The following is a 57,671-nucleotide window of genomic DNA, read 5'->3' as shown; positions in this document are numbered from 1 at the left end:
CGACAATGCTGCTTGTGTAGAACTAACGTTACGCAGCGAAGAGGGAGAAGGTGGCTTTCCTGGTAATGTTGTCGTGAAGGCCCGCTATACATTAGACAATAACAACGCCCTAAGACTTACAATACACGCCACTACCGATAAAGCGACGCCTCTTAGTTTTACTCAGCATGCTTATTTTACATTGAGTAACGCAGACTCGGTAAAAAGCACCGTGTTGAAGATAAATGCAAATAAAGTAACAGATGCAGATGCCACACTTTTACCTACAGGCGAATTTATTGATGTGAAAAATACGCCATTCGATTTCACTGAGCCCACTGAGATAGGGAATAGAGTTCATAATACGCCAAGCCATAAACTATTTGATATTGTGGGCGGTTACGATCATAACTACGTGCTAAATAATGATGGAAGTGGTCAGGCACAAGCACAGGTATTTGCTGCAGATACAGGGCTAAAAATGCAACTGTTCACCACATTACCGGGCTTACAGTTTTACACCGGCAACCTGAGAAACGATAAGCAAATGGGTGCCCTATGCCTTGAGCCTCAGTATTTTCCAGACTCCCCGAACAAACCTCATTTCCCAAGCTGCATAGCATCACCGGAAAAGCCCGCAAATATGGAAATTTGTTATGTATTTTCTGTGAGTTAGCCAGCAGATATTAGGTGGTTAATGTAGATGTTATTGAAATTAACATTTATTTTTCTTTCTGCGAACATTGATAAATTTCAGTCTTTACTATATGATTTTGGGTAAACGTTTAACCTCAAGTGCGCAGTTTATTATTTTAGAGTAAAAGAGTAGCACTACATTCATATTTAAAGAGAGCGACTATGGCAGGTCCATTCGACCCTTCAAATGATCCACACCGAAGATTTAACCCGTTATTAGGTGAGTGGGTGCTGGTATCGCCTCATCGTGCCAAGCGACCTTGGCAAGGACAGTCTGAAGAGCCCAATAATGAACAAAAACCGCAGTACGACCCTACGTGTTATTTATGCCCCGGCAATACAAGGGTAAACGGTGAAGTCAATCCTCAGTACACAGGCACCTTTGTTTTTGAGAACGATTTTGCCGCGTTAAAAAAAGATACAGTAGCCGCGAGTGACAAGAAAGGGCTGTTTCAGTTTGAAACCGAGCAAGGCTGTAGCCGCGTTATTTGCTTTTCTCCTGATCACAGCAAAACACTGCCTGAACTGACCGATGAGGAACGTTTGGATGTTGTAGAGTGCTGGAAAGCGCAGACTCAAGAGCTAGGACAACATTATCAATGGGTTCAGGTATTTGAAAATAAAGGTGCAATGATGGGGTGTTCTAATCCTCATCCACACGGCCAAGTGTGGGCGCAGCAGCACTTACCAACAGACCCTGCCAAAAAAGAAGTTCAGCTAAGCGCTTATTTCGCTGAACATGGTCGAGCCCTGTTAGCCGACTACGCACAGCAAGAGATTGCAAAACAGAAAAGAGTTGTTTGTCAAAACGATGATTGGGTGGTAGTAGTGCCCTATTGGGCAGCATGGCCCTTTGAAACATTGTTATTACCTCGCTTTGATGTGTGTGCATTGCACGAGTTAAGCAAAGAACAGTCATTAACTCTTGCACAAATTATTGGCGATATTACCGCGCGCTACGACAACTTATTTGAGACTTCATTCCCTTACTCTATGGGTTGGCACAGTGCGCCGTTTAACTCAAAAGCGCATCCGGAATGGACCTTACATGCTCACTTTTTCCCACCGCTACTGCGTTCAGCCAGTGTGCGAAAATTTATGGTGGGCTATGAGATGATGGCAGAAGCACAGCGTGATTTAACGCCAGAACAAGCTGCAGAAAGATTAAAAGCGCTTTCTAGCAAGCATTATAAGAAACGTGAGATTACGAATGGATAACCAAATATTCTCTTCAAGTTTTGAGCATCATTATGGCGAAGTGCCAGCCCTTATTGCCCATGCACCGGGCAGGGTAAACATTATTGGTGAACACACCGACTATAATGGTGGCTTTGTTTTTCCAGCTGCAATCAACTTCGGTACTTGGGTTGCAGCATCTAAGCGCAGGGACAACACTATTGTTGTAACCGCTACAGATTACGAAGACCAACGAAACCAATTCTCGCTTAACGACATTCAATATGACAAAGAACAGGGCTGGGCAAACTATGTTCGGGGTGTTGTAAAGGTTTTAAAAGAAGATTTTCCTACTGTTGGTGGTGCTAATTTACTGGTAACCGGTAATGTGCCGCAGGGGGCGGGTTTAAGTTCTTCTGCCTCTTTTGAGGTGGCAATTTTAAAAGCGATCAGTTCGCTTTATAAACTTCCGTTAGATGGCGTGAAAGCCGCGCTACTTGGACAAAAAGCTGAAAACACTTTTGTGGGTTGCTCTTGCGGCATTATGGATCAGCTCATCTCGGCTATGGGGAATGAAGGTAAAGCGATGCTGCTCGATTGCCAGTCGCTATCTATTGAGCATTCTCCGCTGCCAAGTACTCATCAAATTGTCATTATCAACTCCAATGTTAAACGCGGTTTGGTAGACAGTGAATACAACCTGCGTCGCGAGCAGTGCGAAAGTGGGGCGTCATTACTTGGTGTATCCTCGCTGCGCGAAGCTACCATCGAAATGTTAGAAGCAGCAAAATCTGACATGCCGGAGGTGGTATATCGCAGAGCAAAACACATTATTACGGAAAACGTTCGCACATTGGCAGCAAGTGATGCACTGAAAGCAGGTGATATTGCCACGGTAAGTAAAGCCATGGCTCAATCTCACGCATCTATGCGAGATGATTTTGAAATTACCGTACCTCCTATCGATTATCTGGTATCAATAATTGATGAGCTATTGGGAAGTTCTGGCGGCGTACGTATGACAGGTGGAGGATTCGGTGGTTGCGTAGTTGCGCTAGTCCCAACGGACAGCGTAGATGCAGTAAAGGAAGTGGTAGATAAAAGCTACTTTGATAAAACTGGTTATCATGCAGACATTTACGTATGTACTGCCACACAAGGTGCGTTTGCTTAATGTAATAATTGGCGTTATAAAAAATTTATTTGTGCCCCTTGCCGCATCATCTGATTGCGGCTTTTTTATTTCTGGTACTATTTATCTCTAGTACTAGATAAGCGTTCAGCTAAGTTCAACACGCCCTAAGATGTGGTACTACGATTTGTGCAGTTAACTTTCTTAGACGTTTGCATAACGCTTTCTTTAATGTCATAAAATGCAACGCCATAAAAACAGCGTCAACAAATATTTTTGCACTCTCTAGGTTTTAAGGCCCTAGTGTTACTCGGGAAATTTTATGAAATTAGCCACCTTAGATATCACCTTGTTTGTGATCTACGTTATCGCGCTTATCGGAATAGCTGCATGGGTTTCCCGAGAGAAAGCGGGACACGAAAAAGATACGAATGACTATTTCTTAGCGGGATCTAGCTTACCTTGGTGGGCTATCGGCGCGTCACTGATTGCTGCAAATATATCGGCAGAGCAGATTATTGGGATGTCTGGTTCGGGCTATCAGATAGGGCTGGCTATTGCATCTTATGAATGGATGGCTGCCATTACGTTGATAATTGTAGGCAAATTCTTCTTACCTATTTTTTTAAAGCACAAAATTTACACTATGCCTCAGTTCTTGGAGCAGCGCTACGATCATCGCGTTCGCAAGGTCATGGCAATATTTTGGTTAGGGGTATATGTTTTTGTCAACTTAACCGCTGTACTGTGGTTAGGTGCACTCGCTATTAATACTATTGCCGGCGTAGATATGATGTATGGCATGATATTTTTGGGTCTATTTTCTTTAGCATATTCTCTTTACGGCGGGTTAAAAGCAGTCGCATTTACAGATATTATTCAAGTGGTACTGCTTGTATTTGGTGGTCTATTTCTCTCTTACACTGCGTTGAATTTAATAAGCGATGGCGCCGGCCCTATTCAAGGGTTTATCGACTTAACGCAGCAGTTACCTGGTAAATTCGATATGATTCTTGCGAGAGACAACCCACACTATATGGACTTACCGGGCATATCTGTTCTTATTGGTGGGATGTGGATAATGAACCTGTCTTATTGGGGATTTAACCAATATATTATTCAGCGAACACTGGCTGCGAAGAGTCTACAAGAGGCTCAGAAAGGTATTGCGTTTGCTGCCTTTTTGAAACTGCTCATGCCGCTTATTGTTGTGCTGCCGGGTATCGCAGCAGTTATACTGGTTCCAGAGCTTGCTAAACCCGATCAGGCCTATCCCAGTTTGATGACGCTTATGCCTGTTGGCTTGAAAGGAATTATTTTCGCTGCTCTAGTTGCGGCAATAGTTTCGTCTCTTGCTTCTATGACCAATAGCGTTTCAACTATTTTTACTATGGATATATACAAAGATAAGCGTCCTAACGAAACACAGAGCCATTATGTAAAAGTGGGGCGTTCTGTAAGCCTGCTGGCACTTGTTATTGCCATGATCACGGCGAAGCCGCTGCTTGGCAACTTCGATCAAGCCTTCCAATATATCCAAGAATTTACAGGGTTCTTTACTCCGGGTATTTGTGCTCTCTTTATTCTGGGTATGTTCTGGAAGAAAACCACCGCCAATGGTGGTTTGCTAGCAGCTTTGGGGTCCTTTGTTCTCAGTATTGTATTCAGACAGTTTTGGCCCGAACTGCCATTTATAGATCGCGTAGGAATTGTGTTTGTACTGTGTATTGCACTGGCGGTTGTAGTGTCTCTTCTAGAGAAGAAAGGTGTGCATGAGAACGCGGTACATTTAGATGAGGTGCAGTTCCATACCACCAGAGGTTTTAACATTGCAGCTGTTGCAGTTATTTTCATTCTCATCGCTTTCTATACCGCTTGGTGGTAGATAGACTGAACAATTTGCCGCACCTGTTAAACCGCACAAAAGATCAGAAGACGGTGTAGAAATATTCTGTTAGCGTTGTTGTACTGAACTAGGGGAATAAAAACTTCATTTTTCCCCATTAAAATACGATATACTACAGGGCTTGAATCAATGAACTTTCGAGCTTGTTGCTGTCGTACTCTTATACAATGCGTAGATAGAATGCATGAAGGCAGTACCTAACAAGGCACAGCGTAATACTATTGAGTAATATGCTGTGCACGTTACTATAAACAAAAAGCAGCAAGCCAAATAAACACGTTACAGGAGACATCAATGGCAACGAAAGGCGTGAACAAGGTCATTCTTGTAGGAAACCTTGGCAATGATCCTGAAGTTAGATACATGCCGAACGGAAACGCCGTTGCAAACCTAAGTCTTGCAACTAGCGAAAGCTGGAAGGATCAGCAGGGACAACCGCAAGAGCGCACCGAATGGCATCGTCTAACGATGTATCGTCGTTTGGCTGAAATTGCGGGTGAGTACCTAAAGAAAGGTTCGCAGATTTATGTTGAAGGTAAATTGCAAACTCGTAAGTGGCAAGACCAACAGGGTCAAGACAGATACACCACAGAAATTATTGTAGACCAAATGCAAATGCTTGGTGGTCGCGGCGGTGAAGCTGGTGGTGGTAACGGCGGTTACCAACGTCCGCAAAATAACCAGGGCGGTGGATACCAAAACCAGGGCGGTGGCTATAATCAAGCACCAGCTCAGGGCGGTCAGCAACAAGGCGGTTACAACCAAAACCAAGGCGGCGGTTTCAATCAAGCTCCAGCGCAAGGTGGTAATCAGCCTCAGCCGAAGACTCCGCCAATGGCCGAGCCAGACTTTGACTTTGATGACGATATTCCGTTCTAATCAATAACAAACCGAAAATTGCTCAATAAATCATTGAAAGCCCTCTTTTTGAGGGCTTTTTTGGTTTCGTGAGATATATAATAAAAAGGAATTAATTTTGAACATCATAAAATTTATCTTGTTGTTCTCTTTGAGCTTTCCTACATGGGCTACAGATGAGTCAATGGTAGATATTTCTGTCGTAATATCAAAAGAAGGGAAATGGACATTAACGTATCAAACGCAGAAGCCTGTATTCCGGTTGAGTTTTGTTAGAAACCCTGATGATTCTCGCATTGAACGCTGGAAGCCTACAATTTCAGACTTTGAGATTGTCTTTATTGAAAATCAAGAATATTTGATTAAAAAAGATGGCTCTAGTTTTACAAAAGTCAGTTTACATTTAACGCCGACATATAAGCATCTTTCGAAAGATTATGCTCCATTCTCACCATATTCAGACGGTGGTGTACTAATTTACACCGGACGTTTATTTGCCTGTATTAATCAATGCCTTGATGAAACCAACTTATGGCGTCTTTCTATACAAGTACCTGAAGGCGAACATATCATCGTATCTGGTAAGGTCTATAAAGGAGAGACTAGTTGGATAGACAGTGATGACGGTATGAACATTTATGTTGGCTCTCAACAACCTATTGTTACGGAGAATGTTATAGCGGAAATTGATAGTGGTTTGCCTGAAAAAATAAAGCTTTCATTAGATTCTGATATTCCTAAATTGATGAATTACTTTGAGCAGAGGCTGGGAGAACTTGAAGGTGTAAAACCGACATTATTTGCTTCTTATGCAAATATTGATGGACACTCATCTCAAGGTGGTACGTTATCTAATCAAATATTTATGCACTGGAATCTAAATAATCTTAGTGAAAAAGTGACAGACAATAAGTTTCTAAATAACACGATTTGGTTTTTTGCTCATGAAGTCGCTCACTTATACCAAAGAAGTAGTAAAGGTGATATCTACGGGGAAAAGCACGAATCTTGGCTTCATGAAGGGCATGCAGATTGGTTGGCTGCTCTAGCCTTACTGGAATTATATCCTGAAACGAGTGAATATGTGGCCAATAAAATCAATAGATTTAGAAAACACTGCTCAACAGGTTTAGGCAACTTCCCTCTTGTTGAGGCGGCTGATAAAGGTCGATTTGACTTATATTATACTTGTGGCTTACTTATTCACCAGGCTATCGACTTAACATTGCGAGAAAAAGGTAAAAAAGATATTTACTCTTTATGGGTAGACTTCCGTATGCAGGCTGAAAAAGGCGATGAAAAACGAAGCGAAATATTCTTATCTCATGCTGAAAAGTGGACATCGGAAGATCTGGTGAATAGGATCAAAGAGGTAATTGAAAGTAAACTTTCAAACCCTGATAAAACGTTAATCCACCTTGTAACTGATGAGTGATTGACTGACGGACTGTGTTTTGTTGGTTTAAATTCCAAACAGTCAATAAGTAAGTTTATCGTCGACGTTATTTGATCTGTGTGTATATTTAAATAATGTTATGTAGCCTGTAGTGCTTGTTTTAGCGTTAATCACCGTTTTGTCTTTCGCTTTGCCCCTATAAAGTATAAGGTAAGAAGGTTATACGTTTACCTTTTTTGAGCGCGTAATCCAGCCAATAAAAATAACTTAGCTGTAACAATTAATGTAAAAAATAAAGCCCTGCTTGCTTGTTGATACCAATAAAGTAATATGGCCATGCCTACTAATTAACAAGCTATTAGCAAAATATGAAAACGTTATCTCTACTTTGCAGCACAAGCATTATGCTTGTTACTACTACATTCTCTGCAACTGCATTTTCTGCGCAAACTATTTATAAAGATTTTCCGGCTGAGGTGATGCCTGAGCTTAGCGAAAGTGGAAAGCTACAGGTAGGGGTTAAAACCATTGATGTTGCATACCCCGAAGCGGCAATGACAATGTCAGGAGAAATGGTAAAGCGTAAGTTAACCCTCGAGGTTTGGTATCCTGCATCAGAGAGCACGGAGCTGGCGATCTATAGCGATGAAACACGTAGCGGTAAGTCTTTTGAAATTCAAGCTGATGCCTATCGCGATGCGCCCATTATGGCGACGGACGAAAACTATCCTATCGTAGTCATTTCTCACGGTTATACCGGCTACCGCACACTAATGCATTATCTTGGCGAGCACTTGGCTTCTCATGGATATGTGGTTGCCGCCATTGACCATACAGACTCAACAAACAAAGACGTTAATTTTGCAGAAAGTCCTTACAGTGGGTTTCCAAGTACGCTGTTGAATCGCTCGAGAGATCAGGTGTTTACGCTTAATGCGATAGCCCAACACAGCTTTTTCGCAGATGAGGTTGACGATACTCGCGCTGGAGTAATTGGTTACTCAATGGGTGGTTTCGGCGCAATGAGCACGGTGGGAGGTTGTTACGCGTTTAACGATACTACGGCTGCCACTTTTACCGGTACACAAGACCCTGCAACAGTACAGTTAGTGAAAGCGGCCTTAAACACCTGCGCCGGCGGTAAGCCTTCAAGTGATGACACATTACCCGCATGGAAAGCCGCCCTGGCACTAGCACCTTGGGGCGGGCAGCAGCAGCTGTTCGATACAAACTCCCTATCTAACATCGACGTACCCGTGCTGTTTGTTGCTGGTGATAACGACGATATTTCAGGCTACGATGGTATTCGTTGGTTGTTTGATCACACAGCGCATAAAGATACAAAGTTACTTACCATTAAAAACGCACGTCATAATGTTGCTCCTCATCCGGCACCTAAAGAAGCGTATGGCAGTGAGTTCGACTTGGGTAGCTACATAGAGCCCGCATGGGAAGAGCAAAAGCTCAATGCCATTAACGAACACTTTGCTTTAGCGCTCATGAACTGCCATGTAAAAGCCATGGCAGATTACTGTGCCTTTTTAGAGGTAACAGGTAGTAGTGACCAGGTACCAAGCGGCGGTGAAACGCCTGCGCCTTGGAAAGGTTTCGATAATCGCTGGGCGTTAGGCTTGCTTATGGAAGGAAAAGGCGGAAAGTAATTCTGTTTTAAAAACTTTTGTTAGAGAGTTTATTTGTTACCCGCGAAGGGGCTCGACCATGAGCCCCTTTTTTATGCCTTTCTTGTTCGTTTATTTCTCTTGTGAAACGGTAATACCAGTCCGCATAGATAATTCCCCCACTCAGCGAGACTTATAATGTTCGTAATCGCGGACTGGTATAACTCTTGTTACAACTAATTGCTGGAATATTGTTCAGCATAGGTTAATTTAAACAGAGCCAATATAAGTGTAAGCATCAACCTAATATCTAGCACACAATGCATCAAGTTTAGTCTGCAGTAACCATTGCTGTGACAGTGTCTCGACACCATTATTTCCCCAAAAGGAATTGCTATGAAATTGAATTATCCTGCATCGCAACTAGCACGCTCTGCCCTATTAACAACCATGCTATCAATTACCCCATTGAGCACATCATTCGCTGCTGATAGCTCAGTATCAATGTCGTCTGAGAAAAGTGCAGAGCTTACCAACCTTGAAATGTATGCCAGACAAGGAGAGTGGGAGCGTGTTATCGATAAGCTCGAGGACGTAAAAGGAAAAAGCCCTGAGCAATATAATTTGCTGATTTCAGCACTCATGAATACAGATTTAGACGATGCCGAAGAAGTCGCTGAAGAGTTTATAGCAAGCTACAGCCAAGATTACCGTGCTTTTCATACCCATGCCAACGTAATGGGAGCACAAGCCTCAAACAGTATCTTTTCAGCTTTGGGTTATGCAAAAAAAGCAAAAAGCAGCTTAGAGCAAGCCATTGTTATCGCGCCTGACGAGATTGCGGTTTATCGCGCCCTAATGCAATTTCATTTAGTTGCTCCTTCCATTGCCGGTGGTGATATGGATGAAGCGAAAAAGTTGGCAGAAAAGATCGCCACAATTGATAGCGTAGAAGGCCAATTTGCTTTGGCTAGCTTCTATCTTAAAGACGATAATGAAGACCAAGCACGCGCTATTTACGACGCGCTTACACAGAATGAGGCCTCGGCCTTACGAGCTAACTTTGAATTAGGCAGTCATTATTTATCTGCTGAAAAATACAGCCACGCTTTTGAAGCGCTGTCGCCACTAATGGAAATGTCGGTAGTAAGGGTAGAAAGCAAAGATTCGGCGCAATGGGACGAGTACGAACAGCGCGAAAGCAATTTGCTGTACGGCAAATACCGCCTTGGCCAAGTAGCGTTAAACAGCGACGTATTTACCAATACGGGCATTGCTGCATTAGAGCAGTATATTGATGGCTTCAATACGACGAATATCGATACAGCAGGCCTGCCAAGTGTAAATTGGGCTCAACTACGATTCGCAGAGTTGCGCTTAAATGCCAATGACATTGAGAAAGCGAAAAGTACGCTGGCGCTTATCAATGGGAGCGAGGGCGAACGTTTTTCAAAAATTCTGAAAGCGTTAAAAAAGAAGATTAAAAAGCGGGCTTAAAGCCGTTTGTTAAGAACAGCCTGAACGCAGTCAATATCACGTTCAGGCTGTTAGTTTTTTGATTTAAACCGCTTTCACTGAATAGATAAGCGCTGTTTCTGGGAAAAGCACGGGTAGTTGCATGCCATACTTCATAAGCACCTCTCCTGTAAACACCTTGCCATCTAGTTGCTGAAGAATGGAAGGGCTATACTCTTTAAGTACTTCAGGCCAAACTCGTTCAACGGTATATTTTTTCTCAGCATCTAGCCCTGCAAAATAAAAACGAGCAGGAGTAGTACGACGGGTTTCTTGCACACTGTTATATGCAAAAACACCTTCCTCTTTATTCTTCGACACATAACCAAACTTAACATTAAGGCCATCATCATCCATACGGAACAAGTCGCCGCCATGCGTGAGATGTCTAATGCGTTTGTAAAGTGAAATGGCATCGGTAAGCACTGTTTCTTCGTGCTCTGTCAGTTCACGTGGGTCCATTTCAATACCCATATGACCAAACATCGCTACTGCAGAACGAATTTCGATGGGTAAGTTTCTACCTGTAATATGGCAGTCACGCGGGCCTACATGGGCACCCATTACCTCTGATGGGAAAAAGAACGAGCAGCCACGCTGAATATACAGTCTGTCTAACGCGTCATTTGAGTCGGAAGTCCAAAAGCGGTCAGTATGAGGAAGTATGCCTAAATCAATACGTCCGCCGCCCGAGCAGCAGCTTTCTATTTCAATACCAGGGTGGGCTGCTTTAACGCGGTCGATGAGACTATAGAGAGCGGCCATTTGGCCATGCATGGCAGGCTTGCCGTGCAGGTTGCCAGGGTGATTAACGTCGCGGTTCATATCCCACTTGATGTAGCTTATTTTAGGGTAGGCGGCGAGTATGTCGGTAATCACCTTAAACAGATATTCAACAACATCGTTGTTGGTCAGGTCGAGTACATACTGATTTCTAAACGGTACGTGAGGGTTGTTTTCGCTTTGTAATGCCCATTCAGGATGATTGCGATATAGGTCGCTATCTGGGTTCACCATTTCAGGTTCAAACCAAATACCAAACTCCATTCCCAGCCCGGTTACATGGTCAATTAAACCATCCAGTCCCTCTGGATAAATTTCTTCATCTACAAACCAGTCGCCAAGGCCTGCTTTGTCATGACGCCGTCCCTTAAACCAGCCGTCGTCAAGCACAAAACGCTCAATCCCTAACGGAGCCACCTTGTCAGCAAGGGCCTTTAGGGTTGCTTCGTCGTGGTCGAAATAAATGCCTTCCCACGTGTTGTAGTGCACAGGACGAGGTTTTGATTCTGCGCTATGGTGTAAAATATTGCTGCGTATAAATTGATGAAATTGCTGTGACAGCGAGGAAAAGCCATCATTGCCATAGCCGGTGTACAAAACGGGGGTGGTATAGCTTTCACCTTTAGAAAGTACTACTTCACCGGGGAATAATAGCTCGCCAAACTGCACATAGCTTCTACCATCAGCCATAAGCTCTGCACGCAATTTGTGATTGGCTGATGCACCTAAGTGGTAGCCGTAGCATTCACCCTGCAATTCCCCTGTGCCTTGAGGGTAGGCAATTAAACCTGGGAAGGTGTCGTGGGAGGTTTTACCGCGGCGGTTTTCTCTCACGTAACTGCCAAAAAAGAGGTCGTGATCACTAGTTTGAAATTCCGCTGACCATCTACCTTCAAAGGTTTTAATTTTATTAACAGTGGTTGGAAGCGGCAGGCTTGCAGCATTTAAATAGCCAAGATGAAGCGCTGTTTGCCCCGTATTCTCAACACGCGAGCAAAAGGACGCTACGGTAGTATTGGCGTCTAAATTCACCGTTGTAATTAGTCGCATACCTCTATGCTCATCTTCACCAATAAACTCTACAGAAGCGTCGTTTTGGATAACATCAACAAGACTAAATCCTGCTGACCATTGATCTTTATCACCTGACACTTCAAGGCCTGGTTGTCCGGTCCATCCTTCACCATGAGTAGGCACCAAGCTGATAGGAGGCTCGATAACCGGTGCACACTTAGCCTCTTGACGGGTGTTTAAAATACTGAGCATTTCAGGCGTTGTGGAATCGCTTAATGGCGCGCCGTAATAGATGACTTTTGGCATACGGCCTTGGCAGTCAAAGATGAGCGTTGTGACATTGTTCTTTAATGTTACGAATGAAGAAAAAGATGACATGTAAACCTCTGCTTTAATCATGTTTAAAACATTGTTGCTGGTTATTTTCGCTCAATAGTAAAAAGAGAATAGCTTACCTATTCTCTTTGCCATTGAATTGATTAGGCCTGTTGCTTCTCGATAGCGAGGGAGAATTCACTCTTTTGACGAAATATGACTTTATTCACAATAAGTGCAAAAGAAACACAGCCTAAGAGCGTGATGAACATAAGATGGATATAGTGCAAACCAAACGGTGCATAAAAAGGCGACGCTTCAAAACTCACAAATGCATAAAACGCTACCCCAAATAACACCGCACCAATAGCGGCAAACGCATGAACATTTCTAAACAGTAAACCAACAATGAACACTGATAGAATAGGCATACTCAAAAGACCATACAGCTTTTGTACGAGGTTAATAATGCTATCGGCTTGTTGATATACAGGAATAAGTGCAAGGGAGACTAAGCACAAAAGCACCGTCACATAACCGCTTAACTTGGGCACATTAGGTGTTTTATTCACATAGCTTTCGTGAATATCGCAAACATAAAGAGCAGTAGCCGAGTTAAGGTTACTATTAAATGTGGTGAGTACTGCAGCTGCCATAGCTGCGGCGAATACGCCGGAGAGCCAATCGGGTAACACGGTGGCAACTATTCTACCGTAGGCACTGTCGCCGATGTCGCCAAACAGCTTGTATGAAACAATGCCGGGAATAACAATAATTGCCGGTACAATAACTAATCGAATTCCTGCTGCCGCAAAAACGCCTTTTTGTGCCTCTTTTAACGAAGGCGCCGCCATGGCTCTTTGAGTAATAACTTGGTTGGTACCCCAGTAAAACATCTGGATGAAAATCATACCCGTTAGCAGCGTGTGCCAAGGAATAGGCGAGTCGTCATCACCAATTAGTGTGAGACGCTCTTGGGGAATGCCATCGAAGTTATAATCAATGGCTTGTAATGCCAGAATGAGCACCACTACTGCCATAGTAAGTAACAAAACACCGGAATACGTATCTGAAACTGCTACTGCGCGAAGGCCTCCAAATATGGCGTAAAGCGCACCTACTACAACAAATATCACTGCAATATACATTAACGGCAGTTCAACATTGAACATGGATTGCATAAACAATGAGCCAGAATAAATAACCGCAGGACAAAAAATGAGTGCGCTGCCTGCAAAAAATAGAACGCTTATTACGGCTCGAATATGTTTATCGTTATAACGAAGCTCTAAAAGCTCAGTGGTGGTTGTACATTTGAATTTGTAATAAACGGGCAAGAATACTTTGGCTAAAACAAACAACCCCACAACAGCAGAAAACTCCCACAAAGCGAGTAATGCCATTTGATTACCATTCATACCAACGAGCTGGTCGGTACTTAAATTTGTGAGCGTAATACTGCCTGCAATGAAATACCAGGCTAACCCGCCGCCGGCAAGAAAAAACTCGCGATTTTGACTTTGTGAGTTTCTGTTTTGGCCGCGACAGCTAAGGTAAGTTAAAAAACCAATTAGCGCGGTAACGAAAACAAAGACAGACACTTGAATAGTGCTGGAAAACATTTACTTACTCCTAGATTTCATTACTGCTTGCTGGTCTCGAATTTCACATTATTGATAAAGCGAGAAGGAAACTTAGTGTTGTGAAGGTGGATGGTTCGATTAATTTGAAAAATCGACCCCAATATATTGAAGAGAACAGAAAGTACGCCGGTTTTGTGGAGAGACGAAAGTTCTTCAGACGTTAAGTTTTGCAATCGCTGCTCGTTTAACATTGCCAAACCGCCCACGCGTTGTTGCGTATTGTCTGAGTATTCAATGATCAAATCTGTTGGCTGAATCAGATTTAATGCTGCAATGTCATTAAGCAAAGCGGCAGTTTGCTGCATTGCGGTAACCCGCTCTTTTAACAGTTTCTGTTTATTATCTAAATAAGCCGTTGGTCGGCCACTAGATAGAAACAACGCCTCTCCTTTAGTTGTTGATACAGCGGGAGAGTCGATATCTAGAACTGTTTGAGGTGCCTCTGGATCTTTTTCAAAATTAAGCGTGAACGGCAAGGTCCGCAAGCTTAATGGAGTAAAGCGAGCAAGCCACGTCCCCTGCGTTTCAAACACATTTTCTTTTGGTGCAAAGCCGCACAGCGCAGAAATAGTCCAGCGCTGCTGATTTGCTACTTTGCTGAAAAATAGAGGGAATTCACTGGAAGCCTGAACGGCTTCTTTAATTTCCACATTGACAAGATGAAAATTGGAAAATGTTGTCGGTAGACGGCTTTCGTCTACGTAAGTGCTACTATGTTGTTCACTAGATAAAATCTGAAAATTTGGCATTTTTTATTCTCGTTAGCTCGCTAACCACTGCTCAATGTAATTTCTATGATTGGGCAAGCTGCTTAATTTTTGTTGCGTAATGAGTTGGTTTTGCTGAATAACCTTATTGGCTAAATCCCGTTGAGTGTAGAAGTGGGACTGCAAAGAGAAGTCTGGGGAGAACCCCATTCCATACAGAACATATTGATAACTGGCGGCGGGGAAAAGCTCTATTGCTGCGGAAAAGTCAGCAATTTGAGGCCCCCGATATTTCCAAATTTCCAAATCTTCTTTTAACGAGTCGGGAATAGACGCCGCGTCTCTATTCGCTAACCAATAGGGCTCAGAGCGCTGATTGAAGATGTAGTGAAGCTTTAGAAAATCGATAATGCGCTGCCAGCGATACTGCATTTGCTTATTAAAGCGCTGACTTATTATTGGCATAGCAGAAGCGGGCGTTGGCATTTGTTCGGCAATATAGCGAGCAGAAATCTCGATTAACATGAGCGCAGTGGCTTCCAGAGGTTCTACAAACCCGGCAGATAACCCCACACCAATACAGTTGCCCTTCCAAATCTGCTTTTTATAGCCGGAATCGAAGCGTATCACGCGAGGCGTTAGCTCACCTTTGTCGTCTCCTACATAACGGCGCAACAACTCTTCTGCACGTTCGTCTGTCGTAAAGTCTGTAGAGTAGACATGGCCTACGCCACGTCGAGAGGATAGCCCTATATCCCAAATCCAACCCGCTTCTTGCGCGGTGGCTTGAGTATAAGGTTTGATTTCGAAGTCACCGTTATAGGGTACGTGCAGTGCTAAAGCGGAATTGTTAAATAGCGTGTCGTTGGCAGAAACTACAGGCTCACCCAGTGCTTCGCCCAGAAGCATTGAGCGAAAACCAGAACAATCTACAAACAGATCAGCTTCTAAAATACTATTATCGTCTAGCGTAATGCTCTCAATGCATTGTTTTGAAGACGTTGCTACTTGTTCTACTGTGGCTACTTTGTGAGTGACGCCCAGTTCTTCTTTACAGAATGTTTTCAGCATATCGGCAAATGCGCCGGCGTCTAAATGATAGGCATAGTTTGATTGTGCACTACTATATTCTTCTTCATTAAGAGTACGCGGTGCCATGTTTTGTTCGCAGACATGCTGCTGAAAATTAGTGGAGTTGGCAAATTCAGAAACATTGTCGATATACGGAGCCATTTCTACGCGGCCGTAACCCAGAGGTACAGTAAACGGGTGGTAATAAAAATCGCCGTCTCCATTAACCCAATTAACAAACTTCCCACCTTGTTTAAACGCGGCAGAACATTTTCTAAATACTTCTTTTTCCGAAAGCCCGATATCTTTGAGCGTATTTCGCATGGTGGGCCAGGTTCCTTCACCTACGCCTACTGTGGGGATGTCGCTAGACTCAACCAGCGTTATATCTAATCCACATTGCCCTTTTGCTATTTTATGTTTAGCAGCAACGATGGCCGCAGTTAACCAACCAGCTGTTCCACCGCCAACAATAACGATAAGTTGTTTTGATGATGTGTTAGTTGAATTATTCATAGGAGACGATTGCCATTGTTTTACTACATTTATTCACAAACTTACTCATTTTCCAACAAGCTTGTGAATAAAAGGCAGGGTTCTCACCCTGCCAACACACACACGCTTTAGAATGAACCTCTAATACCTACCGCGTAACGAGAGCCGTTATCTTCGATAGAGTAAATTTGGTCAGGGAAACGACCCACTTGCGTTAATTCTTCTTCGGTTACGTTAATACCCTCAAAGAATACAGTGAAGTTTTCGTTGATATCGTAGCTTGCACTCACATCCCACTGTCCGTAAGTTTCAGTAGTAACAGGTTCTCCTGTTGCACCGCCTACAGATGTGTTGTCTAGCGCAAATAAGAACGACTCACGATTGTTGAATGCCACTCGCGCTTGGAAGGCATCACGCTCATAGAAAACAATTAAGTTTTGAGAGTCGCCAAGCCCGGGTAAAGCAAACGTTTGTGATGTATCGCCGCTTACCTCTGCGTCACTGTTTACAACGGTGGCATTAGCTGTGATACCAAAGCCGTTGTCCCAAACGTGCGTAAGTGCAACTTCGTAACCGTTAACCGTTGCAGTTTCACCGTTTTGTGGACGAGTTACAGTGTAAACTTCGCTTTCACCGTTCAACTCTTCCGTATCGGCCACAACATCACGGTCTGGGTTTTGTGGGTCTAGTGAAAGACCTTCAGCACAGTTCGTTTCGGCACAACGATATCCATCTACCGCACTTCTATCTGTCATTGAATATGTTTCATTGCCAGACAGTGTCACGATAAAGTTCTGAACGTCTTTACTAAAGAAAGCGAACGAGAAAACAGAGTCATCGCTGTAATACCACTCAAACGATAGATCCCAGTTTTCTGCTTCAAATGGTTGCAACGACGGGTTACCACCATTTGCTTGCAAGTTTTGTCGACGTGGTTCGCCAAAGGTTGTCGCTGGAGACATTTGCGCCATGGTGGGACGAGTAAGCGAGTCGTAGCGCGAGAAGCGCACTAACATATCTTCCTGTACTTCTAGCTTAACGTTTAGGCTAGGAAGCAGGTTAGAGTATGAGGACGTACCTGTAATATCGTCAGCTGGAGCAAATCGGTTTGCAAACAGCGTTAAATCGGTGGTGGGCACGATATCAGAAACAAAAGCTTGTACCGCAGATACAGCTACACTTGTTTCTTCATAACGTGCGCCAAAGTTCATGGTTAGTGGCATATCACCAAGGTCGTAACCAAACTCAAACTGAGCATATAGCGCCGTTACATCTTCTTCAATGTTGTAGTAGTTAGGTTGAAGCGTTGGGATAACCGGAGCGCCTTGTGACGCTAGGTAGTCTAGATAAGCATCACCATCATAGGTGTACCACGTATCAATTAACCCACTGAAATAGTTATTGGCAGTGAATGGGCGAATGTTAAGCTCGTCCACAGGCGCTGGTGTTCCGTACCCGCAAAAAGCACACTGAGATGCAAATTCTTGGAACACGTACTTTTCACGTTCTGAGCGCAGGATACCAAAGTCCGCTCTGCGAAAAACATCAGAGTCTGAGAGGTAGGTGAAGTCTGCTTTATATTCAACAACATCATCTTCAGACGCTTGAGTGTTACCCAAATCGTTATAGTGCAAACGAGTTAGTGAAATATCAGGAAGCTGGCCATTGCCGAAACCGTCGTGAATAACTGTTGGCGTGCTGCCCGTTCCATCGAAAGAGTAGTTGTTAATAATGCCAATTACGTTAAAGCGACCTTCACCCGCGATATCGTTTTCAGCAGAAGAACTTTGCACGTCAAACTCTGCAGACAATGCATCATTAATTTGCCAATCAATATTTAAGCCGAAGCCTTGACTGGTTACATCACGTACTCCGCGAGATGACGAAACGAAGTCAGAAGCTGGATTGCCACTACCTTGGTGTAAGTCTATCTCTTGGGTGAATTGAATAGCGGTACCGTTATCGGAAATTTGAGCTGAGCCCACGCGATCGGGTTCAAACCATGAAGCAAGATCGGTTACTTGCGAGTCAACTTCAAATTTAGACACGAAACCGTCTAACGTAATGGTTACGTCATCTGAAGGCGCATACTGTGCAACAAGCGACACATTTGTGCGTGTTCTATCTTGTTGATCGACAATTTGATCCCAGTTGCGAGGGAGGTATACGTTATCAGCAATGATTCCGTCGTTGCGATTTGAAAGCGTTAATCCTGGACGCCAACCGGCTGTTTGAATACGGTTTATTTGAACTTGGCGTTCTTGATGTGAAGCGGCTAGCAATAAACCAACTTTGTCGTCGGCAAAGGTGTTACTTACCAAGAAAGACGCTTGTGGAGCGGTTTCTTCAGATAGACTTTCATACATTCCTTTTACGCTGCCAACGGCCTGAAAACCGTCATAGTCAAATGGGCGCGCTGTCGTAATGTTAATCGTTGAACCAATACCACCAGACTGCAGATTGGCAACCGCACTTTTATAAATGTTTGCGCCAGTAATTTGGTCGGCAGCAAGAACGTCGAAGTTAAACGCACGACCGGCTGAGTCTGTTGCCAACTGACGTCCATTTACCAGTACCGTATTAAATTGTGGACCAAAACCACGTACAGTAACCTGCTGACCCTCACCGCCGTTACGATCGATTGAAACACCAGTGATACGCTGTAGCGACTCTGCCACATTCAAATCTGGAAATTTACCTAGGTCTTCTGCGGCAATACCGTCTGACACAGCAAGGTTTTCTTTCTTGTTGGCCATGGCGCGCTTTAAGCTGCTAACGATGCCGCGAACTTCAATAATTTCAACAGGTGCATCGTTTACATTTTGCGTCTCAGAATCTTGCGATAATGCAACGGGCGAGTGCAGCGCAGATGCAACGGCAACACCTAGTAGGGTGCGTCTGGCAACTGGTCCGTATTGTGATGTGCTTTTTTTATGTATCACTGTGTTTTCTCCGTGGGTAGGCTACGTTTAACGTATTTTTCACTCAAATTACGTCTAGATGTGCGCCTTTCAAGCTTTTTAACATTACTTTTACACATTGAGTGTTATATTTTTCTAATTTTAATTTTGTAACATTATGAAAAATATACGCTAATTCTAAAAAGGTAAAAGGTGAAACGTTTACCTTGTTTTCAATACTAGCACAAAAAGACAATGTAATTACAATGTTATAAAAACTTTTTTTGCATAAAAAAAGAGCATTTTATTACAACGTCTTATTAACATTTGGAAAAATAAAGAGTTTTAGTTGCACCGAATGCGGTCTACAGCTTCTTTCCATCCGCCGTAAGCTTGATCACGCTCTGCTTTTGACAATCGAGGAGTGAACACTCTATCGCTTGTCCAACAATGAGTAAGCTCATCAATAGATGAAAAAATACCGTGTTGAAGACCGGCTAGAAATGCTGCACCAAGCGCCGTAGTTTCAGTAACGTCAGGCCTTTCTACTTCTGCGCCTAATATGTCTGACAAAAAGCCCATAACCCAATCATTTTGCGACATACCGCCGTCTACACGGATGTTTGTTGGCCTTGCACCATCGCTTTCCATTGCCTTTTGAAGGTCTTTGGTTTGATAACAAACCGATTGCAATCCGGCTGCTACAATTTCGCTTATACCAGTGTCTCTTGTGAGTCCTAAGATAGCGCCACGTGCATCGGGATCCCAGTACGGAGCACCTAAACCAGTAAAGGCAGGAACTAAAAATACACCGTTATCTTGTCTTGCTCGTTGTGCTAATGCTTCTGATTCTGCCGCATCACCGATGAGTTTTAGGCCGTCTCGCAACCACTGAACAGTGGCTCCGGCCATAAAAATACTGCCCTCTAGTGCATAGGTGGTTTCGCCGTTAATTCTGTATCCCACAGTGGTCAGTAATCTGTTTTTAGACTGAAGTGGCTTGCTGCCTGTATTCAAGATCATGAAGCAACCAGTCCCATAAGTACTTTTTGCCATGCCTTTTTCAAAACAGGCTTGCCCCACAAGTGCTGCTTGTTGGTCGCCTGCTACGCCTTCAATAGGTATGGCACACCCTATAATACTTGCATCAATAACACCGTAGTCATCGGCACAATCCATCACAGTGGGCAGCATATTTGCAGGGATATTAAACTGTTTAAGCAAACGCTCATCCCACTGTTGCTCATTTATATCAAAAAGCATAGTGCGAGAGGCATTAGTGGCATCTGTCTTGTGCGACTTGCCGTTGGTTAATCGCCAGATAAGATAGCTATCTACAGTACCAAACAGTAGCTCTCCATTTTCGGCTTGCTGTCTAGCGCCATCCACATTGTCTAAAATCCATGCTACTTTTGTTGCTGAAAAATAGGGGTCAAGAAGAAGCCCTGTAGAGGTGTTAATGTAGGAAACAAACTCTTCATCTTTGCTGAGTTCTCGACATTGTTGAGCTGTTCTCCTGTCTTGCCATACAATTGCAGGATAGACAGTTTTACCTGTATTCTTGTTCCATACCAACGTCGTTTCACGTTGGTTAGTGATACCAATTGACGCTATGTCGGAGGGCGCTAACGAACATTTGTTGAAAACTTCTTTGAGAGTAAAGAGAACGCTTTCCCAGATTTCCTCTGGATCGTGTTCTACCCAACCGTCTTTCGGGTATTTCTGAGAAAACTCTTGTTGAGCAACGGCGACTATTTTGCCATTAGGTGAAAAGATAATGCTTCTAGAACTTGTTGTGCCTTGATCGATGGCAAGAATATGTTGGCTCATGCTGTCACCTCTACAATATTATTTTCATAGAGTTTGCATCATTTACACCTATTTAACAATGCCGTATTTTCGAAAACGAACATTTGAATGTTCGAACGAACGTGTGCACTTGCGTCATTTGCAAGTATACTGTTAGCGTAATTGTTCTGAGTTAACACCTAGCGCTAACAAGGCTGAATGGTCACCAAGGTAAGAAATGAATCAAACGCAACGACATGAAAAAATAATAGCCCTTATAAAGCAGCATGGCTTCATGTCGATTGATGATCTGGTGTCTACCTGTGACGTCACTCCACAAACGATTCGACGAGATTTAAACCAGCTTGCGAATACTGGCGTTATAAGCCGTTACCATGGTGGCGCTGGCTTAAACCGAAGTTGGGAAAATACGCCTTACCAAGAACGTAAAACGCAAAACAGCGATGTTAAAGAGAAAATCGCTAACGCAGTGGCCGCTATGATCCCCGACGGCGCATCTTTGTTTATCAATATAGGCACCACAACAGAGCTAATTGCAACTAAGCTACTTAACCACAGTAATTTGCATGTGGTAACGAACAATATTCACGTGGCGACCATCTTGTCAGCAAAAGAAGATTTCTCGGTAATTATTGCGGCCGGTGAAGTACGTTACAGAGATGGCGGTATTATTGGCGAGGCAACGTGTGACTTTATCAGCCAGTTCAGAATGGATTATGGCATCATTGGTATCAGCGGTATCAGTGCCGACGGCGCGCTTCTCGATTTTGATTTTCGTGAGGTAAAGGTTTCTCAAGCCATACTAGAGCATACACAACACGTTATTTTAGCTGCCGACTACAGCAAGTTTGAACGGCGCGCTATGGTAGAGCAGGGCCACATTTCGCAAGTAGACTGCCTGGTATGCGACCAACCACCCCCTGCATCAATTAAAAAAATCATCAAAGAAAACAATATCAAGTTTGTTCAAGCTTAGGCACATCAAAGCCTGCTACCCTCTTGCCCCTTTTATTCATAACTTGCACCTCTAAATGCATTACTGCGGCAGCTCGCCACACATATACTGTTAATTAGCATTTATAAATATAAGTGCCATTAGATTTGGTGATTTGTATCTTAAAATTTGTTTTTTAATTTTCGTTTATGTTCGTTTTTGTTGACATGAGTTCTTTTTGGTTGTCAAATAACCAAATAAATAGTGTGTCACTAAGGGGCAGATAATGGATAAAAGTATGCAAGATAACAGCGTAGTTGATGTGCTTGTTGTTGGAGGCGGTGTTAACGGCGTTGGCGTGGCTTTAGATGCGGCAGGGCGAGGGTTATCTGTCACCTTGTGTGAGAAGGGCGATCTGGCTGGTGCAACATCATCGTCTAGCAGTAAGCTTATCCATGGCGGCCTCAGATATTTAGAGCATTACGAATTTCGACTCGTTAAAGAGGCACTGGCCGAGCGTGAGGTATTGCTTCAAAAAGCCCCACATATTATGTGGCCATTGCGTTTTCGCTTACCTCACCAAAAGCATTTGCGTCCAGCTTGGATGATAAGAATTGGGCTATTCCTCTACGACTCGCTGGCCAAGCGGAATATGCTGCCTCGTTCAAAAAGGGTAAAAACCTCCAGTGAAAGTCCATTAGCTACCGACATTTCAACCTGCTTTGAGTATTCAGATGGCTGGGTTGATGATGCGCGCTTAGTTGTTCTTAATGCATTAGCAGCAAAAGACCAGGGTGCTACTATCCGCACCAGAACAGAGTGCATAAGCGCTGAGAAAGAAGCTGCATTGTGGAAGGTGACTTTACGTGACCATAAAGGTAAAACGTTTACAGTAAAGGCGAAATCTATTGTCAATGCCGCGGGGCCATGGGCTGTTTCATTCCTTGATAGATTGGTGGATGTGAAAAATCCAAATGCTATGCGCATGGTAAAAGGCAGCCATTTTGTTGTTCCAAAACTCTATGACACCGATGAAGCTTATATTTTACAAAATAAAGATGGTCGCATTGTTTTTGTTATTCCTTACGAAGACGACTTCAGCTTAGTGGGTACAACGGATGAAGACTTCCAAGGAGACCCTCTAGATGCTGCTATCTCTGATGATGAAACTCGTTATCTTATAGACGTAGTAAACACTTATTTTAAAACCAAGATAAGCACAGAAGATATCGTGCACAGTTATAGTGGTGTAAGACCGTTACTAGAAGAAAAGAATGCCTCGGCACAAGAGCTCACAAGAGACTACAAAGTAGAGCTTAAGGGTGAAGTAGGAGAGCCAGTCTTACTCAACATCTTTGGCGGGAAAATTACTACTTACAGAAAGCTGGCAGAACATGCTGTAGACAAGCTTGTGTCATGTTTTCCGCGAGCAAAAAAGGCATGGACAAGGGAAGCTCCGCTTCCCGGAGGTGCATTTTCTGATAAGGCGTCATTGTCAGCCGAGTTAAAAAGCAGCTATCCGTGGTTACCAGAAAGCGTTATTCAGCGCTATGTGCGCCAGTACGGTTTGCTTTGCCATAAATTTTTAAGCGGCGCGTCAGGTTTGAATGATTTAGGGCAAGATTTTGGAGCCCAGTTATTTGAAGCAGAAATAGACTATTTGATAGAGCACGAATGGGCGCTAACAATTGAAGACGTTTTGTGGCGCAGAACTAAGCACGGTTTACGCTTGAATGATATTCAAAAAGAATCTCTGTCTAATTACATAGAATACAAAGTAAAGGCGATTAAGCAACTTGTTGATATAAGAGCAACTGCATAACGGTGTCATGCAGCGCTTTATCTTTTTGAAAAAGCGGCCGATAATCTCAAAGAGTGTGCATCATTAGCTTGCGCATCTTTGATGACTATTGGACAACAAAAATGACAGAAAAAGAAAATAGTTCACAATCAACCGCACTGAAAATATTCATAGTTTTGATTTTCATCGGTGTCCTCGGTTTTTTTATAAATAACCTTTACACCGGAGACTCTGATACCACGGTCGTGGCCTTTTCAAAGCATGCAGAGAAGTTTGAACGCCATGTCATATCTTCGCATTATCAGTGGCAAGTGCGACAAAAGCCCAGCATGATCATGCTTATTCACTATAATGACAGTGGAAGGGAAGTGAATAGAAAGCCGGTGAGAATGAATCACTACGGTTGGCCCAACGCGCAAGAAAGCGACGAAGGCTGTGCAAAAGTCTGGACGTCGTTAATCGGAAGCCCTCTACGAGTGGACGGGTTCAATGTTAAGGCACGGTTTTACTCAACGGGTACTGACACTAACGATGGCGATTTTGATAGCCGAAGTTTTTGGTGCCGATACAGTATAAGTAAAGGTGTAGAATTTGATTACTTTCCAGCTATTGGCGAAGTAACCCCACCTAGACTTTAGGATAAAGTTAATAAGCGCATCTATTTGTTTTAAAGAGCCGATTTATCACTAAACTTTAATACCACGGGCATCAGGCACCTCTGCCAAGAGTTTGCAAGTGCTACAGTAAAATGCCGATGAAAAGGATGCGGTGAATCTTTGCTACACTCCACTTTCTTCTGCTATTTCATATTAACAGTGTGATTTTTGAGAAATTTGGTTATTTGCATAAGTTTTGACCTTCATTTCTCACCTTTGCAGTACGTTGCATAAATAGAGGTTGCAAAAAATGAAGTTATTTTAACCGTAAACATAGGCATTGCTTGCCCAAAATTGCCCTCATTGTTAAAGTGTGCGAAATAACAATCGACTTCACGTTAAAGCGTCGCCATCTCACCCTTGCAAATACGCGTTAACATAAAAACAGGAATACACTCTTCATGTTTAAAAAGCTTCGAGGCATGTTCTCTAACGATCTGTCCATCGACCTCGGAACAGCTAATACGCTGATTTACGTTAAAGACCAAGGCATAGTTCTTAATGAGCCTTCTGTTGTCGCTATTCGACAAGAACGCGCTGCCGGCCCCAAAAGCGTGGCCGCGGTTGGTGCAGAGGCGAAACGCATGCTTGGTCGTACACCAGGTAACATTCGTGCCATTCGCCCTATGAAAGACGGCGTAATTGCTGATTTCTACGTGACCGAAAAAATGCTTCAGCATTTCATCAAACAAGTTCACGACAACAACTTTATGCGCCCTAGTCCACGAGTACTCGTGTGTGTGCCATGTGGCTCTACACAAGTAGAAAGACGTGCAATTAAAGAGTCGGCGCTAGGTGCTGGCGCCCGAGAGGTATACTTAATTGATGAGCCTATGGCGGCGGCCATTGGTGCAGGACTTCCTGTATCTGAAGCACAAGGCTCAATGGTTGTTGATATTGGTGGTGGTACTACAGAAGTCGCTATCATTTCACTTAATGGCGTAGTTTATTCTTCTTCTGTGCGCATTGGTGGCGACAAGTTTGATGAAGCGATCATTAACTATGTACGTCGAAACTTCGGTTCACTAATCGGTGAGGCTACAGCTGAGCGTATTAAACACGAAATAGGCGCTGCTTACCCGGGCGAAGAAGTTCGCGAAATTGAAGTTCGCGGACGCAACTTGGCAGAGGGTGTACCACGCGGATTTACGCTTAATTCAAACGAGATACTCGAAGCGCTACAAGAGCCGTTAACCGGTATTGTATCAGCAGTAATGGTAGCACTAGAGCAATCCCCGCCAGAGTTAGCGTCAGATATATCTGAGCGCGGTATGGTGTTAACGGGTGGTGGTGCACTACTTAAAGATCTCGACAGATTGCTGATGGAAGAAACAGGTATTCCGGTAGTGATTGCCGATGACCCTCTTACATGTGTAGCACGCGGCGGTGGTAAGGCTTTCGACATGATTGACCTTCACGGCGGCGACTTGTTTAGCTACGAGTAAACAGGTAAGGCAACCTTGAGGTTGCCTTCTTTGTATCATGGATACTATATTCACTCGCGGTCCCTCATTAAATAACCGGCTAGCTCTGGCTTTAGTGCTTTCTGTGCTATTAATTTTTGTCGATCACAAGCTAGAGGGGTTTAAATCTACCCGAGTTTACTTAAATTCTTTCATGAGTCCTATTCAGTACCTGGCCAATTTGCCAGGCGTTATATTGAGCGAGAGCGCCCAACGTCTCGCTTCCAAAGAGCGGTTACTGGAAGAAAACCAAACTATGTCAAATCAGCTGTTGTTGATGAGCCAGAAACTTCAGCAATTTGATGTGCTTGCAAAAGAAAACGAACAGCTTCGCTTACTGTTAGACGCTCCGGTGCGAAAAGAGTCGCGCAAAATGGTAGCTGAACTGATGGCGGTGGATAAAAACCCGTATAGCCAGCAAGTACTCATTAATAAAGGCGCAATCGACGGTGTTTATTTGTCTCAACCCGTTATTGATGACTCAGGAATTGTGGGTCAAATTATGGAAGTGGGCTCCACAAACAGTCGCGTTTTACTTTTAGCCGATGTAACCCATGCTATACCCGTACGCTCGCTGCGAAACGATATTCGCTTTATCGCAACAGGAAGCGGCTCTTTGAACGAGTTATATGTAGAGCATGTGCCGCATAGTGTAGATATTCAAGAGGGCGATGTTCTTATTTCCTCCGGCTTAGGCAGTGTGTTCCCAGAAGGTTATCCCGTCGCCCGGGTGAAACAGGTAGTTCGAGATGAAAGTCGTCCTTTTTCACGAGTTATTGTTACCCCAACTGCAAGTTTAGACAGGCTGCGCCACCTGCTGCTTTTGTGGCATGAAAGTGACGAGTCGCAGGACTCCAAAACCCAGGATCCTAAAACGCTGGCTCCTAAAACGCTGAACCCAAAAACATTAGACGACGCCACTGAAGAGCAAGCGCCAGAAGATAAAGATTCAAAAGATATAGACCAAGAAGAGTCAGAAAATGCGTAAACGCAACCTCATCATTTGGGGCAGCATCATAATTGCACTGGTATTGCAGATTGTACCCTTACCTATTCAAGCCGATGTATACCGTCCAGACTGGGTATTGGTAGTATTGGCGTATTGGAGTATGGCACTGCCAAGCAGAGTGAATGTTGGTGTTGCTTTTATTACCGGCGTGGCAATGGATATTTTGGTTGGCACCACACTTGGCATTCACAGTCTTGGCTTAAGCGTTTCAATCTATATTCTTGCGGCAAACTATCAGCGTTTAAGAAATTATTCCGTATGGCAACAGGCCATTATCATTGGCCTCTTATCTTCGCTTTACCACCTGGTTACGTTTTGGGTTCAGCACATTCTCACTGACATTTACTTTCAGATTGATTATTTGTGGCCAGTAATTGCGTCTATGGTGATATGGCCATGGGTCTTTTGGTTGCTGCGCCGCACGCGAAGACAGTTTTCCATTATGTAATAAGGCTTTGTCTGCCGATAATTTTTTATGCCGATAATTGCGCAGAACATCGTTCTTAAAAATACTGCACTTTCGTAAGTGATTAATAAGGTTTTGCCAATGCATTCTCATCTCATTCTTGCCTCTGCATCGCCAAGGCGCACCGCTTTGTTAAATCAAATGAAGGTTGCTCACACTGTCTTGCCAGCTGATATTGATGAAACGCCAAAACCTAACGAATCTCCATACGATTTAGTTGCCAGACTGGCCAGCGAGAAAGCGCAGGCCGTCATGTCTAAAGTAAACGCCAGTTCAGAACCGGCCACTTCTAACGTTGTGTTAGCCAGCGATACGCTTATAGCTTTTAATGGCGCAAGCGTTGGTAAGCCTGTAGATAGAGAGGATGCTATACGCATATTATCTATGCTGTCGGGGCAAACTCACGAAGTGTTAACAGCAATTAGTGCAATGTCTGAATTGAAACAGATAACGCGAACTGTAACTACATCAGTCACATTCGCAACGCTGACTAAACAGCAAATTATTGCGTACTGGGAAACAGGGGAGCCGCAAGATAAAGCCGGTAGTTATGCTATTCAAGGCATAGGTGGCGAATTCGTCGTTTCTATTAACGGCAGTCCAAGTTCTGTAGTAGGATTACCTCTGTATGAAACCCGTCAATTGCTCAATGAATTTGGAGTTGCGAAGTGAGTGCCGAGCTACTAATTAACGTTACACCCTCTGAGTCACGAGTTGCTCTCATTGAAAATGGTATTTTGCAGGAAATACACGTTGAACGACACACGAAAAAGGGGCTGGTAGGCAATATATATCGTGGCAAAGTGAGTCGAGTCTTACCCGGTATGCAGGCGGCATTTGTAGATATTGGACTAGAAAAAGCTGCATTTCTTCATGCCTCAGACATTGTTATTCACAATGAAATAGCCGAAGAGGTTTTGGCAAGTCATATACAAAAACAAGATATTCGAGAGCTTGTAAGAGACGGGCAGGATATTGTTGTTCAAGTGGTTAAAGATCCCATTGGCACCAAAGGAGCCCGCTTAACTACCGATATCACTATTCCCAGTCGTTACCTTGTGTTTATGCCATCTGTTACCCATGTAGGGGTGTCTCAGCGTATCGAAGAAGAAGCCGAGCGCGAGCGACTAAAAACCTTAGTTCAAGAGTTTTGCGATGAAAACGGCGGTTTCATACTGAGAACAGCTGCAGAGGGTGTGGGCAAAAACGAGTTGCAGCAAGATGCAGCGTTTTTACGCAGGCTTTGGGACAAAATTCAATCTCGTATGAAAAAGCGTAAATCCAATGTGCTTTACGAGGATTTGCCTTTAGCACGACGGGTGCTTCGAGATTTCGTTGGCACTGAGCTTGATAGAATACGCATTGACTCGAAGCTGTCGTTCCAAGAGTTGTTTCAGTTTACCAAAGAATACGTTCCTGAAATGAATGAAAAGCTGGAATATTATACCGGCGATAGGCCTATTTTCGACTTGTATGATGTTGAAAATGAGGCGCAGCGAGCTTTAGAGCGCCGCGTAGATTTAAAGTCGGGTGGTTATTTGATTATCGATCAGACCGAGGCAATGACCACTATAGATATTAATACAGGGGCATTTGTTGGTCATCGCAATTTAGAAGAAACCATCTTTAACACCAATACAGAGGCCACGCAGGCAATTTCGCGTCAGCTAAGATTACGCAACCTTGGCGGTATGATCCTTATCGACTTCATCGATATGATGGAACCTGATCACAAAAGGCGTGTCTTACACTCATTAGAGGTGGCGACAAGTAAGGATAGAGCCAAGATCAATATTCACGGGTTTACCGCGTTAGGGCTTATTGAAATGACCCGCAAGCGCACTCGCGAAAGTATTGAACACATATTGTGCGGTGAGTGCCCGGTGTGTAAAGGGCGTGGAACCGTTAAAACAATAGAGACTATTTGTTTTGAGATTATGCGTGAAATTGTGCGTGTAAATCGCGCGTATGACGCTGATAAATTTGTAGTTTACGCGTCCCCCAAAGTGGCTGAGGCTCTGATGGGAGAAGAGTCTCATATGTTGGCCGAGTTAGAAGTGTTTGTATCGAAACAAATTAAAGTGCAAACCGAAACATTGTACAACCAGGACAAGTACGACGTCGTTATGATGTAACGCATTAACGTTAAGAAAGGCATAGTGTGACAAAATTTTCGTCGGCAGCTGCGTACTTATTAAAGAAGTTCTGGCTGCTGCTTGCTGTATTACTTGTTCTTTTTGCGCTGATACTGAGCGCTGCAAGGTACGCCTTGCCCCACATTGAACACAATAAGTACCTGCTGGAAGACTACATAAACCAGCAATACGGCGTAAACTTATCCATTGACAGTGTGCATGCTGTTTGGGAGCGAAGCGGCCCGAGCATTGTCTTAAACTCCGTGTCTTTAGCGAAAGATGAGGCGTCTCCTGTTGCCCTCGATATTCGACAAATTTATGTAGAACTCGATTTTTGGCAATCTCTTCGCCAGCAGCTAATCTCATCCCCTCGATTCGAATTACGAGGTCTGCAGCTTGATATTGATGCAGATCGAGTGTCTGGCAGCAGCAAGAATAACTTTCCTGTTATAACCGCATTAGAACGCCTGTTTTTAGAGCAGTTGCAAAGCTTTTCTTTAGAAGATGGCACTATTTCGCTTACCCGAAATGGCGATACAAACAGCTTTGATGTTACCACTTTATCGTGGAATAACTTTGAAGAACGCCATCAAGGGTTAGGACGCATAAAAGTCGATGGGGTATCAGCAAACTCAGCGTCCTTTGTTATCGATATTCAGGGCACGAAAGATGAGTTTGAGGGCGTGTTCTACGCCAAAGCTGAAGACTTAGATATATCTCCATGGGTAAGTGACCTTATTAAAACCAAACGCCCACTGGCACAAAGTAGGGCAAACCTAGAAATATGGACCCGCTTTAGTGAAAGTGCGGTTAACTCTGTACAGGCAGAGTTAAACAACAGTCTGCTGCAATGGGGCGATGAACAGATTAAAACCGTCACAGGCATTACGGGGGGGAGTCTACAAGCATTGCCAACAACGGATGGATGGAATATTCGCGTTGACCAACTTAAGCTCAACTCGAGTAATGCGACTCTGACCACTGATGTTATCGGTACTATTTCGAATAACGGCAATGCCGTTTTCAATACGATAAAACCTGTCGAAATTAATCCATTTTTACTTCTGCTTCCGCTCTTTCTTGATGATACCAGTGAAGATGAAATTAGAGCTCTTGATCCCAAGGGAGAGCTGGCTACCTTACAATTACAATGGCAGCACGGGTCGCCCGCACTAGCGGCGAAAGTGCTCGACCTAAAGTGGTCACAAACGGATGCTATTCCTGGGTTGTCGTCTTTAGATGCCGATATATTTTGGTACAAGCACAACGGCGCTGTGTTTTTAGAGTCCAGTGACAGCGAGCTTTCAAGTAAGGGAATTATCAAAAAAGATGTCCATGTAAATAATATTACAGCGGATATCTACGTTTATCCTCTCCAAAGCAATGAGAAAAGCTCCGACAATAGCAGCGAAGAAATCAGTACTCTGCAAGCGCAAAGACAGCGAAAAGCAGAGCCACGTCGATGGGGAATTAGCAGCGACAATATCATAATAGATACAGATAGCGTCTCCTTAACGTCTGCATTCAACTTCGACCTGTCCTCTGGTCATTTGTCTTTGTTCACCGACGTTGACCCACTGCCGCTCGCTGGTGTGAGCGATCTTTTCCCTGCGCCTGTCATGAGCGACAATCTAGACAACTACCTCACCAGAGCGTTTGTCGGTGGAGGTGAGATAGAAGCGGCACGAGTACTGTGGTTTGGGAAAATTAATGAATACCCGTTCACAGAACAACAGGGAATTTTTCAAGCCTCTGTAGACATCAGTAAGAGTGACTTCCTATTTTCATCGAAATGGCCAGCACTCAGTGAGCTCGATTTATCCCTTCGCTTTATTAATAAAGGCTTATTCATGACAAGCTCTTCTGCAGAGCTTGAGGGTGTAAAAGTGCGCAATATGTCGGCAGCTATTCCCACATTTAAACGGGATGCTGTTCTCACTATTGATGCGGCAGGTGATGGGGCAGGGGAGAGTTTAACGAGTCTAATGATGGCATCTTCTATCAAAGACTCGTTAGGAAAAGTATTAGAGCAGGATGTACAGGTTGCCGGGCCACTATCTGCCGATATCCACCTACATATTCCGTTAAACGGTGAGCAAGTGAGAGCTACCGGCACCGCTGCGCTAGCAGAAAATACCGTATACATCCCAAAAACTAACATGCGTTTTGAGCGTACAAAAGGCAACATAGCTTTCGACAACGGCAATATAGATGCAAAAGAACTTTCAGCACAGTTTCTAAATCAAGCGGTGACGATTGATATTCACGGGCAGCAAAAAGAAGAATATTTGCTTAATGTCGGCCTAGCGGGGCGTTGGCATGTTCACCCTCTTGCAAACTACGTGAATACTGAGTTGACCGACTACGTAGACGGCGAGACTCAATGGCAAACTAATGTAGATTTGATCCTGGGGAAAGACACTTTTTCTTATACTGCCGATTTAAATGCTGACTTAACGGCAACTCAAAGTGTGTTACCTGAACCTTTCAACACAGCCGCTGGAACAAGTCTCCCGCTAAATATTCAAAGCAGTGGCAACCTTACGGCGTCAAACGTTAACGCAACATTGGGGGAAGACATTCGTTTTACCGGTACGTTACCACATAAAGAAATGCAGTTTTCTCGCGCTCACTTAGCGCTTGGTGAGAGTGATATAGCCAACATCGGAACCGGCTTTAGTATTGCTGCAAACCTTGATAACGCCAATGTAAAAGAGTGGTTTACAACTATCTCAATGTTGACTTCGGGCAATCAGCAGCAAGTCAGTAGCAGTGAGGAACTCTCATCTAGCAAAGCCGCTAACGCTTCTTCATCCTCTTCTGAGCCTACTAAAAACGGACTATTTGGTACGCCTTCACGCATTTTTGCCAAAGCAAGTGAGTTAACGTTTGCTGGGCATGCCATTAACGACGTTCAAATAAATGCACAGGAGCGCAACAACAATTGGCTGCTCGATATTGGCTCGGCCGCAGCGAGGGGAACCATACTCGTTAATGGCAATTTAGCGCAGCAGGGCATAGAGATAAACGCAGACTATCTAAACTTAATAAAGCCTGAGGCCATAGAGCTAGAAGTAAACGAGACCAACATTAATGTACTCGCCGATTTTAATGCCAAACAGTCTGACGATCCGTTTGAACTTGATCCTCGTTCTCTTCCTCCAGTGTATTTTCGCTGCGAAAGCTGCATATTCCACGGTATTGATTTAGGGAATATTACCCTAGATATCGTAAAAACAGACAGTGGGCTTAAAGCGAGGCAGCTTGTCATCCGCTCTCCCGAGGCAACCATTACGGCAAAGGGTGATTGGGAATACAAAGACGGTGCGTCAATAAGTCGTATCGAAGGAAATCTTTTGGCACCAGATGTAGGGCAAATGCTTAAAGAGTACAAAATCGAGTCGGGTATTAAAGACTCCGAAGCCGATGTCGCATTTAATATTCAATGGCCAAACTCTCCCATGGACTTACAACTCAATAAACTTCAGGGAGACGTTGAGTGGTCATTGTCAGATGGGTATCTTACCGAATTAAGCGATCAAGGCTCGCGCATCTTCACACTGTTTAGTTTAAATTCATTAGTGAGAAAATTAAGCTTAGACTTTAGGGACGTATTTGCGAAAGGCTTCTTTTATGATGATATGGGAGGCACGCTAACTATTGTCGATGGCAAAGCGTATACCGATGACACTGAAATAGACGGAGGCGCTGGCGAGATAGAAATAATGGGTTTTACAGACTTAGGCACGGGAGATCTTAACTACAATGTATCTTTTGCTCCTAATGTGACAGGTAACTTACCATTTTTGGTGTATTTTTTAGCTACTCCGCCTACCGCTCTTGCCGCCATCGCTATAGATCAGGTTTTGACATCGGCAAAGGTTATTTCAAATGTAAATTACCGTGTTTCAGGCACTATAAGCGAACCACAGTTTGAAGAGGTTGAACGAAACAGCAAAGATATTAGCCTACCTGCGCAAAACGTTCCCGTGCAAAAAGATCCCCTCGATAGGCCGCTTACGGAAGACGATGTCCGCAGGATAAAAATGGAGGTTATTGATGGTTAATTTAGTCGCACTACAAATGACATCTACCCCCGATGTTAATGAAAATTTAGCCGCAGTCTCTGACGCAATGGCAGACGCTAGCATCGCACCAGATAGCCTTGTTGTGTTGCCAGAATGTTTTGCTTGTTTTGGTGGGAAGGATAAAGGCCAGCTTGCTATTGCCGAAGAAAAGGGTAAAGGGCCAATTCAAGCCCACCTCTCGCAATTAGCGAAAGACTATCAATGCTACATCATTTCTGGCACTTTCCCTTTACAGACAGAAAGCGCTGATATGTTTTCTGCAGCATGCATGTTGTTTGCCCCGAATGGAGAGTGTTTGGCCGACTATCGCAAAATTCATATGTTCGATGTCTCGGTAAACGATGCAACAGGAAGCTACAAAGAGTCACGCTTTACACAAGCGGGAAACGAGGTGATAACGGTTAGCACACCAATTGGCAACATTGGCCTTGCGGTATGTTATGATATTCGCTTTCCAGGGTTATTTACCGCAATGGGCGATATTGATGTATTGGTATTGCCCGCAGCGTTTACGCAAAAAACTGGTGAAGCCCACTGGCATGCACTGTTAAAGGCCAGAGCTATTGAAAAGCAATGCTTTGTAGTCGCCGCAGGGCAAACGGGCACGCATGCCAATGGGCGTGAAACCTTTGGGCATAGCATTGTTATCTCTCCTTGGGGAGAAACATTGGCAGAGCTAGCGACAGAGAAAGGCGTAGTAAAAGCCAGCGTAGATATTGCGCAACGAGAAACCATCAAACAAAATATGCCCGTTGCCGAACACAACCGATTCAGGAGTCACTTTGTCTAAATCTGTAGAGCGCCATTTATTATCAGACTCAGGGCTTGATATTGCTAAGCTTGAGAGTGCATTAGCCACAATCCATCGTCACGACACCGACTATGCCGACTTATATTTCCAGTCTAGTCAGCATGAAAGCTGGGTGCTTGAAGATGGCATTATCAAAGAAGGCAGTTACAACATTGAGCGCGGTGTTGGCGTAAGGGCTATAAGCGGTGAGAAAACCGGTTTTGCCTATTCTGATGAAATCAGCGAGGACGCACTATTAAAAGCGTGTAAAGCGGCCCGCGGAATTGCCCCAAGTGGCGGTACTCTGAAGGTGTCTGCGCTGGGCGAAAAAGCCCTTAACCCGCGCTACAGCGATAACAATCCGATCCTTGCTATGCAAGACGCAGAAAAAATATCTCTTCTTCGTTCAGTAGACGCATACATCCGCAAGCAAGAGCCATCTGTTAATCAGGTGGTGGTGAGTATTAGCGGTGTGTACGAAGAAATATTGGTTGCTGGAAGCGACGGTACTCTTGCAACGGATATACGCCCTTTGGTAAGGCTAAATTGCTCTGTATTGTTAGAAAGTGGAGAGCGCCGAGAGCGTGGTTCCGCTGGCGCGGGCGGCCGTTATGCCTATGCATTTTTTCAATCAGACGACAACGGCAAGCCTTTGTATGAAACGCTTGCCGACGACGCCTTGCACATGGCCCGAGTAAATATGCAAGCTGTAGCGGCGCCTGCTGGAGCTATGCCAGTAGTTCTTGGTAACGGCTGGCCCGGTGTACTGCTGCACGAGGCTGTGGGACATGGCTTAGAGGGTGACTTCAACCGCAAAGGTGCTTCTACTTTTAGTGGCCGTATAGGCGAGCGTGTTGCCGCAAAAGGTGTGACCGTTGTAGATGACGGTACCTTAAGTGATCGCCGTGGCTCGCTATCGGTAGACGATGAGGGTACGGCTACTCAGCATAACGTGTTAATTGAAGACGGTATTTTAAAAGGCTATATGCAAGACAAGCATAACGCGAAATTAATGGGCGTAGCACCTACTGGCAATGGCAGAAGAGAGTCTTATGCGCATTTGCCTATGCCAAGAATGACAAATACCTACATGCTTGAAGGGCAACACGATCCGCAAGAAATCATAGCTTCTATCGAAAGGGGCATTTATGCGCCTAACTTTGCGGGTGGTCAAGTAGACATTACTTCGGGTAAATTTGTGTTCTCAAGTGCAGAAGCTTATCTCATTGAAAATGGCAAGATTACAGCGCCTGTGAAAGGGGCAACCCTTATCGGCAACGGGCCAGAGGTTATGCAAAAGATATCAATGATTGGCAACGATGTCGCCTTAGATAAAGGCATTGGCGTTTGCGGCAAAGACGGTCAGAGTGTACCGGTTGGCGTGGGTCAACCAACGCTTAAAATTGATGAGCTCACCGTGGGCGGAACAGCTTAGCTGTAAAATTTATATAAGATTCAATCGAATAAACGCAAAAAGGCTGGTCACTTCATGGTACCAGCCTTTTTTAGTAGCCTGTCTTATGTGAAAGCTCAGCCTTTTGAAGGCTACAAGCTCGCTGATGAAGCGGCTCTAGCTGTTTTGAACGATGTCCTTGATGTACTGAAAAAGCTCTCTAAATGCTTTAGGTGGCCCGTTCTTTTCTCGCTCTTTTTTAACCTGGCGACTGAGTTGACGCAATTTTTGTCTATCAAAGTCAGGGTATTCTTCGATTAAGCGCTGAATTGCAGGGTCACCCTCTTCAATCACCGCTTCTCTCGCCAGTTCTAATTTATGAAAAGCTGCATTACTCGCCTGATGCTGGTGAGCTATTTTCGCTAGCGCTTCTTCAATATCGGCAGTATCTCGTTGGCGAAGTAGCTTTCCAATAAACTGCAGTTGCCGGCGATAACCGTCTTTTTTCTTGTTAACAATGCGGGCTACTGCCACTGCATCTGCCAACTCTTCGTCCATGGGGATTGTTGCCACATGGGCATCGGTCAACCCTACAATGGTTTCGCCTAGTTTCTGGTGCTCTTTGGCCTGACGCTTAAGTTCGGTTTTACTTATAAAATCTTCGTCTTCAGACATTCCTGCCTTAGCACCGTCAAAGTTAGGATCTTGTGGAGAATTATGTTTCTGATCACTCATTTCAAACTCATTAGTGTTACACTTTAGCCAAATTGTAACTATCACAGTCGAATATAGACAGCGAAACTTACTATGCAAATTGAGCAACAGCTATCAGAAATTCAGAATGTCGTTGATGATGTACTGAAAATGGCCTTATCAAAAGGCGCAACACAAGCCGAAGCAAGCATGTCTAAGGTACAGGGTATTGCTGTATCTTCGCGTATGCAAGAAGTTGAAAACGTTGAGTTTACCAACGATGGCGGTTTAGGTATTAGCGTTTACGTAGGTAAACGGAAAGGAAGTGCTTCTACGGCAGATTTGAGCAAAGCAGCGCTATCTTTGGCGGTGGAAAAAGCAGTAGATATTGCACGTTACACCAGTGAGGATCCGTGCACAGGCCTTGCCGATGCAGAGCTTATCGCCACAGAGTTTCCCGATCTAGAGCTCTATCACCCGCAAGAGCTAGATACCGAGAAAGCGATAAAAACCACCATAGAAACTGAAGCGGCGGCGATGAATTACGACTCTCGCATAACTAATTCAGATGGCGCGTCTTATAACGCTAATTTGGGGATGCGCGTTTACGGCAATACGCACGGGATCAATGCGGGCTATCCAAGCAGCCGGTACAGCCTAAGCTGCATGGTGATAGGTTCTCAAGAAAACGACATGCAGCGAGATTATGCTTACACTGTAAACAGACAAGCCGATTTACTGAAATCTGCGACCTTTGTGGGTGAGGAAGCTGCGAAGGCTACCGTTGAACGCCTTGGCGCTCGAAAAATTAATACTGCCAATGTGCCTGTATTGTTTCACAAAGATCTCGCTTCCAGTTTGTTTGGTCATTATGTTGGCGCAATCAGCGGCGGCAGTTTGTATAGACGCTCGTCTTTTTTACTCGACAGCTTAGGTAAGCAAGTCTTTCCAGAGTGGCTAAATATTGAAGAGCGCCCCCTTATCAAGTCTGGATTAGCGAGTTCGAGCTTTGACAATGAAGGTGTTTCTTGTTCAGACATGACCATTGTGGATAGCGGTCAATTAGCTACCTATCTATATACTACGTACTCTGCACGTAAACTTAACACCGTGTCTAATGGACATGCTGGTGGCATTCACAACTGGTTAGTGGGCGATACAGGTCATAGTGACGCCGATCTATTAAAAGAGATGGGCACTGGATTATTCGTTACTGAACTTATGGGTCAGGGCGTTAATATTGTTACTGGCGATTACTCTCGCGGCGCGGCAGGCTTTTGGGTAGAAAACGGTATTATCCAATATCCAGTGCATGAGATAACGATTGCTGGCGACTTACGCGACATGTTCCGTAATATCGTTGCTATTGGCAAAGACAAAGATGTGAGAGGCAGTGTTCAAACTGGCTCTGTTCTTGTCAACGAAATGAAAATAGCCGGCAACTAATGCAACGCTTCTTGCACGATCAGCGAATAACCAGCGAATAAGCAGAGAATTTGCAGGTAAGTGGCAAGAAATCAGAGTCTGTCAATACAGCATATGATTCGTTGCTATGTCTTTTCTTTGACCTCCGCCTCGCGAAATTCACGGGGCGGTTTACCCACCGATTTTTTAAACCTCTTTGAAAATGTGAATACGTTAGCATACCCCACGTAGTGGGCGATGTATGAAATAGGCCACTGCGTATTGAGCAGCAAATTGCGCGCGCGCTGCATGCGCAGGTGAATAACCTGCTGCATAGGGCTTCTTTGATAATACTTTAAGCATAAACGGTGTAAATGCGGAGCAGAGTAATGGGCTTTCTTGCTTAACTGAGAAACGTCCCACTGATACTGCAATTGATTATCTACCGCGGCAAAAAGCGATGTCAGTCTAGTGGCATGACGATCTGTGCTGTGGGTGACATCACGGTTTATTAGTTGGTGTAAATGTCTGCCTATTATGTGTATTGCTGCCTCTCGGTTTTCTGCATCCGCCTCTAAATAAAGCAACTCCATGGCATGATGAACGCCAGATAAGTTCACATTCTCCACTATCTCAGGCCTGTGCTTGGGAAGCGCATCCCACTGAGGGGTATCTGACAGATTAAGCCAAATTATGTCCCACGCTTCGCTGGCAATGGTCACTTCGAAGCTCTGGTAAGCCGGTAGCGCAATAAGTTGACCGCTAGAAATGGTAAAAGATCCAAACGGCGTACGAAAGTGGCCTTGTCCCGACAGTGAATAAAATAGAGTGTGGTTAGGCGGCGATACTCTGCCAACTGTATAGTTACCTGATAAGTTTGAACAACCTGCAAGCTCAATATCTAACTCGGCGATTTCTGGCGCATTACTGCCATCTATAAAACGTTCGTAGCACTGTTGGCCAATATCAATAATATCTGAGAAAGCAGGCTGCATAATTTTTAAATGAGAGTTTTGGATAAAAGAAGGAGAGGTTTAAGCATAAAGTATTTATTCAATATTAGCTATGCTTTGACCATATTGAGATTAGATACAATCCCTGAAACAACTCGGTTAAAGCCAACGTAAGCTTAAAAATAGGAGCCATTGATGGCCAACGTCGAACAGATTATTTCGCAAAAAGACTGGCAGAACCCACTTGTGTACCAGCGTAATCGAGTAAATGCACACGCACCACATAACGGTTTTATTACGCAAGAAGATGCACTAAACAACCGAAACGCCAGTAAAATGAGCCTAAATGGGCAATGGATGTTTCGTCTATATCCTTCGCCCGATGCGGTAGCTAATGAGTTCATTGCAGACGTGTTGCCCGAAACGGATGTAAAACACTGGCAAGCAATAGAGGTGCCCTCTAATTGGCAAATGAAAGGGTTCGATAAACCCATTTACTGCAATGTGAAATATCCTTTTGCGGTAAGTCCTCCCAATGTACCAGAGGATAATCCAACAGGGTGCTATCGGACCACGTTTACTATGAAGGAATCTGCGCTGTCAAAGCGTAACCATATAGTATTTGAAGGGGTAAATAGCGCATTTCATCTTTGGTGTAACGGTGCTTATGTTGGATACTCCCAAGACAGTCGTCTACCCGCCGAGTTTGATATCTCTTCATTTTTAACCGTTGGTGAAAACCGTCTATCGGTTATGGTGTTCAGGTGGTCAGATGGCAGTTATTTAGAAGACCAAGACATGTGGTGGTTAAGCGGCATTTTCCGAGACGTAAGTGTTATCACCAAACCTACTTATCATATCCAAGATGTATTCGTTACGCCTTCCTTAGACGCTTGTTACCGAGATGCCACGCTTTCTGTTCGCACGGCAGTAAATGCACCGAATAAGTATAAAGTAGGTGTGCAATTATTTGATAAAGAAATCGCTGTTACAGAACGTGTGGTTGACGGTACAAACAATAAACGTATTGATGAGAAAGGAGGCTGGGACGATGTTGTCTTTCAAACTCTTGATATTAAAGAGCCAAAACATTGGACTGCGGAAACCCCTAACCTATATCGCTTAGTAGTAACGCTCATTGACGAAGGCGGACAAATCGTTGATGTGGAAGCCTACGATGTTGGCTTTCGCAACATTGAAATGAAATCAGGGCAGTTATGCATAAACGGTAAACCTCTATTAGTTCGCGGCGTGAACAGGCATGAGCATCACGAGAGTAAAGGCCATGCAATTAATGAGGCCGACATGCTTGAGGATATTAAGCTCTTAAAGCAAAACAACTTTAATGCGGTTCGAACGGCTCATTATCCCAACCATCCACGATGGTATGAACTGTGTGATGAATACGGATTGTACGTAGTTGACGAAGCAAATATTGAAACCCATGGCATGTTTCCTATGGGGCGACTATCTCGCGACCCTCTGTGGGCAGGCGCTTACATGGCGAGGTTCACTCAAATGGTTGAACGAGATAAAAACCACCCGTCTATTATAATTTGGTCGTTGGGCAATGAATGTGGGCACGGCCCAACCCACGATGCCATGTATGGTTGGGCTAAGTCTTTTGACCCCTCGCGGCCTGTGCAGTACGAAGGCGGTGGCGCAAATACTTCGGCCACAGATATTTTGGCCCCCATGTACGCCCGAGTTGACACAGATATTGAAGACGATGCGGTACCAAAGTGGGCAATTAAAAAGTGGCTTTCTATGCCCAATGAGACCCGACCCGTTATTTTGTGTGAGTACGCTCATGCAATGGGAAATAGCCTTGGGAGTTTTGATGAGTACTGGAAAGCGTTTAAAGCCTACCCGCGCTTGCAAGGCGGCTTCATTTGGGATTGGGTAGACCAAGGTTTAAAGAAGTACACGGAGAATGGCACGCCCTATTGGGGATACGGTGGTGACTTTGGTGACACTTATAATGACAGACAGTTTTGTATTAACGGTCTCTTATTCCCCGACCGAACGCCTCATCCAGCATTATTCGAGGCCAAATACTGCCAACAGCATTTAAGTTTTGCTTTAGCTGACGAAGGTGGTGTATTTACCCTTACAATTTTTAGCGATTATTTGTTCCGCAGTACCGACAATGAAATACTGCAATGGAAAGTACTCGAAGATGGTGAATGTATTTTTCAGGGCGAAACCCTCCTAGCTGTTAAACCGCAAGATAGCCAAAACATAGCGTTATCACCAGGGATAACGTATAAACCTGGGGCGGTATATCACTTAAATCTCGATGTTGTGGTAGCTAACGATAGCGCTTGGGCTCCGGCTGGACACATTCTTGATACAGAGCAGTTAACGCTTAAAAACAGAGCAGGCATAGCCTCGTATAATCTCACTGGCGAGATGATTGGCCAGCCGGCTGGAAACGTTATTAATAGTAGTGAGCTTGAAAAGAGCAGCGCTGTTTCAAAGAATATTGAAGTAAACAGAAGTGAAGCGTTATTAACTGCCAAGCTTGGATCTAACGTCCTTTCATTCTGCCTCGAAAGCGGTTTACTCCTATCCTGGTTAGTAAGCGATAAAGAGCTTTTATCCGCACCATTAGAAGACAACTTTTTCCGGGCGCCGCTCGATAATGATATTGGTATAAGTGAAGTTGATAATCCAGATCCAAATGCATGGGAGTCTAGATGGCGTCGAGTTGGCTTAGGTGTATGGCAACGCCAGTGCAAAGATATTGCCATTCAGCAGAGCGACAGAGATCTTCGGGTGATAGCTTTATTTGAATATACGTATGACGGCGCAGTTCAGGCAGTAACAAAGTGGACTTACACCCTTGCACTTGATTCAACATTGACCACAAATGTTGAAGTGCTTGTATCGGATATGGTGCCACCATTGCCGAGAGTTGGCGTGCAGTTCGCTGTACCTTTGGGTGTTAAAGGCAACACCGTTAGTGACGGAAGCGATACTGCCCCGCGCGGTGATACGATAACCTATACAGGTCTTGGGCCATTTGAAAACTACCCAGACAGACAAGCCGCCGCAAGATTTGGGCGTTATGAAATGGCTGTTTCAGATATGCATACCGACTATATTTTCCCAACTGACAATGGGCTACGAAGTCATTGCTCTATGCTAAAGGTGGGTAGTGTAAAAGTGTGTGGAGATTTTCACTTCGCGGTGAGTGCCTATGGGCAGTCGCAGCTAGATGTGGCTAAGCATACTTGTGACCTTGTTAAACAAGATTGTACCTTTGTTTACATCGATCACGCACATATGGGTGTGGGGGGCGACGACTCATGGAGTCCGAGTACGCACAAAGCGTTTCTTCTTGAGAAAAAGCGCTACGCCTATTCCTTTACTCTCACTGGCGGCTGATAAGCTTGCCATACATCAAACAGCAAAAAGCCGCTCAATAGCGGCTTTTTCAATACGACAATAAACCTACTGGCTTACTCGCAATTATCTAGGCAAGTGCAGTTTTTAGCTGTCTACCTGACCACAAAAGCGATAGCCTTCACCGTGGATAGTCACAATCAACTCTTCTTCTGAAGGGTGAGATTCGAAGTGCTTACGAATACGACGAATAGTTACGTCTACAGTACGGTCATTAGGACGCAGTTCACGACCTGTCATTTCCATAATAAGCTGTTCGCGAGTGAGAATTTTACCAGGGTTGCTCAAAAATAAATGCAACGCTCTGAATTCACTGCGCGGCAAGCGGAACTCTTTGTCAGTAGGTGAAATAAGAGAGCGGCTATCGCCATCTAGTGTCCAACCGTTAAAATTAACACGGCTTGGTAAGTCATCGTCTTCAGAAGAGTTTGTTGTTCTAGATAACAAGTTACGCGCACGAATGGTGAGCTCTCTTGGGTTAAATGGCTTAGTTAGGTAATCGTCTGCGCCAATTTCCAAACCTAAAATGCGGTCTACGTCGTTATCGCGACCTGTTAGGAAGATTAACCCAACGTTTTTACGGTCACGTACTTCACGAGCGAGAATTAGCCCATTTTTACCTGGAAGATTGATATCCATAATAACCAAATTTATTGCGTGATTCTCGAAGAAATCGTGCATTTGGTTGCCGTTTTCAGCTTCAAATACGTTGTACCCTTCCGCTTCAAATAAACTTTTAAGCGTGGTGCGGGTTACCACTTCATCTTCAACAATTAACACATTTGGCGTTTGCATGGTGTTCTACACTCTTTCAAAAATAAGATTTAAGCAACTAACTGGTTAAATTTTAATATTCATAAACTTATTTGCAAGTAACTTATGAATAACAACTCGGTTAGGATTTTGGGGTTAGCCAACAAATTTCAACAAAAGTTCATACTTTATACAATGACTACGACGTTTTCGCATTAGAAACGGGGAATATTATGACAAATTCCACACCGTTATCTTCCTCACTCGTCAATGTAATAGAGCCAAGTAAGGCTTGTGTCACCAAGTTATATACCAAATGCATACCAAGTCCCGAGCCACCTTGACCGCGCTTTGTTGTTACAAACGGATCAAAAATACGTTTACGGATCTCAGAAGGTATACCTTTTCCGTTATCGGAATAAACTAATTTTAATTTGTTATCACTAACTAATTCAGCACGAATATTAATTGTGCCTTTATCCATGAATTCAAAACCATGGATAACAGAATTCATTATTAGATTAATCAATATTTGATTAATTGGGCCAGCCTTCGTTTCAACGTTTAGGGTAGGGTCGCAGTCTACGTTGATGTTGTGTTTTAATTTTTTTAATCGAGGCTGTAATGACAGTAGTATCTCATTAACTAGCTGTTCAACGCAAAAACTTCGACTATTTTCTGTAGATTGATCAACAGCTACCTGCTTAAAGCTAGATATGAGCTCTGCCGCACGATTCAAATTGCGATAAATAATATTAAGGTTTTCGTTACTTTCTTCGATAAAGCGCTTCATTGCGCTCGCTTTGAGGGTTTTGCTTTCAAAATCTTTTTGAATTACAGCTAGTCGGTCTAGCATCATTGTTGAGGCCGTCACCCCTAAGCCAATCGGCGTATTAACTTCGTGCGCTACACCTGCAACCATATCGCCTAGTGATGCCATTTTTTCGTTCTGTACAATTTGCCGCTGAAATTGGTGCAGCTTTTCAAGTGTTTGTATTAATTCACGGTTAGCATCTTTTAGCGCCGTTGTTCGTTCATTCACCATTTCTTCTAAGCTGGAATTGAGCTTACGGTGACGTTCTTCTGCTTGCTGCTGCTTTTCCATGTATTCTTGCATTCGAAACAGCATAACGTTGATTGCATTTGCAAGCGTATCGAGCTCTTGAATTCTCGAGCCCACTACCCTTGCAGAATAGTTTCGCTGACGGGATGTTTGCTGTAAAAAATCGGCCATGGTTTGCACCGGCGTGGAGATCCCCAGCTGCTTTTTGTACGCGATATAAAAACTAATAGCGAGCAACAGCAAAATAGTGACAAGGTGTGTGACTATGGCACTTTGCACCTGCGAATAAAATTCGTCTGTGGAAAGTTTTAAATAAACCCACCCTAAGTGAATGCCTGTTTCATCATCAAATGCCTTGGCAGTTATTTCCAGGTAATCGCCGGTATCTGAAATAACAGGCGAGCCGAGTAGTTCATTTATCTGAGCCTCTTTTCCTCCGGTCATTAAATGACCCTCTTTGTTGTAAGAGGCAAATATCCGGGGCGTTTCTACATTAGGTTGGCGGCGATTATTTTTATGATAGATATGTGCATTTAGCACATAAGGAACTGCTGCTAGGTGATAAAGCGACTTTTCTGCTGCTTCATCTTGGCTGCTGATAATATATTGGGATGATGTGCGAGCGACTAAATCTGATAGAGTATACGCTTTAGAATTCAATTCGTGACGGTAATTGTCTATTTGTATGTACAGTGACAGACAGGTTACAACAGCAAGTCCCATAGAGACCACAGACATCACGGTCCATAAAAATATATTGCGAATAGTAAGCCCGCTTGCTTTGTCTGTCATGTCCGTTTTAACTACTGTCCACGTTGCTTAGTCACGTTAATATCGCCGCGTTAATATCGTCACGTTATTACTGCCACAATAATATTGGCGCATAATTCCTTAAAAAGAAAGGTAAGCAAAGATAATAAAATATACGCAAAGTTACTGAGCTAATTCATCATGTTTTGATAAAGCGTGCGATAATTTTCTGCAGCGGCTTCCCAAGTGAACCGAGTGTTCATTCCCCTAATTTGCATAGCCCTAAATGCTCCACGGTCTTCGTAGTAGGCCAATAGTGCTCTGCGTATACAGCTTAGTAGTGCAGAAGGGGATGGTTCGTCAAAAACAAAACCCGTTCGGTGTTCGCTCGATGTTGAATCTAATACGGTGTCTTTAAGACCGCCAACAGAACGCACGATTGGTATGGTTCCGTATGCCAAACTATACATTTGGTTTAATCCACAGGGCTCAAATTGTGATGGCATTAAAAAGAAGTCAGCGCCGGCCTCGACAAGGTGTGCATGCTCAGAGCTAAATCCATTAATAAAAGCAAATTGCGAAGGATGCTGTTGAGCAAATTCGCCCAAGTCCATACACACTTTAGGATCACCAGTCCCCACAATAACCATTTGCACGTTGTGGGCAATGAGGTCGTCTAGAATGGGAAGAATATAGCCAAAGCCTTTTTGGTCAGTGAGTCTACAAACCATGCCTATAAGTGGCACATCAGTATTCTCGGGTAAGCCTGACTTGTGTTGTAATGCGATTTTGCAGCTTTGTTTGGCATGCAAGTTATCAACGGAATAGTTTTCGGGAAGAAAGCTATCTGTTTGTGGGTTCCATTGAGTATAGTCGCACCCGTTTAAAATACCGCTTAAGTCGTCTTTGCGTCTAACAAGTCGTTCATGAAGCCCATGACTCCCTAAGTCTGTTAGCAATTCTCGAGCGTAATTAGGGCTTACCGTAGTGATTTTGTTAGCAAATTCGATCCCGCTTTGCAGCATGTTTATATAGCCACCATGTACTTGACTACCAATGTCTGCATGGTGACGCAAAAATGGAATGGCATCGAGCTTATGTACGCCTTGAAATGCGGCGTTATGAATAGTGAACACCGTTTTTGTACCAAAGAAGTAGCCTGTCTTATCATTAGTTAGCAAGAACGGCAGCATGGCAGTATGCCAGTCGTGGCAATGAATAATGTGCGGTTTAATTGCCAGCGCTTTAAGTGCATGTAAAACAGCGCCACTAAAAAAGCTAAAGCGTTCTCCGTTGTCTTCAAAGGCATCAAAAGCATCAGAGTACAAACCATCTCGCATAAAGAAGTCTGGTGCATCTATAAAGTAAATAGGTATGCCATGCCACTGAAGGTGTTTAATTTGAAAGTGGTAAACTTTACCTTCTGTAAATAAGGTGTGGTTTTCCCCGTACTCGGGTAAATCTAATTGCTCTTTAAGCGTTTTGTAGTAGGGCATGACAATAGTGATATTTTCACCTAATGACTTTAACGCCAAGGGGAGAGCCTTACCTACATCTGCAAGACCGCCCGTTTTCACCAATTCTTCTACTTCTGAGATAGCAAATACAATGTCCACAGGTAATCCTTTTCATAATCTCTGCATAGTCTCTGCATAGGCTCAAGTTGATTGAAACACAGATGCAGAGAATGGTTTGATACGCTTTTAAAATTTATTTTTTCAGTACATTTTTATAAATGTACCAGAGGTACGGGCATTTTCTGAAAAATTATATAGAAAAGGCCAAAAGTGCTTAGCATTAAACTTATCATGCAATATCCTGTGCGTGTCGATCTTTGCTATAAAAATGTACAGTAAAGATTAACGTGCACTAGATAAAGGCTTACAAAGATGCTTCGTATACAGAAAATTGTGATGTTTGCGCTTTTGTATATACGGTTGTAAATTCTTCTGCCAACAATCCAGGATAAGGTAAGAAACGATTTGCTACCATCTGCAGCGTTCCCTTCGAGGTTAGTTGTTTTTTAGCATCTGAAATAAAGCGTTTGGTTATGGTGTAATCGGTTTTTATACCCGTATGAAAGGGCGGGTTAGTAATAATATGCTGAACTTTTTGCGATACGCCGTGCAGGCCGTCAGCCGCAAAAAGTGTCGCACTTAATTTGTTTTCCGCTAAGGTGAGTGCACTGCAATAAAGTGCTAATGCACTTACGTCTGAGAGATATAGCGTTAAGTGCGGGTATTTAAGCATAAGATAACTGGCTATTACGCCCGCGCCGCAGGCAAAATCTAGCACGTTCCCACGCAAAGACGTTGCATGCTTTTGAAGCAATAACTCTGAGCCCGCGTCAAGCTCTTTGTGGCTGAATACACCCGGCATTGAAGCAACATTCCACTTTACTTCGTCTACCGCATACTCGCTCACGTCTACCCATGAACTTGGGTTAAAAGGAGTGTGTTGTTGCTCCACTACAACGGTAACTAAGCTGCAATGGCGCGCCGAGTCAATCTTCTGTGGAGTACCATACTGCTGCATAAGTTTTGCGGCGCTTTTGATGCCACCTTTATTCTCTCCAACTACATGAATGCGCCCTTGCTGACCTACCATGCTAGCTGCCATGTTAAGCAACATTTGAAAATGTGTTTTTGCTTTGGGTAAAAATAGCATAATGTCGGTGAATTCACCCGCAAGGGTGACAAATGGCGCAAATATATGGGTATGGTTGCCCGCCTTCTGCGTTACCTCAAAGCCTGACTTGCCAACATCACGGCTGTCTAGCGTGACCGACGGTATCACGCGTACACTTTCTGAAAAAACATCAAAATACTGATGAATAACCGTCACTTCCTGCGCGCTCAGGGCATCAAGAAAATAAGCATCTGAGGGGTTTACGAACGCCCATTTGCCCTGCTCAAAAAGCGATAAGTTGCGTTCTAGCAGTTGGCTCTGAGGAGATAGAATCATTACGCTGTTCGCTCGTATATTAGATCCCAAACACCGTGTCCCAACTTTTGGCCACGGGTTTCAAACTTGGTAATAGGACGATAGTCTGGGCGAGGAACGTAATCACCCTCTGCTGCGGTGTTAGTGTACGCAGAGTTATTATTTACAACTTCAGCCATATGTTGGGCATAAGGTTCCCAATCTGTCGCCATATGTAAATGACCACCTATTGCTAGTTTGGTCCGAATTAATTCAACAAACTCAGCTTGCACAATACGACGCTTATGGTGGCGTTTTTTATGCCAAGGGTCGGGGAAGAACAATTGCAAGCGTGACAAGCTTTCATCAGGAAGCATGTTTTTGAGTACTTCAACGGCATCGTGTTCCATAACACGCAAATTACTGAGGCCTAATTCGCCAGCGTCACCTAAACAGGCTCCGACACCGGGCTTATGTACCTCTATACCGATAAAGTTTTTTTCTGGGGCGGCAGCGGCCATTTCCACAAGGGACTTGCCCATACCAAAACCTATTTCGAGTACCACAGGCGCATCGCGTTCGAATGCCTCGACAAGAGAAATTGTTTCGTTGCGGTATTCAATACCCATTGTTGGCCAGTGTTCTTCCAACGCTTTTTCCTGACCTTTGGTAAGTCTTCCTTCGCGTTTAACGTAGCTTTTAACTTTACTTATATAAACACCGGCAGCTTCTGCTTCTGCCTGACTTTTGAATTGCCTCATTTGCAATGCCTTTCATACCCAAATTTTATGCTCGCGCATTATCCACTTACCCACCTTTTATGCAACGTTAGAATACAAGTTTTGTATTATTTTTGTACGCCAATGTTCGTTGAGATAACAGAAGCAAGCAGACTGGTTTGCTCAAGTGGGAGCATGTGCCCTGTGTTTTCTAGTTCACAAAGCGTCGCATTCGATAATTTAGTTGCTGCAAGCCTAAGTGACTCTATATTGGCAATCTTATCGTCAACACCGCCAACGAGAGCTATGGGGGTAGAAATCCTTTCTAGCAGTTTATAAGTATTATCTCTGGGCGTGGTCGCAAGTGTATGTGCTAGCAGAGTGCTTTTGCCTAAGTCCTGCGCCATCGATTTAACTACGCCTGCTACTTCGTTATCTTGCAGGCGAGACGGATGAATAAACCGAGCCAAATAAGCCTCATTGTCGGGTTTAAAATGGCCGTTTTTAAGTGTTTTTACGAGCGTCTTGCGCTGACTTATTTCGCTGTCGCTCAAGCCTGCCGGGTCGAAGCTAATCAGAGTCATTGACGCGATATTAGACATGTTTCTTGCAGCTACAAGCGTGGCAATATAGCCACCCATGGAATAGCCAACAAGATGCACTTTTTCACCGCTGAGTATTCTGTCTTCACTTAAGGCAAGCATCTCTTCTTTTGACGATGCCCATTGCAGTGGAACATAGCGACGCTGGGCTATTGAAAGCTGCTTCCACAGCGGTAAAAAAATACGTTCATCACACAAAGTGCCAGGAAAGAATAAAACGGGGGCTGTAGAAGACACACCAATACCTTAGACAGTAACTGTCTTAAAAAATAACCAAGAGGTTCCATGCTACCATAGCGTATACCTAATAGAATGTTTAATTGGCGCTATAAATAAGAGCATTAAGGCTGGGCAAAATGAAGAAAAACCGCCTCTTAAGCCCGCAAAAAGCTGACGATAAAAACACACAATCAAAATTGATATAAGCTCAAAACATATGACAAAAACAAAGCACAACAGCAGTTTCGCAAAGCGCGTATTATCGTGGTTTGATGAAAACGGAAGAAAGCATTTACCGTGGCAGAAAGATGTTACTCCTTACAAGGTATGGATTTCTGAAATTATGCTTCAACAGACACAAGTGGCTACTGTAATTCCGTACTTTAATCGATTTATGGCGTCGTATCCCAGCGTCTTTGACCTTGCTAATGCTTCTCAAGATGATGTGTTACACCACTGGACAGGTCTTGGTTACTATGCGCGAGCGAGGAATTTGCACAAGGCAGCAAAAACGTTAGTGGAAGTTCACAATGGTGAGTTTCCTCAAAGTCTAGAAGAAGTTATGGCGCTGCCAGGTATTGGTCGCTCTACTGCTGGCGCTATTTTATCTTTATCACGAGATGAGCGTTATCCCATTCTTGATGGAAACGTGAAGCGTGTTCTAGCGAGATATTATGCTATTGACGGGTGGCCCGGGCAAAAAGTAGTAGAGAATGCTCTTTGGGACGTGGCCGAGAAAAATACACCACAAAGCCGCTGCGCTAACTACACACAGGTGATGATGGATTTGGGCGCAATGGTATGCACTCGCAGCAAGCCGAAGTGTGATGAGTGTCCATTGCAACGAGATTGCGTAGCTTTTGCTCAAGGAAAGCAAACCGATTATCCGGGTAAAAAGCCTAAAAAAGTAACGCCGGTAAGGCAAACCTATATGCTCATTCCTATGTTTGGGCAGCAAGTGTTTTTAGAACAACGTCCACAAAGTGGAATCTGGGGCGGTTTGTATGGTTTTTTAGAGGCGCAATCTGTTGAGGAGGGAATATCGTTACTTGCTCATAGAGGAATTGACGTGGATGAAGTACAGCAGCTTCAAGAGTTCAGGCACACGTTTAGTCACTTTCATTTAGATATAACCCCGCTCATCGCCGTGGTAAACTCTACACCACAAAAGCGGGTGGCAGAAAATGAATCGAGATGGTTTTTGCTTGATGAGCCTATTGAGGTTGGTTTAGCCGCCCCAACAACAAAGATAATCAAAACACTGGCAAAGTAAGCCGCGTACATTTTCACGTAAGGTGTTGTGTAAGATAAGACAATAGAGGTGCATGATGGGTAGAACAGTATTTTGTCAGAATTTGCAAAAAGAAGCTGATGGATTAGATTTTCAACTTTATCCTGGTGAATTAGGTAAACGTATATTTGATAACATTTCAAAAGAGGCATGGGGCAACTGGCAGAAAAAGCAGACCATGCTAATAAACGAAAATAAGTTGAATATGATGGAGCCCGAGGCGAGGGCGTTTTTAGAAGAAAGAATGTCGGCTTACTTGTTTGATGGTTTAGAACCAACAATTGAAGGTTATGTGCCGCCTGAAAAGTAAACAAAACCTAAGTTTTTGTGTAAACAATGTGCAAACGGTCACAAAAGTGAAAAAAAAGCAGGTAAAACGGTTGACTTGTTAACGCTAAATCCGTTTAATACGCACCCATAGCAGCACAGGCAGCAAACGCCTGTAACGCAAACGAGTTTCGCCTCGATAGCTCAGTTGGTAGAGCAGCGGATTGAAAATCCGCGTGTCCCTGGTTCGATCCCGGGTCGAGGCACCATTATTCAGAGAGCCCTTGCAGTAATGCAGGGGCTTTTTTGATCTTGGTGGTTGTAAAAACGCAGGCACACGCTGGCGTATCCCTGCGGTTGCACCGCGCGTTGCGACCCCGGGTCGAGGCACCATTATTCAAGAGGCCCTGCAAGCAATTGCAGGGCTTTTTTGATCTGGAAATGGGAAGCAGTGGCTTTTTTGAGCCCGATAAACTGTGTAAAGTGATTAAAAATCATTAAAGTCACTAGTATCTTAAATGTCGTTATACCAATTGATAATATAGTATTTGTCTTGACTAAAATATACTCAACAGATAATTGGGTTAATAAGTGCAAATGGCATCGTATGAAGTTAGCAAAACTCTTAGCGATAATTTATTTAGCGTTTTTCAGTTCGTTTATTCATGCAAAGCTAAATGCTCAAGCTACCTTCAGCTATGGTATTGCAGGTACGTACACCAATAACGCGCATCAACCCCAGGGAATTGTTCCCTTATCTGACTTGGATATTACTCACGTTAAGCTGATTGCTAGTAGCGATGATGGAACGTTTGGAGGCACGCAGGGCAACGATACTGCAGTTATTGCAGAATTCTTTTTTAGTAATAGCCCAAGTGTAACAGTGGATGGTGCGATTAATTGGCGCCAATCGGACAACGGGCAAACCAATAGCATAGGGATCATTCTCGATAACGACGCTACCGTGATGTTCGGCAGTGTTAACTATTTTAATCCGCCAACTACATACTTACTTCGTCTGTCTTCTTCCACCAAAGAATATACCAATGACAACTCAGCGAAAGGAAATGCAGCGAAGGGAGCCTTATCGTCCGTGATGAATGACCTAAACCTTGAAGCGGCTGCGCAGGGAACAAGTGGTGGCTCTGTAAGTGCAGCGTTTTCTGACGTTACGGTAAGTCAAACTTCGGTCCTGGCCGATGGTAACGACTCATCAACGATTGCATTACAGTTAAAGAACGGAAATGACGGGGTTCTACCGCTTACAGGTCAAAACGTAACCTTCACTTCAACAATAGGGGCCATTGGTCCTGTGAGTGATGAAGGAAACGGTCGTTACGTTGCAGTTATCTCTTCTTCAACAGCTGGCATGGCGTCAATATTTGCTTTTGTTGACGGCACTGAAATGAATGCAAGAGCGACGGTAGAATTCATCGCCCAGCAAGTGGCGACGTATAGCATTTCTGGCGCTGTAGTAAGAGGGCAGAGTAATGTGGGAGTTGAGGGGGTTGATGTTTACTTATTCGCCGCAACTGATACGCAATTCTCTTCTCCATTAGCGACACAGACAACAGCGAGTGATGGGACCTATACATTTGAAAACCTCACTAACGGTGACTACAGCGTTCAGTTCGCTTCAAGTAATGGGCGTAAATTCAAGGCTCAGAGTAAGAAAGGTAATAGAGGTGCATCGCCCAATTCGTCATCGAAACGTGTTAATACGGTTGAGAGTATTACGATTAATGGTGAAAACATTACTGAAGTTGACGCGATCCTGATTGACCCTGCCGGCGTTGTTTACGATTCTTCATCTCGCCTTCCAATTGCTGGGGCAACGGTAAAGTTTAACTATTCGGATAATGGGAGTGTAACGTTAGTTCCTGATGCATGGTTAGACTTGACCGCCGGAGGTGCGAATACGCAGATAACACAAGCAGATGGCTTTTATTCATTTGTACTAAACGGAAATGCACCTCAGGTTCCTACAATTTATTCAATTGACGTAACACCGCCGAATGGATACACGTTCGAAAGCAGTGTGATTCCCGCTACTTCAGGGCCGTATGACTCAGGTTTGGGTGGTGGTTTGGTCGCTATACAACCACAAGTTACGGCCCCAAGCGTTAACGACGACACTACGTACTATCTGACGTTTGAACTCGTAATTGGCGATACATTAGTAACAAGCAGCAACGGAGTGATAAATAACCATATTCCAATTGATGCATATATCAATCAACCGCCTGTAGCTGACGATAACAGCATTGTAGTCGATTTTAATACTGCAAAAACTATTACGCTGACCGGGAGTGATGCAGAGTCCGATGTGCTTTCTTTCGAAATAGTTAGCCAGCCAAGTAACGGAACGTTAAGCGGCAGTGGTGCAACGCGCACTTATACACCCGATGCAAATTATTCAGGAAGCGACTCGTTCACGTTTAGAGCAATAGATCTTACTGGTTCCAACACCTACTCGCAGCCAGCTCAAGTAGATATTGAAGTGAGCGGCACGAGTAACATTATTGCATCTGCACAGTTTACATGTGGCGTTGTAGGTGAATATCAGACAGGTTCTCCGGCGCATTCTCCTGAAGCAATTCAGACGCTAGCCTCTCTGTCTATCGACAAGGTTATTCTTGCTCCGCTCACCGATAATGGAGTTTTTGGCGGAACGCAAGGTAACGATTATGCGGTTGCCGCGGAAGTCTTTTTTTTGGACGGTAATTCGGTTTCCTTTAATGGAGCAGTTAATTGGCGAGAAGGGAATACTAATGCAATCGGTATTATAACTGATGAGTTTGTTAGTGACGGGTTTGTCTTATCTCCGGGTTTCAGTAAAACGTATTTACTCTGCTTAGATTCGGCGGATCCGAACGATGTTGATTATGTCGTTCCCAACGACGTTAAAGGAAATGCAGCGAATAACTCAACACTTGTAGCTGCGAATACGCAAGCGGAATCTCAAGGTACTGCGGGTGGGGAAATAGATATTTCTTCAACCCAGGTAAGCACGTCAGCTGACACAGCCCTTGCTGATGGCATTGATTCTATAGTTATTACGGTGTCAATTCATGATGCAACAGGTAAGCCTCTTAATGCCTTTGGGCAACAGGTTACCATCGATAGTTCTTTGGGTGTGTTAACAAGTATAACAGACAACGGAGATGGTACTTACAGCGCTATACTGACTTCAACAGTAGCAGGGTTGGCAACACTAACTGTTCACGTAAATAATACGCTCGTCACCGATTCCGAAACCGTCACGTTTAACGGATTGCCGACTAATACTGCTCCGGTCGCAATTGCGCAGTCCGTAAGCACCGCAGAAGACACACCTAAAGCGATCACCTTGTCAGGCAGTGATATCGATAATGACAATTTGAGCTATGTTGTGGTCAGTCAGCCAAGCAACGGTACGTTAAGCGGTAGTGGTGCAACACGCACGTATATGCCTAATACTAACTTCACCGGTACTGACAGTTTCACGTTTAAAGTGAACGACGGTACTGTTGATTCAATACCCGCAACCGTCACCATTACAGTCACCAATGCGAATGACGCGCCGGTTGCAATCACGCAGTCTGTTAGTACTGCAGAAGACACGCCAAAAGCGATCACCCTGTCAGGTAGCGATATCGACAACGACACATTGAGCTATGTGGTAGTTACCCAGCCAAGCAACGGGTCGATAAGTGGCTCGGGTGCAACGCGCACCTATACGCCTAATGCTAACTTCACCGGCACTGACAGTTTCACGTTTAACGTGAACGACGGTACTGTTGATTCAATACCCGCAACCGTCACCATCACGGTCACCAATGCCAACGACGCGCCGGTTGCAATCACGCAGTCTGTTAGTACTGTAGAAGACACATCTAAAGCTATCACGCTGTCAGGTAGCGATATCGACAACGACAATTTGAGCTATGCTGTAGTCAGTCAGCCAAGCAACGGGTCGTTAAGCGGCAGTGGTGCAACACGAACGTATACCCCCAGCGCTGATTTTACCGGTACCGACAGTTTCACGTTTAAAGTGAACGACGGTACCGTTGATTCAATACCCGCAACCGTCACCATTACGGTTACCAATGCGAATGACGCTCCGGTTGCAATGGCGCAGTCCGTCAGCACCGCAGAAGACACATCTAAAACGATCACCTTGTCAGGCAGTGATATTGATAATGACAATCTGAGCTATGTCGTGGTCAGTCAGCCAAGCAACGGGTCGTTAAGTGGCTCGGGTGCAACGCGCACCTACACGCCCAATGCTGATTTTACCGGCACTGATACCTTTACATTTAAAGTGAATGACGGCAGTGAAGACTCTGCCACGGCGACAGTAACGATCAGAGTCAGTAACGTGAACGACGCACCGGTAGCACAGGGCCAGTCTGTCACCACGCCAGAAGATACGGCCAAGACCATTACCCTGTCGGGCAGTGATGCCGATAACGACACATTGACCTATGTGGTGGTGACCCAGCCAAGCAACGGTACGTTAAGTGGTTCTGGTGCAACGCGCACCTATACACCAAACGCCGATTTTACCGGCACCGATACCTTTACATATAAGGTCAATGACGGCAGTGAAGACTCTGCCACGGCTACAGTAACGATCAGAGTCAGTAACGTGAACGACGCACCGGTAGCACAGGGCCAGTCTGTCACCACGCCAGAAGATACGGCCAAGACCATTACCCTGTCGGGCAGTGATGCCGATAACGACACATTGAACTACGTGGTGGTGACCCAGCCAAGCAACGGTACGTTAAGTGGTAGTGGTGCAACGCGCACCTACACGCCAAACGCCGATTTTACCGGCAGCGATACCTTTACATTTAAAGTGAATGACGGCAGTGAAGACTCTGCCACGGCGACAGTAACGATCACAGTTAGCGACGTGAACGACGCACCGGTAGCACAGGGCCAGTCTGTCACCACGCCAGAAGATACGGCTAAGGTTATTACGCTTGCGGGCAGTGATGCCGATAACGACACTTTGAGCTACGTGGTAGTGACCCAGCCAAGCAACGGTACGTTAAGCGGCAGTGGTGCAACGCGCACCTATACCCCCAATGCTGATTTTACCGGCAGCGATACCTTTACGTATAAAGTGAATGACGGCAGTGAGGACTCGTCCACGGCTACAGTAACGATCACAGTCAGCGACGTGAACGATGCACCAGTAGCACAGGACCAGTCTGTTACCACGCCAGAAGACACGGCCAAGGTTATTACGCTTTCGGGCAGTGATGCCGATAACGACACATTGAGCTACGTGGTGGTGACCCAGCCAAGCAACGGTACGTTAAGTGGTTCTGGTGCAACGCGCACCTATACACCAAACGCCGATTTTACCGGCACCGATACCTTTACATATAAGGTCAATGACGGCAGTGAAGACTCGGTCACGGCTACAGTAACGATCACAGTTAGCGACGTGAACGATGCTCCGGTAGCACAGGGCCAGTCTGTCACCACGCCAGAAGACACGGCCAAGACCATTACCCTCTCGGGCAGTGATGCCGATAACGACACATTGAGCTATGTGGTGGTGACTCAGCCAAGCAACGGTACGTTAAGTGGTTCTGGTGCAACGCGCACCTATACACCAAACGCCGATTTTACCGGCAGCGATACCTTTACCTATAAATTAAATGACGGCAGTGAAGACTCGGCCATAGTAACGGTAACGATCAGAGTCAGTAACGTGAACGACGCACCGGTAGCACAGGGCCAGTCTGTCACCACGCCAGAAGATACGGCCAAGACCATTACCTTTTCAGGCAGCGATATCGATAACGACACATTGAGCTATGTGGTGGTGACCCAGCCAAGCAACGGTACGTTAAGTGGCAATGGTGCAACGCGCACCTATACGCCAAACGCCGATTTTACCGGCAGCGATACCTTTACGTATAAAGTGAATGACGGCAGTGAGGACTCGTCCACGGCGACAGTAACGATCACAGTCAGTAACGTAAACGATGCACCGGTAGCACAGGACCAGTCTGTCACCACGCCAGAAGACACGGCAAAGACCATTACGCTTACGGGCAGTGATGCCGATAACGACACGTTGAGTTACGTGGTGGTGACCCAGCCAAGCAACGGAACGTTAAGCGGCAGTGGTGCAACACGCACCTATACGCCCAATGCTGATTTTACCGGCACTGATACCTTTATGTATAAAGTGAATGACGGCAGTGAAGACTCGGCCACGGCTACAGTAACGATCACAGTCAGCGACGTGAACGACGCACCAGTAGCACAGGACCAGTCTGTTACCACGCCAGAAGACACGGCCAAGGTTATTACGCTTTCGGGCAGTGATGCCGATAACGATACATTGAGTTACGTGGTGGTGACCCAGCCAAGCAACGGAACGTTAAGCGGCAGTGGTGCAACACGCACCTATACCCCCAACGCTGATTTTACTGGCACTGATACCTTTACGTATAAAGTGAATGACGGCAGTGAAGACTCGGCCACGGTGACAGTAACGATCACAGTCAGCGACGTGAACGATGCACCAGTAGCACAGGACCAGTCTGTTACCACGCCAGAAGACACGGCCAAGACCATTACCCTCTCGGGCATTGATGCCGATAACGACACGTTGAGTTACGTTGTGGTGACCCAGCCAAGCAACGGTAAGTTAAGTGGTTCTGGTGCAACGCGCACCTATACACCAAACGCCGATTTTACCGGCAGCGATACCTTTACGTATAAAGTGAATGACGGCAGTGATGACTCGGCCACGGTGACAGTAACGATCACAGTCAGCGACGTGAACGATGCACCAGTAGCACAGGACCAGTCTGTTACCACGCCAGAAGACACGGCCAAGACCATTACCCTCTCGGGCATTGATGCCG

General features: G+C 44.5%; 38 protein-coding genes and 1 tRNA gene (1 of these 39 running past the window's edge). 25 read left to right on the top strand and 14 right to left on the bottom strand.

Translation table 11 applies throughout. From position 1 onward, the window contains the following. From GTW09_RS10825 to GTW09_RS10790, 8 genes are all read left to right on the top strand, one after another. Positions 1-655, top strand: the 3' portion of a protein-coding gene (locus tag GTW09_RS10825; RefSeq protein WP_163111899.1) for an aldose epimerase family protein. Its footprint begins 368 nt before the window's first position; only the last 655 of its 1,023 coding nucleotides appear in the window; the start codon falls outside the window, past its left edge; the stop codon is at positions 653-655. A 182-nt stretch (positions 656-837) separates the two neighbouring features. Continuing rightward, the gene (locus GTW09_RS10820; protein ID WP_163111898.1) at positions 838-1,893 is read left to right on the top strand and encodes a UDP-glucose--hexose-1-phosphate uridylyltransferase; all 1,056 of its coding nucleotides are present in this window, start codon (positions 838-840) and stop codon (positions 1,891-1,893) included. Next, entirely contained in the window at positions 1,886-3,025 is a 1,140-nt protein-coding gene (gene galK / locus GTW09_RS10815) for a galactokinase (protein ID WP_163111897.1), read from the top strand. The genes GTW09_RS10820 and galK overlap by 8 nt, the downstream gene beginning before the upstream one ends. Before the next feature lie 280 nt (positions 3,026-3,305). Further along, positions 3,306-4,868: a sodium/sugar symporter gene (locus GTW09_RS10810; RefSeq protein WP_163111896.1), complete on the top strand. Its 1,563-nt coding sequence runs from the start codon at positions 3,306-3,308 to the stop codon at positions 4,866-4,868. 315 nt (positions 4,869-5,183) lie between these two features. Next, entirely contained in the window at positions 5,184-5,768 is a 585-nt protein-coding gene (locus tag GTW09_RS10805; RefSeq protein WP_163111895.1) for a single-stranded DNA-binding protein, read from the top strand. A 97-nt stretch (positions 5,769-5,865) separates the two neighbouring features. Continuing rightward, positions 5,866-7,182, top strand: coding sequence for a M1 aminopeptidase family protein (locus GTW09_RS10800; RefSeq protein WP_163111894.1), 1,317 nt, complete (start codon positions 5,866-5,868; stop codon positions 7,180-7,182). Positions 7,183-7,511: 329 nt separating this feature from the next. Continuing rightward, positions 7,512-8,804, top strand: coding sequence for an alpha/beta hydrolase family protein (locus tag GTW09_RS10795; protein WP_163111893.1), 1,293 nt, complete (start codon positions 7,512-7,514; stop codon positions 8,802-8,804). Positions 8,805-9,158: 354 nt separating this feature from the next. Continuing rightward, a complete protein-coding gene (locus GTW09_RS10790) occupies positions 9,159-10,259 on the top strand; it encodes a tetratricopeptide repeat protein (protein WP_163111892.1) in 1,101 nt (366 codons plus the stop codon). 63 nt (positions 10,260-10,322) lie between these two features. Here GTW09_RS10790 and GTW09_RS10785 read toward each other — a convergent pair whose 3' ends face one another. The 6 genes from GTW09_RS10785 to glpK all read right to left on the bottom strand — a co-directional run bounded on the left by GTW09_RS10785 (position 10,323) and on the right by glpK (position 21,035). Next, positions 10,323-12,452: an alpha-galactosidase gene (locus tag GTW09_RS10785; protein ID WP_163111891.1), complete on the bottom strand. Its 2,130-nt coding sequence runs from the start codon at positions 12,450-12,452 to the stop codon at positions 10,323-10,325. Positions 12,453-12,553: 101 nt separating this feature from the next. Further along, positions 12,554-14,011 (bottom strand): SLC5 family protein, encoded by a 1,458-nt coding sequence (locus GTW09_RS10780; protein ID WP_100970751.1) that lies wholly within the window; start codon positions 14,009-14,011, stop codon positions 12,554-12,556. A 20-nt stretch (positions 14,012-14,031) separates the two neighbouring features. After that, the gene (locus GTW09_RS10775; RefSeq protein WP_071978320.1) at positions 14,032-14,781 is read right to left on the bottom strand and encodes a SapC family protein; all 750 of its coding nucleotides are present in this window, start codon (positions 14,779-14,781) and stop codon (positions 14,032-14,034) included. Positions 14,782-14,793: 12 nt separating this feature from the next. Continuing rightward, the gene (locus GTW09_RS10770) at positions 14,794-16,326 is read right to left on the bottom strand and encodes a tryptophan halogenase family protein (RefSeq protein WP_163111890.1); all 1,533 of its coding nucleotides are present in this window, start codon (positions 16,324-16,326) and stop codon (positions 14,794-14,796) included. A gap of 107 nt (positions 16,327-16,433) precedes the next feature. Further along, positions 16,434-19,247 (bottom strand): TonB-dependent receptor, encoded by a 2,814-nt coding sequence (locus GTW09_RS10765; RefSeq protein ID WP_420809551.1) that lies wholly within the window; start codon positions 19,245-19,247, stop codon positions 16,434-16,436. 303 nt (positions 19,248-19,550) lie between these two features. Then, positions 19,551-21,035: a glycerol kinase GlpK gene (gene glpK / locus GTW09_RS10760; RefSeq protein WP_163111889.1), complete on the bottom strand. Its 1,485-nt coding sequence runs from the start codon at positions 21,033-21,035 to the stop codon at positions 19,551-19,553. 196 nt (positions 21,036-21,231) lie between these two features. Between glpK and GTW09_RS10755 the strand changes: the two genes are divergently transcribed. The 11 genes from GTW09_RS10755 (at position 21,232) to tldD (ending at position 35,791) form a co-directional block, all read left to right on the top strand. Further along, complete coding sequence (locus GTW09_RS10755) at positions 21,232-21,990, top strand: DeoR/GlpR family transcriptional regulator (RefSeq protein WP_071978323.1); 759 nt, start codon at positions 21,232-21,234, stop codon at positions 21,988-21,990. A gap of 244 nt (positions 21,991-22,234) precedes the next feature. After that, on the top strand, positions 22,235-23,770 hold the full coding sequence (glpD, locus tag GTW09_RS10750) for a glycerol-3-phosphate dehydrogenase (RefSeq protein ID WP_163111888.1): 1,536 nt from the start codon (positions 22,235-22,237) through the stop codon (positions 23,768-23,770). 101 nt (positions 23,771-23,871) lie between these two features. After that, positions 23,872-24,387 (top strand): hypothetical protein, encoded by a 516-nt coding sequence (locus GTW09_RS10745; protein ID WP_163111887.1) that lies wholly within the window; start codon positions 23,872-23,874, stop codon positions 24,385-24,387. 419 nt (positions 24,388-24,806) lie between these two features. Next, positions 24,807-25,850 carry a rod shape-determining protein gene (locus GTW09_RS10740; protein ID WP_032094811.1) on the top strand — a complete coding sequence of 348 codons (1,044 nt, stop codon included), beginning with the start codon at positions 24,807-24,809 and terminating at the stop codon, positions 25,848-25,850. A 37-nt stretch (positions 25,851-25,887) separates the two neighbouring features. Next, positions 25,888-26,856 carry a rod shape-determining protein MreC gene (gene mreC / locus GTW09_RS10735; RefSeq protein WP_163111886.1) on the top strand — a complete coding sequence of 323 codons (969 nt, stop codon included), beginning with the start codon at positions 25,888-25,890 and terminating at the stop codon, positions 26,854-26,856. Next, positions 26,849-27,325, top strand: a complete 477-nt coding sequence (mreD, locus tag GTW09_RS10730; RefSeq protein WP_071978327.1) for a rod shape-determining protein MreD — start codon at positions 26,849-26,851, stop codon at positions 27,323-27,325. Before mreC ends, mreD begins: the two co-directional genes overlap by 8 nt. Before the next feature lie 99 nt (positions 27,326-27,424). Then, positions 27,425-28,015, top strand: coding sequence for a Maf family protein (locus GTW09_RS10725; protein WP_163111885.1), 591 nt, complete (start codon positions 27,425-27,427; stop codon positions 28,013-28,015). Continuing rightward, on the top strand, positions 28,012-29,478 hold the full coding sequence (rng, locus tag GTW09_RS10720) for a ribonuclease G (RefSeq protein ID WP_163111884.1): 1,467 nt from the start codon (positions 28,012-28,014) through the stop codon (positions 29,476-29,478). The genes GTW09_RS10725 and rng overlap by 4 nt, the downstream gene beginning before the upstream one ends. 26 nt (positions 29,479-29,504) lie before the next feature. Further along, positions 29,505-33,545: a YhdP family protein gene (locus tag GTW09_RS10715; RefSeq protein WP_163111883.1), complete on the top strand. Its 4,041-nt coding sequence runs from the start codon at positions 29,505-29,507 to the stop codon at positions 33,543-33,545. Next, a complete protein-coding gene (locus GTW09_RS10710; protein WP_071978331.1) occupies positions 33,538-34,356 on the top strand; it encodes a carbon-nitrogen hydrolase family protein in 819 nt (272 codons plus the stop codon). Before GTW09_RS10715 ends, GTW09_RS10710 begins: the two co-directional genes overlap by 8 nt. Beyond that, entirely contained in the window at positions 34,349-35,791 is a 1,443-nt protein-coding gene (tldD, locus tag GTW09_RS10705; protein ID WP_163111882.1) for a metalloprotease TldD, read from the top strand. The genes GTW09_RS10710 and tldD overlap by 8 nt, the downstream gene beginning before the upstream one ends. Before the next feature lie 135 nt (positions 35,792-35,926). On the opposite strand, the gene yjgA is transcribed toward tldD, so the two are convergent. Next, the gene (yjgA, locus tag GTW09_RS10700; protein WP_083595159.1) at positions 35,927-36,484 is read right to left on the bottom strand and encodes a ribosome biogenesis factor YjgA; all 558 of its coding nucleotides are present in this window, start codon (positions 36,482-36,484) and stop codon (positions 35,927-35,929) included. A gap of 72 nt (positions 36,485-36,556) precedes the next feature. Between yjgA and pmbA the strand changes: the two genes are divergently transcribed. Further along, a complete protein-coding gene (gene pmbA, locus GTW09_RS10695) occupies positions 36,557-37,888 on the top strand; it encodes a metalloprotease PmbA (RefSeq protein ID WP_071978333.1) in 1,332 nt (443 codons plus the stop codon). A 104-nt stretch (positions 37,889-37,992) separates the two neighbouring features. Here pmbA and GTW09_RS10690 read toward each other — a convergent pair whose 3' ends face one another. Beyond that, entirely contained in the window at positions 37,993-38,841 is an 849-nt protein-coding gene (locus tag GTW09_RS10690) for a helix-turn-helix transcriptional regulator (RefSeq protein ID WP_163111881.1), read from the bottom strand. A gap of 153 nt (positions 38,842-38,994) precedes the next feature. On the opposite strand from GTW09_RS10690, the gene GTW09_RS10685 reads away from it, so the two are divergent. After that, complete coding sequence (locus GTW09_RS10685) at positions 38,995-42,189, top strand: beta-galactosidase (protein WP_163111880.1); 3,195 nt, start codon at positions 38,995-38,997, stop codon at positions 42,187-42,189. 105 nt (positions 42,190-42,294) lie between these two features. Here GTW09_RS10685 and arcA read toward each other — a convergent pair whose 3' ends face one another. The 6 genes from arcA to GTW09_RS10655 all read right to left on the bottom strand — a co-directional run bounded on the left by arcA (position 42,295) and on the right by GTW09_RS10655 (position 49,253). Beyond that, positions 42,295-43,002, bottom strand: coding sequence for a two-component system response regulator ArcA (arcA, locus tag GTW09_RS10680; RefSeq protein ID WP_163111879.1), 708 nt, complete (start codon positions 43,000-43,002; stop codon positions 42,295-42,297). A gap of 157 nt (positions 43,003-43,159) precedes the next feature. Then, the gene (locus GTW09_RS10675) at positions 43,160-44,815 is read right to left on the bottom strand and encodes a sensor histidine kinase (protein ID WP_163111878.1); all 1,656 of its coding nucleotides are present in this window, start codon (positions 44,813-44,815) and stop codon (positions 43,160-43,162) included. Positions 44,816-44,964: 149 nt separating this feature from the next. Further along, positions 44,965-46,389 carry a glycogen synthase GlgA gene (gene glgA / locus GTW09_RS10670; protein WP_163111877.1) on the bottom strand — a complete coding sequence of 475 codons (1,425 nt, stop codon included), beginning with the start codon at positions 46,387-46,389 and terminating at the stop codon, positions 44,965-44,967. Between the two features lie 265 nt (positions 46,390-46,654). Beyond that, positions 46,655-47,737: a methyltransferase gene (locus tag GTW09_RS10665; RefSeq protein WP_163111876.1), complete on the bottom strand. Its 1,083-nt coding sequence runs from the start codon at positions 47,735-47,737 to the stop codon at positions 46,655-46,657. Then, a complete protein-coding gene (trmB, locus tag GTW09_RS10660; RefSeq protein ID WP_163111875.1) occupies positions 47,737-48,456 on the bottom strand; it encodes a tRNA (guanosine(46)-N7)-methyltransferase TrmB in 720 nt (239 codons plus the stop codon). Before trmB ends, GTW09_RS10665 begins: the two co-directional genes overlap by 1 nt. Positions 48,457-48,542: 86 nt before the next feature. Then, a complete protein-coding gene (locus GTW09_RS10655) occupies positions 48,543-49,253 on the bottom strand; it encodes an alpha/beta fold hydrolase (protein ID WP_163111874.1) in 711 nt (236 codons plus the stop codon). A gap of 199 nt (positions 49,254-49,452) precedes the next feature. Between GTW09_RS10655 and mutY the strand changes: the two genes are divergently transcribed. From mutY to GTW09_RS10635, 4 genes are all read left to right on the top strand, one after another. Beyond that, positions 49,453-50,508, top strand: a complete 1,056-nt coding sequence (gene mutY, locus GTW09_RS10650; RefSeq protein WP_163111873.1) for an A/G-specific adenine glycosylase — start codon at positions 49,453-49,455, stop codon at positions 50,506-50,508. A gap of 55 nt (positions 50,509-50,563) precedes the next feature. Further along, complete coding sequence (locus GTW09_RS10645) at positions 50,564-50,836, top strand: oxidative damage protection protein (RefSeq protein ID WP_163112027.1); 273 nt, start codon at positions 50,564-50,566, stop codon at positions 50,834-50,836. 150 nt (positions 50,837-50,986) lie between these two features. After that, positions 50,987-51,062 (top strand) — tRNA-Phe (locus tag GTW09_RS10640). A gap of 338 nt (positions 51,063-51,400) precedes the next feature. Beyond that, positions 51,401-57,671 (top strand): Ig-like domain-containing protein (locus tag GTW09_RS10635; RefSeq protein WP_163111872.1); only part of this gene is annotated, 6,271 nt, incomplete at its 3' end.

Source organism: Alteromonas hispanica, assembly GCF_010500915.1.
Taxonomy (GTDB): Bacteria; Pseudomonadota; Gammaproteobacteria; order Enterobacterales; family Alteromonadaceae; genus Alteromonas; species Alteromonas hispanica.
The sequence above is the reverse complement of the archived record's forward strand: the minus strand, read 5'-3'. Positions and strand labels throughout refer to the sequence as shown.

What these genes read in the sequence shown, in the direction of transcription:
- GTW09_RS10820 (WP_163111898.1), top strand. Translation starts at nt 838, where the DNA reads ATGGCAGGTCCATTCGACCCTTCAAATGATCCACACCGAAGATTTAAC.
- galK (WP_163111897.1), top strand. Translation starts at nt 1,886, where the DNA reads ATGGATAACCAAATATTCTCTTCAAGTTTTGAGCATCATTATGGCGAA.
- GTW09_RS10810 (WP_163111896.1), top strand. Translation starts at nt 3,306, where the DNA reads ATGAAATTAGCCACCTTAGATATCACCTTGTTTGTGATCTACGTTATC.
- GTW09_RS10805 (WP_163111895.1), top strand. Translation starts at nt 5,184, where the DNA reads ATGGCAACGAAAGGCGTGAACAAGGTCATTCTTGTAGGAAACCTTGGC.
- GTW09_RS10795 (WP_163111893.1), top strand. Translation starts at nt 7,512, where the DNA reads ATGAAAACGTTATCTCTACTTTGCAGCACAAGCATTATGCTTGTTACT.
- GTW09_RS10790 (WP_163111892.1), top strand. Translation starts at nt 9,159, where the DNA reads ATGAAATTGAATTATCCTGCATCGCAACTAGCACGCTCTGCCCTATTA.
- GTW09_RS10785 (WP_163111891.1), bottom strand. Translation starts at nt 12,452, where the DNA reads ATGTCATCTTTTTCTTCATTCGTAACATTAAAGAACAATGTCACAACG.
- GTW09_RS10780 (WP_100970751.1), bottom strand. Translation starts at nt 14,011, where the DNA reads ATGTTTTCCAGCACTATTCAAGTGTCTGTCTTTGTTTTCGTTACCGCG.
- GTW09_RS10775 (WP_071978320.1), bottom strand. Translation starts at nt 14,781, where the DNA reads ATGCCAAATTTTCAGATTTTATCTAGTGAACAACATAGTAGCACTTAC.
- GTW09_RS10770 (WP_163111890.1), bottom strand. Translation starts at nt 16,326, where the DNA reads ATGAATAATTCAACTAACACATCATCAAAACAACTTATCGTTATTGTT.
- glpK (WP_163111889.1), bottom strand. Translation starts at nt 21,035, where the DNA reads ATGAGCCAACATATTCTTGCCATCGATCAAGGCACAACAAGTTCTAGA.
- GTW09_RS10755 (WP_071978323.1), top strand. Translation starts at nt 21,232, where the DNA reads ATGAATCAAACGCAACGACATGAAAAAATAATAGCCCTTATAAAGCAG.
- glpD (WP_163111888.1), top strand. Translation starts at nt 22,235, where the DNA reads ATGGATAAAAGTATGCAAGATAACAGCGTAGTTGATGTGCTTGTTGTT.
- GTW09_RS10745 (WP_163111887.1), top strand. Translation starts at nt 23,872, where the DNA reads ATGACAGAAAAAGAAAATAGTTCACAATCAACCGCACTGAAAATATTC.
- GTW09_RS10740 (WP_032094811.1), top strand. Translation starts at nt 24,807, where the DNA reads ATGTTTAAAAAGCTTCGAGGCATGTTCTCTAACGATCTGTCCATCGAC.
- mreC (WP_163111886.1), top strand. Translation starts at nt 25,888, where the DNA reads ATGGATACTATATTCACTCGCGGTCCCTCATTAAATAACCGGCTAGCT.
- mreD (WP_071978327.1), top strand. Translation starts at nt 26,849, where the DNA reads ATGCGTAAACGCAACCTCATCATTTGGGGCAGCATCATAATTGCACTG.
- GTW09_RS10725 (WP_163111885.1), top strand. Translation starts at nt 27,425, where the DNA reads ATGCATTCTCATCTCATTCTTGCCTCTGCATCGCCAAGGCGCACCGCT.
- GTW09_RS10710 (WP_071978331.1), top strand. Translation starts at nt 33,538, where the DNA reads ATGGTTAATTTAGTCGCACTACAAATGACATCTACCCCCGATGTTAAT.
- yjgA (WP_083595159.1), bottom strand. Translation starts at nt 36,484, where the DNA reads ATGAGTGATCAGAAACATAATTCTCCACAAGATCCTAACTTTGACGGT.
- pmbA (WP_071978333.1), top strand. Translation starts at nt 36,557, where the DNA reads ATGCAAATTGAGCAACAGCTATCAGAAATTCAGAATGTCGTTGATGAT.
- GTW09_RS10690 (WP_163111881.1), bottom strand. Translation starts at nt 38,841, where the DNA reads ATGCAGCCTGCTTTCTCAGATATTATTGATATTGGCCAACAGTGCTAC.
- GTW09_RS10685 (WP_163111880.1), top strand. Translation starts at nt 38,995, where the DNA reads ATGGCCAACGTCGAACAGATTATTTCGCAAAAAGACTGGCAGAACCCA.
- arcA (WP_163111879.1), bottom strand. Translation starts at nt 43,002, where the DNA reads ATGCAAACGCCAAATGTGTTAATTGTTGAAGATGAAGTGGTAACCCGC.
- GTW09_RS10675 (WP_163111878.1), bottom strand. Translation starts at nt 44,815, where the DNA reads ATGACAGACAAAGCAAGCGGGCTTACTATTCGCAATATATTTTTATGG.
- GTW09_RS10665 (WP_163111876.1), bottom strand. Translation starts at nt 47,737, where the DNA reads ATGATTCTATCTCCTCAGAGCCAACTGCTAGAACGCAACTTATCGCTT.
- trmB (WP_163111875.1), bottom strand. Translation starts at nt 48,456, where the DNA reads ATGAGGCAATTCAAAAGTCAGGCAGAAGCAGAAGCTGCCGGTGTTTAT.
- mutY (WP_163111873.1), top strand. Translation starts at nt 49,453, where the DNA reads ATGACAAAAACAAAGCACAACAGCAGTTTCGCAAAGCGCGTATTATCG.
- GTW09_RS10645 (WP_163112027.1), top strand. Translation starts at nt 50,564, where the DNA reads ATGGGTAGAACAGTATTTTGTCAGAATTTGCAAAAAGAAGCTGATGGA.